50 protein-coding genes (1 of these 50 only partly in view) are annotated in these 57,204 nt (G+C 71.9%); 25 read left to right on the forward strand and 25 right to left on the reverse strand.

The window, feature by feature from the left end:
- Positions 1–37 precede the first annotated feature (37 nt).
- Positions 38–1,558, forward strand: a complete 1,521-nt coding sequence (locus tag K4G64_RS10520) for an NCS1 family nucleobase:cation symporter-1 (RefSeq protein ID WP_221755763.1) — start codon at positions 38–40, stop codon at positions 1,556–1,558.
- 25 nt (positions 1,559–1,583) lie between these two features.
- Here the strand turns inward: K4G64_RS10520 and K4G64_RS10525 are convergent, their stop codons facing one another.
- Positions 1,584–2,252: a hypothetical protein gene (locus tag K4G64_RS10525; protein ID WP_221755764.1), complete on the reverse strand. Its 669-nt coding sequence runs from the start codon at positions 2,250–2,252 to the stop codon at positions 1,584–1,586.
- 333 nt (positions 2,253–2,585) lie between these two features.
- Between K4G64_RS10525 and K4G64_RS10530 the strand changes: the two genes are divergently transcribed.
- From K4G64_RS10530 to K4G64_RS10545, 4 genes are all read left to right on the forward strand, one after another.
- On the forward strand, positions 2,586–4,412 hold the full coding sequence (locus K4G64_RS10530; RefSeq protein WP_221755765.1) for a gamma-glutamyltransferase family protein: 1,827 nt from the start codon (positions 2,586–2,588) through the stop codon (positions 4,410–4,412).
- A gap of 85 nt (positions 4,413–4,497) precedes the next feature.
- Entirely contained in the window at positions 4,498–5,343 is an 846-nt protein-coding gene (locus tag K4G64_RS10535; RefSeq protein ID WP_221755766.1) for an inositol monophosphatase family protein, read from the forward strand.
- Between the two features lie 170 nt (positions 5,344–5,513).
- Entirely contained in the window at positions 5,514–6,932 is a 1,419-nt protein-coding gene (locus K4G64_RS10540; RefSeq protein WP_221755767.1) for an NAD(P)/FAD-dependent oxidoreductase, read from the forward strand.
- Positions 6,929–7,438 carry an O-acetyl-ADP-ribose deacetylase gene (locus K4G64_RS10545; RefSeq protein ID WP_221755768.1) on the forward strand — a complete coding sequence of 170 codons (510 nt, stop codon included), beginning with the start codon at positions 6,929–6,931 and terminating at the stop codon, positions 7,436–7,438. Before K4G64_RS10540 ends, K4G64_RS10545 begins: the two co-directional genes overlap by 4 nt.
- Positions 7,439–7,456: 18 nt before the next feature.
- On the opposite strand, the gene K4G64_RS10550 is transcribed toward K4G64_RS10545, so the two are convergent.
- The 3 genes from K4G64_RS10550 to K4G64_RS10560 form a co-directional block, all read right to left on the reverse strand.
- On the reverse strand, positions 7,457–8,290 hold the full coding sequence (locus K4G64_RS10550) for a class II glutamine amidotransferase (RefSeq protein ID WP_221755769.1): 834 nt from the start codon (positions 8,288–8,290) through the stop codon (positions 7,457–7,459).
- A 312-nt stretch (positions 8,291–8,602) separates the two neighbouring features.
- On the reverse strand, positions 8,603–10,012 hold the full coding sequence (locus tag K4G64_RS10555; RefSeq protein WP_221755770.1) for a DUF2252 domain-containing protein: 1,410 nt from the start codon (positions 10,010–10,012) through the stop codon (positions 8,603–8,605).
- 3 nt (positions 10,013–10,015) lie between these two features.
- Positions 10,016–10,594 carry a potassium channel family protein gene (locus K4G64_RS10560; RefSeq protein WP_221755771.1) on the reverse strand — a complete coding sequence of 193 codons (579 nt, stop codon included), beginning with the start codon at positions 10,592–10,594 and terminating at the stop codon, positions 10,016–10,018.
- A 183-nt stretch (positions 10,595–10,777) separates the two neighbouring features.
- On the opposite strand from K4G64_RS10560, the gene K4G64_RS10565 reads away from it, so the two are divergent.
- A complete protein-coding gene (locus K4G64_RS10565; protein ID WP_221755772.1) occupies positions 10,778–11,248 on the forward strand; it encodes an SHOCT domain-containing protein in 471 nt (156 codons plus the stop codon).
- A gap of 33 nt (positions 11,249–11,281) precedes the next feature.
- Positions 11,282–11,701: a hypothetical protein gene (locus K4G64_RS10570; RefSeq protein WP_221755773.1), complete on the forward strand. Its 420-nt coding sequence runs from the start codon at positions 11,282–11,284 to the stop codon at positions 11,699–11,701.
- 67 nt (positions 11,702–11,768) lie between these two features.
- On the opposite strand, the gene K4G64_RS10575 is transcribed toward K4G64_RS10570, so the two are convergent.
- Positions 11,769–13,814, reverse strand: a complete 2,046-nt coding sequence (locus K4G64_RS10575) for a SpoIIE family protein phosphatase (RefSeq protein ID WP_221755774.1) — start codon at positions 13,812–13,814, stop codon at positions 11,769–11,771.
- A gap of 153 nt (positions 13,815–13,967) precedes the next feature.
- Between K4G64_RS10575 and K4G64_RS10580 the strand changes: the two genes are divergently transcribed.
- Complete coding sequence (locus K4G64_RS10580; RefSeq protein WP_221755775.1) at positions 13,968–14,798, forward strand: alpha/beta fold hydrolase; 831 nt, start codon at positions 13,968–13,970, stop codon at positions 14,796–14,798.
- 228 nt (positions 14,799–15,026) lie between these two features.
- Complete coding sequence (locus K4G64_RS10585; RefSeq protein WP_221755776.1) at positions 15,027–18,920, forward strand: glycoside hydrolase family 2 TIM barrel-domain containing protein; 3,894 nt, start codon at positions 15,027–15,029, stop codon at positions 18,918–18,920.
- Positions 18,921–18,940: 20 nt separating this feature from the next.
- Here the strand turns inward: K4G64_RS10585 and K4G64_RS10590 are convergent, their stop codons facing one another.
- The gene (locus tag K4G64_RS10590) at positions 18,941–19,303 is read right to left on the reverse strand and encodes a metalloregulator ArsR/SmtB family transcription factor (protein ID WP_142157517.1); all 363 of its coding nucleotides are present in this window, start codon (positions 19,301–19,303) and stop codon (positions 18,941–18,943) included.
- Between the two features lie 142 nt (positions 19,304–19,445).
- On the opposite strand from K4G64_RS10590, the gene K4G64_RS10595 reads away from it, so the two are divergent.
- Together K4G64_RS10595 and K4G64_RS10600 are read left to right on the forward strand one after the other, a co-directional pair.
- Complete coding sequence (locus K4G64_RS10595; RefSeq protein ID WP_221755801.1) at positions 19,446–20,915, forward strand: AlkA N-terminal domain-containing protein; 1,470 nt, start codon at positions 19,446–19,448, stop codon at positions 20,913–20,915.
- Between the two features lie 9 nt (positions 20,916–20,924).
- Positions 20,925–21,407, forward strand: a complete 483-nt coding sequence (locus K4G64_RS10600; RefSeq protein ID WP_221755777.1) for a methylated-DNA--[protein]-cysteine S-methyltransferase — start codon at positions 20,925–20,927, stop codon at positions 21,405–21,407.
- A gap of 24 nt (positions 21,408–21,431) precedes the next feature.
- Here the strand turns inward: K4G64_RS10600 and K4G64_RS10605 are convergent, their stop codons facing one another.
- The 3 genes from K4G64_RS10605 to K4G64_RS10615 all read right to left on the reverse strand — a co-directional run bounded on the left by K4G64_RS10605 (position 21,432) and on the right by K4G64_RS10615 (position 23,856).
- A complete protein-coding gene (locus tag K4G64_RS10605) occupies positions 21,432–22,163 on the reverse strand; it encodes a Sir2 family NAD-dependent protein deacetylase (protein WP_221755778.1) in 732 nt (243 codons plus the stop codon).
- Positions 22,164–22,242: 79 nt separating this feature from the next.
- Positions 22,243–22,737, reverse strand: a complete 495-nt coding sequence (locus K4G64_RS10610; protein ID WP_221755779.1) for an NUDIX hydrolase — start codon at positions 22,735–22,737, stop codon at positions 22,243–22,245.
- A gap of 42 nt (positions 22,738–22,779) precedes the next feature.
- Positions 22,780–23,856 (reverse strand): ADP-ribosylglycohydrolase family protein, encoded by a 1,077-nt coding sequence (locus K4G64_RS10615; protein ID WP_221755780.1) that lies wholly within the window; start codon positions 23,854–23,856, stop codon positions 22,780–22,782.
- Between the two features lie 187 nt (positions 23,857–24,043).
- Here K4G64_RS10615 and K4G64_RS10620 point away from each other — a divergent pair, with 187 nt between their 5' ends.
- Positions 24,044–25,162 (forward strand): glycerate kinase, encoded by a 1,119-nt coding sequence (locus K4G64_RS10620; RefSeq protein ID WP_221755802.1) that lies wholly within the window; start codon positions 24,044–24,046, stop codon positions 25,160–25,162.
- Between the two features lie 82 nt (positions 25,163–25,244).
- On the opposite strand, the gene pssA is transcribed toward K4G64_RS10620, so the two are convergent.
- From pssA to K4G64_RS10665, 9 genes are all read right to left on the reverse strand, one after another.
- Positions 25,245–26,027, reverse strand: a complete 783-nt coding sequence (pssA, locus tag K4G64_RS10625) for a CDP-diacylglycerol--serine O-phosphatidyltransferase (protein ID WP_104780902.1) — start codon at positions 26,025–26,027, stop codon at positions 25,245–25,247.
- A gap of 58 nt (positions 26,028–26,085) precedes the next feature.
- A complete protein-coding gene (locus K4G64_RS10630) occupies positions 26,086–26,742 on the reverse strand; it encodes a phosphatidylserine decarboxylase (RefSeq protein ID WP_030843916.1) in 657 nt (218 codons plus the stop codon).
- Positions 26,743–26,912: 170 nt separating this feature from the next.
- Positions 26,913–28,118, reverse strand: a complete 1,206-nt coding sequence (locus tag K4G64_RS10635) for an acyl-CoA dehydrogenase family protein (RefSeq protein WP_221755781.1) — start codon at positions 28,116–28,118, stop codon at positions 26,913–26,915.
- A 2-nt stretch (positions 28,119–28,120) separates the two neighbouring features.
- Positions 28,121–28,633 carry a MaoC family dehydratase gene (locus K4G64_RS10640; protein ID WP_062930087.1) on the reverse strand — a complete coding sequence of 171 codons (513 nt, stop codon included), beginning with the start codon at positions 28,631–28,633 and terminating at the stop codon, positions 28,121–28,123.
- Between the two features lie 5 nt (positions 28,634–28,638).
- Positions 28,639–29,601: a CoA ester lyase gene (locus K4G64_RS10645; RefSeq protein ID WP_030843907.1), complete on the reverse strand. Its 963-nt coding sequence runs from the start codon at positions 29,599–29,601 to the stop codon at positions 28,639–28,641.
- Complete coding sequence (locus tag K4G64_RS10650; protein ID WP_221755782.1) at positions 29,598–31,646, reverse strand: protein meaA; 2,049 nt, start codon at positions 31,644–31,646, stop codon at positions 29,598–29,600. Before K4G64_RS10650 ends, K4G64_RS10645 begins: the two co-directional genes overlap by 4 nt.
- A 15-nt stretch (positions 31,647–31,661) precedes the next feature.
- Entirely contained in the window at positions 31,662–33,005 is a 1,344-nt protein-coding gene (ccrA, locus tag K4G64_RS10655; protein WP_033309195.1) for a crotonyl-CoA carboxylase/reductase, read from the reverse strand.
- A 382-nt stretch (positions 33,006–33,387) separates the two neighbouring features.
- Entirely contained in the window at positions 33,388–34,215 is an 828-nt protein-coding gene (locus K4G64_RS10660; protein ID WP_185006715.1) for a TetR family transcriptional regulator, read from the reverse strand.
- Positions 34,216–34,357: 142 nt separating this feature from the next.
- The gene (locus tag K4G64_RS10665; RefSeq protein ID WP_221755783.1) at positions 34,358–36,163 is read right to left on the reverse strand and encodes a 3-hydroxyacyl-CoA dehydrogenase family protein; all 1,806 of its coding nucleotides are present in this window, start codon (positions 36,161–36,163) and stop codon (positions 34,358–34,360) included.
- A 396-nt stretch (positions 36,164–36,559) separates the two neighbouring features.
- On the opposite strand from K4G64_RS10665, the gene K4G64_RS10670 reads away from it, so the two are divergent.
- On the forward strand, positions 36,560–37,135 hold the full coding sequence (locus K4G64_RS10670; RefSeq protein ID WP_221755784.1) for an adenylosuccinate lyase: 576 nt from the start codon (positions 36,560–36,562) through the stop codon (positions 37,133–37,135).
- A 40-nt stretch (positions 37,136–37,175) separates the two neighbouring features.
- Here K4G64_RS10670 and K4G64_RS10675 read toward each other — a convergent pair whose 3' ends face one another.
- The 4 genes from K4G64_RS10675 to K4G64_RS10690 form a co-directional block, all read right to left on the reverse strand.
- Entirely contained in the window at positions 37,176–37,703 is a 528-nt protein-coding gene (locus K4G64_RS10675) for a GNAT family N-acetyltransferase (protein WP_260460296.1), read from the reverse strand.
- Positions 37,700–38,137, reverse strand: coding sequence for a RidA family protein (locus tag K4G64_RS10680; RefSeq protein ID WP_221755785.1), 438 nt, complete (start codon positions 38,135–38,137; stop codon positions 37,700–37,702). The genes K4G64_RS10675 and K4G64_RS10680 overlap by 4 nt, the downstream gene beginning before the upstream one ends.
- A gap of 60 nt (positions 38,138–38,197) precedes the next feature.
- Positions 38,198–39,784: an alpha/beta hydrolase gene (locus K4G64_RS10685; RefSeq protein WP_221755786.1), complete on the reverse strand. Its 1,587-nt coding sequence runs from the start codon at positions 39,782–39,784 to the stop codon at positions 38,198–38,200.
- A gap of 143 nt (positions 39,785–39,927) precedes the next feature.
- The gene (locus K4G64_RS10690; RefSeq protein WP_221755787.1) at positions 39,928–40,968 is read right to left on the reverse strand and encodes an Rv2578c family radical SAM protein; all 1,041 of its coding nucleotides are present in this window, start codon (positions 40,966–40,968) and stop codon (positions 39,928–39,930) included.
- A 169-nt stretch (positions 40,969–41,137) separates the two neighbouring features.
- Here K4G64_RS10690 and K4G64_RS10695 point away from each other — a divergent pair, with 169 nt between their 5' ends.
- From K4G64_RS10695 to K4G64_RS10735, 9 genes are all read left to right on the forward strand, one after another.
- Positions 41,138–41,581, forward strand: coding sequence for an SRPBCC family protein (locus K4G64_RS10695; protein ID WP_030896705.1), 444 nt, complete (start codon positions 41,138–41,140; stop codon positions 41,579–41,581).
- Positions 41,582–41,738: 157 nt separating this feature from the next.
- Positions 41,739–44,117 carry an MFS transporter gene (locus tag K4G64_RS10700; RefSeq protein ID WP_221755788.1) on the forward strand — a complete coding sequence of 793 codons (2,379 nt, stop codon included), beginning with the start codon at positions 41,739–41,741 and terminating at the stop codon, positions 44,115–44,117.
- 164 nt (positions 44,118–44,281) lie between these two features.
- Positions 44,282–46,720, forward strand: a complete 2,439-nt coding sequence (locus K4G64_RS10705) for a SpoIIE family protein phosphatase (protein ID WP_221755789.1) — start codon at positions 44,282–44,284, stop codon at positions 46,718–46,720.
- 122 nt (positions 46,721–46,842) lie between these two features.
- The gene (locus K4G64_RS10710; protein WP_221755790.1) at positions 46,843–47,568 is read left to right on the forward strand and encodes a class I SAM-dependent methyltransferase; all 726 of its coding nucleotides are present in this window, start codon (positions 46,843–46,845) and stop codon (positions 47,566–47,568) included.
- A gap of 117 nt (positions 47,569–47,685) precedes the next feature.
- Positions 47,686–48,519 (forward strand): M55 family metallopeptidase, encoded by an 834-nt coding sequence (locus K4G64_RS10715; RefSeq protein WP_221755791.1) that lies wholly within the window; start codon positions 47,686–47,688, stop codon positions 48,517–48,519.
- Positions 48,512–49,825, forward strand: a complete 1,314-nt coding sequence (locus K4G64_RS10720; RefSeq protein WP_221755792.1) for a M20/M25/M40 family metallo-hydrolase — start codon at positions 48,512–48,514, stop codon at positions 49,823–49,825. Before K4G64_RS10715 ends, K4G64_RS10720 begins: the two co-directional genes overlap by 8 nt.
- A gap of 4 nt (positions 49,826–49,829) precedes the next feature.
- Positions 49,830–51,794 (forward strand): prolyl oligopeptidase family serine peptidase, encoded by a 1,965-nt coding sequence (locus tag K4G64_RS10725; RefSeq protein WP_221755793.1) that lies wholly within the window; start codon positions 49,830–49,832, stop codon positions 51,792–51,794.
- On the forward strand, positions 51,791–52,723 hold the full coding sequence (locus tag K4G64_RS10730) for an LD-carboxypeptidase (protein WP_221755794.1): 933 nt from the start codon (positions 51,791–51,793) through the stop codon (positions 52,721–52,723). The genes K4G64_RS10725 and K4G64_RS10730 overlap by 4 nt, the downstream gene beginning before the upstream one ends.
- A 164-nt stretch (positions 52,724–52,887) precedes the next feature.
- On the forward strand, positions 52,888–53,445 hold the full coding sequence (locus K4G64_RS10735) for a GNAT family N-acetyltransferase (protein ID WP_221755795.1): 558 nt from the start codon (positions 52,888–52,890) through the stop codon (positions 53,443–53,445).
- A gap of 16 nt (positions 53,446–53,461) precedes the next feature.
- On the opposite strand, the gene K4G64_RS10740 is transcribed toward K4G64_RS10735, so the two are convergent.
- On the reverse strand, positions 53,462–53,809 hold the full coding sequence (locus tag K4G64_RS10740) for a VOC family protein (protein WP_221755796.1): 348 nt from the start codon (positions 53,807–53,809) through the stop codon (positions 53,462–53,464).
- A gap of 48 nt (positions 53,810–53,857) precedes the next feature.
- On the opposite strand from K4G64_RS10740, the gene K4G64_RS10745 reads away from it, so the two are divergent.
- Together K4G64_RS10745 and K4G64_RS10750 are read left to right on the forward strand one after the other, a co-directional pair.
- Positions 53,858–54,337 (forward strand): phage holin family protein, encoded by a 480-nt coding sequence (locus K4G64_RS10745; RefSeq protein WP_221755797.1) that lies wholly within the window; start codon positions 53,858–53,860, stop codon positions 54,335–54,337.
- A 6-nt stretch (positions 54,338–54,343) separates the two neighbouring features.
- Positions 54,344–55,375: an SDR family oxidoreductase gene (locus K4G64_RS10750; RefSeq protein WP_221755798.1), complete on the forward strand. Its 1,032-nt coding sequence runs from the start codon at positions 54,344–54,346 to the stop codon at positions 55,373–55,375.
- A 12-nt stretch (positions 55,376–55,387) separates the two neighbouring features.
- Here K4G64_RS10750 and K4G64_RS10755 read toward each other — a convergent pair whose 3' ends face one another.
- Positions 55,388–55,729 carry a hypothetical protein gene (locus K4G64_RS10755; RefSeq protein ID WP_221755804.1) on the reverse strand — a complete coding sequence of 114 codons (342 nt, stop codon included), beginning with the start codon at positions 55,727–55,729 and terminating at the stop codon, positions 55,388–55,390.
- Positions 55,730–55,813: 84 nt separating this feature from the next.
- Positions 55,814–56,776 carry an LLM class F420-dependent oxidoreductase gene (locus K4G64_RS10760; protein WP_221755799.1) on the reverse strand — a complete coding sequence of 321 codons (963 nt, stop codon included), beginning with the start codon at positions 56,774–56,776 and terminating at the stop codon, positions 55,814–55,816.
- A gap of 195 nt (positions 56,777–56,971) precedes the next feature.
- On the opposite strand from K4G64_RS10760, the gene K4G64_RS10765 reads away from it, so the two are divergent.
- The coding region annotated (locus K4G64_RS10765; RefSeq protein WP_221755800.1) for an FAD-dependent oxidoreductase crosses the window boundary (this coding region is incomplete at its 3' end): on the forward strand, positions 56,972–57,204 show 233 of its 1,805 nt. 1,572 nt of the annotated region lie beyond the right edge of the window.

Here is a 57,204-nt window from a genome sequence, read left to right on the forward strand (position 1 = left end):
GCCTTTCCCGTCCCACCTCCCCTGATTGGCCCGGCCCATGACCGATACCGCTCCCACGGCCCCACCGTCGCCCACCCAAGTCACCCTCGCCGACGGCCGGGTGGAGATCGCCCCGGGCGCCCCCGCACCGACCGGCCCCTACGCCAACGAGGACCTGCTGCCGGTCCCGGTCGAGAAGCGCACCTGGACCACCTACAACTTCTCCGCGCTGTGGGTCGGCATGGCTCACAACACGGCCTCCTGGACCCTGGCCTCCGGGCTCATCGCCGTCGGCATGGACTGGAAGCAGGCGGTGCTCACCATCGCCCTGGCCAACGTCATCGTGCTGATACCGATGCTGCTCACCGGCCACGCCGGACCCAAGTACGGCATACCCTTCCCGGTCTTCGCCCGGGCCTCATTCGGCATCCGCGGCGCCAACCTGCCCGCTGTCGTACGGGCGTTGGTGGCGTGCGGCTGGTTCGGCATCCAGACCTGGATCGGCGGCGAGGCCATCTACTTCCTGGCCGGCAAGCTCATCGGCACCGGCTGGACGGACGCGGCGAAGGTCGGCGGCTACGCCTGGACCATGTGGCTGTCGTTCGCGATCTTCTGGGCGCTGCAGGTCGTCATCATCTACCGGGGCATGGAGACCATCCGCCGCTTCGAGAACTGGGCGGCGCCCTTCGTGCTCGTCGGCGCGTTCGTGATGCTGTGGTGGATGAGCGACAAGGCGGGCGGCTTCGGCCCGCTCCTCGACCAGCCCTCCAAGCTCGGCTGGGGCGCGGACTTCTGGAAGCTGTTCGCCCCCGCCCTCATGGGCATGATCGGCTTCTGGTCCACACTGTCGCTGAACATTCCCGACTTCACCCGCTACGGCAAGAGCCAGAAGGCGCAGACCCGGGGCCAGGCGCTCGGCCTGCCGACCACCATGACGCTCTTCGCCTTCCTGTCGGTGATGGTCACCTCCGGCTCCCAGGCCGTCTACGGCGAGGCCATCTGGGACCCGGTGCAGCTCGCGGCCAAGACCGACAACACGGCGGGCCTGCTCTTCGCGCTGGTCACCGTCCTGGTGGCGACGCTCTCCGTCAACGTCGCGGCCAACCTGGTCTCCCCGGCGTTCGACTTCTCCAACATCGCGCCCCGCAGGATCAGTTTCCGGGCCGGCGCCCTCGCCACCTGCGTCCTCGGTGTGCTGATCTTCCCGTGGAAGCTGTACTCCGACCCGCAGGGCTACATCTTCACCTGGCTCGGGCTGGTCGGCGGCCTGCTCGGCACCGTCGCGGGCATCCTCATCGCCGACTACTGGATCCTGCGCCGCTCCCGCCTCGACCTCGCCGACCTGTACCGCCCGGGCGGGCGCTACTGGTACGAGGGTGGCTGGAACTGGCGGGCCGTCGCCGCCTTCGCGGTCGGTGGCGTCCTCGCCGTCGGCGGCGCGAGCTTCAAGCCGCTGATCGACGGCCGTCCCATCCCGGCGCTGGCCGATCTGGCCGACTACGGCTGGGCGGTGGGGCTGGGCACGTCGATGGTCCTGTACCTGGTGCTGATGGCCCTGAGGGGCCGGAACACCGTGTGAGGCAAGGCGGTGCGCTGGAGGGCGCTCAGCCCTTGTCGCTCTCCAGCGCGGCCACCGCTTCCTTCGCGGCCTTGATGGCGCCCTTGTTGATGGTGTCCGTGCTGGGCGCCTCCTTCGACTCGAAGTCGCTGCCGTTGTAGGTGATCGTCACCAGTGCGTTGGAGGCACGGGCGATCACGACGCCCTCGCGGGTCTGCTGCTTGTCCTCGGTGGTGAGGTTCACGACGGAGTACGCGCTGTCGCCCAGGCCGGGGACGGCCCCGCCGCCGCTCTTCTTGTCGAGGTGCGCCTGGTACGACTTCTGTGCGGCGTCGTCCGACTCCATCACCTCGAAGGAGACGTCGAGCCAGCGGTAGTCGTAGCCCTTGAGCGCGTTCCAGGAGCAGGTGCGGCGCAGCTTCGAGTCCGTGGACGGGATCTCCTTGCCGGCCGTCTTGGCGCCCGGCACCAGCGACTCGATCGTCTTCTTGGCGACGCTCTCGCACGGGGCGGGCGCGGCCGGGTACGCCTTCGACACCGTCGACGTCGACGGTGCGGACGCGGACTGCGTCTCGGTCTTCTCCTCGGCCGGCTTGTGCTCGGCGGCCTGCGGCGCGGCGAACGGGCCGGACGACAGCGCCCAGCCCGCCGCGGCGAGCACCACCACCGGGGACAGACGGGCGGTCAGGGCGAGGGGCAGAGGTAGGGAAGGCACGGCGCCCTTCTCGTGGGGGACGGAAGGTGCGGAGCGGGTCCGCACGGCGGACGGAACGACAGTGTCACACGAGTGTCTGTGGTGCGGAAGTGCGAACTCGCTCCGTGGCCGCACGGTGACGGGGGCCCACCGTTCACCGCCCGGATTCGGCCAGTTGGGAGTCGTGTGGGTGGTTTGCGGCAGCTGCGCCCGTAGCCGCGGGGCTGGGGTGGTTCCTGCCGAGAAGTGACCGCTCACCTGCGATCTTGCGAGGTTTTGCCGGACCTCGGGCAGGGGGAGGGGACGGGTGGTGTGCCCCTGGGCGCATACGACGACGAGAGATGAGAAGGCCGAATGTTCACGTCCCGTCCGACCCTCCAGGGCACCTTCGGCATGGTGTCCTCCACCCACTGGCTCGCCTCGCAGTCGGCGATGGCCGTCCTGGAGAGCGGCGGCAACGCCTACGACGCGGCCGTGGCGGGCGCCTTCGTGCTGCACGTCGTCGAGCCGCACCTCAACGGCCCGGCCGGCGAGGTGCCCATCCTGCTCGCCCCGGCCGGCGGCGAGGTGCGGGTGCTGTGCGGGCAAGGCGTCGCACCGGCCGGCGCGACCGTCGCGCACTACCGGGGCCTCGGCCTTGACCTCGTCCCCGGCACCGGGCCGCTCGCCGCCGCCGTACCGGGCGCGTTCGACGCCTGGATGCTGCTGCTGCGCGACCACGGCACCCGGTCCCTCGACGACGTCCTGAAGTACGCCATCGGCTACGCCGAGCACGGACACGCGCCCGTGGAGCGCGTCGGCGAGACCGTCGAGACCGTGCGGGAGCTGTTCGAGACGGAGTGGACCTCGTCGGCGGAGGTCTACCTGCCCGGCGGCAAGGCGCCGCGCCCCGGCGAGCTCTTCGCCAACCCCGCACTCGCCGCCACCTGGAAGCGCCTGCTCGCCGAGACCGCCGGCGCGGGCGGCAGGGAGGCGCGGATCGAGGCCGCCCGGGAGGTCTGGCGCACCGGGTTCATCGCCGACGCCCTCGTCCGCCAGGCCGGCCGCCCCACCAGGGACACCAGCAAAGAACGCCACACCGGCACCCTCACGGCCGCCGACCTCGCCACCTGGTCCGCGACCTACGAGACACCGGCGACGTACGACTGGAACGGCTGGACCGTGTGCAAGCCCGGCCCCTGGAGCCAGGGCCCGGTCCTCCTCCAGCAACTCGCCCTGCTCCCGCCCGAACTGCCCCCCTACGGCTCGGCCGACTACGTCCACCTCCTCGTCGAGAACTGCAAGCTGGCCATGGCCGACCGGGAGGCCTGGTACGGCGACGCCGCCGACGTGCCCCTCGACGACCTGCTGTCCGACACGTACAACACCGCCCGCCGGGCCCTCGTCGGCGAGCGGGCCGAGAACGACCTGCGGCCCGGCAGCCCCGGCGGACGCACCCCGCGGCTGTGCGCGCACGCGCGCGTGGCGGCCGCCGCCCAGGAGGGCTACGACACCGTGGGCGCCGGCGAACCGACCGTCGCCAAGAGCCCCGCGTCCCCCGTGCCGGGCGAGCCGGAGATCCTGGCCGACGGGACCACCCGCGGCGACACCTGCCACCTCGACGTCGTCGACCGCTGGGGCAACATGGTCTCGGCCACGCCCAGCGGCGGCTGGCTGCAGTCCAACCCGGTCGTGCCCGAGCTCGGCTTCCCGCTCGGCACCCGGCTCCAGATGGCCTGGCTGGAGGAAGGCCTGCCCAATTCCCTGACCCCCGGCCGCCGCCCCCGCACCACCCTGACGCCCTCGATCGCCCTGCGCGACGGCGTGCCCGTCATGGCCTTCGGCACGCCCGGCGGGGACCAGCAGGACCAGTGGCAGCTGCACTTCCTCCTCGCGGTCGCGCTGCGCGCCGAGGTGCGCGGCGGCCCCGACCTCCAGGGCGCGATCGACGCCCCGAACTGGCACAACGACAGCTTCCCCGGGTCCTTCTATCCGCGTGGCATGCGCCCGGGCAGCGTGACCGTGGAGTCCCGCACCGACCCGGCCGTCGTCGCGGAACTGCGCAGCCGCGGCCACGACGTGACCGTGGGCGGCCCCTGGTCGGAGGGCCGGCTGTGCGCGGTCGCCCGGGACCCGGAGACGGGGGTGCTGTCGGCGGCGGCGAATCCGCGCGGGATGCAGGGGTACGCGGTAGGCCGGTGATCCGGCGGACCGCTGTTCATCGCGAGGCCACCCGGAGTGCATCCGGCGGGCGGGCGTTGTCAGTGGCACGTGTTGTCATGGAGGAGTGATCGACATCAACGAAACCATCGAAGAGTTTCTCGCAGAGCGCGCCTCCGACGTCGAGGAGGCCATTCGCAAGGCCGCCGCCACCGAGATCATGCCGCGCTGGCGCCAGCTGGCGGCGCACGAGATCGACCAGAAGAGCGGCCCGCACGACCTGGTGACCGACGCCGACCGCAAGGCCGAGCTGTACCTGACCGAAGCCCTGGCCGCCCTGCTGCCCGGTTCGGTCGTGGTCGGCGAGGAGGCGGTCCACGCCAATCCCGCGTCGTACGGGGCGATACGCGGCGACGCCCCGGTCTGGATCGTCGACCCGGTCGACGGGACGCGCCAGTTCGTGCGCGGCGAGGCCGGGTTCTGCACCCTGGTCGCGCTGGCTCACCGCGGCACCCTGCTCGCGTCCTGGACGTACGCGCCCGCCCGCGACCGGCTCGCCACCGCCCAGCGGGGCAAGGGCGCCCACCTCGACGGGGAGCGGCTGTTCGCCGGAGTGCCGGAGCCCGGCCGTGACCTGCGCGTGGCCACCTCCCACCCCGACTACACGACGGACGAGGAGAAGCACGCCCTGCTCGGCCTGCGCGCCGACGGGGTGGCGCCGCGCCCGTGCGGCTCGGCCGGTCTGGAATACCTTGCCATCGCCCGCGGAGAGTCGGACGCCGTCGCGTTCTCATGGGAGGCCGCCTGGGACCACGCGGCCGGTCTGCTCCTGGTCGAGGAGGCCGGCGGAGCCCACCTGACTCTCGCGGGGGAGCCGTTCCGTATCGCGGGCGGCAACGCCCTGCCCTTCACCGCCGCCCGCGACGCCGCCACGGCCCGCCGGGTGCTGGGCCTGCTGACGGGCGAGTCATAGACCCAAGGCCGTTGCGTGGAGCACACAGTTGATTACCCACCGTGTGCACCAGCGGATTCCGGCCGCCGCAAAGCGGTCTTCCGCACCGGAAATCACCGGCGACCGGTGACTGTCAGTCTCCGGGCCTATCCTGATCCTCAGTGGCCGTCGGCTGACGAAGGGGTCCGAAGGTGCCGTCGATGCTCGATGCCGTCGTAGTGGGTGCGGGGCCGAACGGACTGACCGCGGCCGTGGAGCTGGCCCGCCGCGGCTTCTCCGTCGCCGTCTTCGAGGCCAAGAGCACCGTGGGCGGCGGTGCCCGCACCGAGGAGCTCACCCTCCCCGGCTTCCGGCACGACCCGTGCTCCGCGGCCCACCCGCTCGGTATCAACTCACCGGCGTTCCGCGCCCTGCCGCTCGAGCGGTACGGCCTGGAGTGGCTGCATGCCGAGCTGCCCATGGCGCACCCCTTCCCGGACGGCACGGCGGCCGTCCTGGCCCGGACGGTCGGCGAGACGGCCGCCTCCTTCGGCCCGCGCGACGCCGGCGCGTACCGCAGGCTCATCGAGCCCTTCCTGCCCAAGTGGGACACCCTCGCCCGGGACTTCATGTCCCTGCCGATGACCGCGCTGCCCCGCGACCCGGTGACCCTCGCCCGCTTCGGCCTGACCGGGCTGCCCCCGTCGACCCTGCTGATGCGCCGCTTCCGCGACGAACCGGCCAAGGCCCTGTTCTCCGGGCTCGTGGCCCATGTCATGGCACCGCTCGGCGGCTTCGCCACCGGCGCGATCGGCCTGGTCTTCGCCCTCGCGGCGCACGCCCGCGGCTGGCCCGTAGTCCGCGGCGGCTCCCAGTCCCTCTCCGACGCCCTCGCCGGCTACTTCAAGGATCTCGGCGGCAGCGTCCACACCGACTACGAGGTCAAGCGCCTCGACGATCTGCCGCCGGCCCGGGCGTATGTCTTCGACACCTCGCCCACCGCCCTGGCCCGCATCGCCGGCTTCGGCGACTACTACGACGGCTACCGCTACGGGCCGGGCGTCTTCAAGGTGGACTACGCGCTCGACGGCCCCGTGCCCTGGACCGCGAAGGAGGCCCGCGCCGCCGGCACGGTGCAGGTCGGCGCGAGCAGCGCGGAGATCGGCGCCGCCCTGCGCGCGGCCTCCCGGGAAGGCAGGGCCCCCGACAAGCCCTTCCTGATCACGGTCCAGCCGAGCGTCGTCGACCCCACCCGGGCTCCGGACGGCAAGCACGTCTTCTGGGCTTACGGGCACGTCCCGCACGGCTGGTCCGGCGACCTCACCGACACCATCGAGCGTCAACTGGAGCGCTTCGCCCCGGGGTTCCGCGACCGCGTCCTGGCCCGCGCCACGGCGGGCCCGCCCGAACTCGCCGCCCGCAACGCCAACTACGTCGGCGGGGACATCGCCTCCGGCGCCGCTTCCGGCCTCCAGCTGCTGCTGCGCCCCAGGGCCACCCTGTTCCCTTACCACACCCCGCACCCGGCCGTCTTCATCTGCTCGTCGGCGACCCCGCCGGGCCCCGGAGTGCACGGCATGTCGGGGCACAACGCGGCGAAAGCGGTCTGGAAGCGGCTGAGGCAGACATGACCGCCATCGAACTGGTCCAGGGTGACATCACCCGCGAGAGCGTCGACGCGATCGTCAACGCGGCCAACTCCTCACTGCTGGGCGGGGGAGGGGTCGACGGGGCGATCCACCGCCGCGGCGGACCCGCGATCCTGGAGGACTGCCGACGCCTCCGCGCGGCGCACCTCGGCAAGGGCCTGCCCACCGGCCAGGCGGTCGCCACCACCGCCGGCGACCTGGACGCCCGCTGGGTCGTCCACACCGTCGGCCCGGTGTTCAGCGCGACCGAGGACCGCTCCGGCCTCCTAGCGTCCTGCTACCGCGAGTCGCTCCGCGTCGCCGGGGAACTCGGCGCCCGTACGGTCGCGTTCCCCGCGATCTCCACCGGTGTCTACGGCTGGCCGCTGGACGACGGTGCCCGCATCGCCGTCGAGACCGTACGGGCGGCGGACACGCCGGTCGAGGAGGTCAGGTTCGTCCTCTTCGACGAACGGGCCTACGAGGCGTTCGCCGCGCAGCTGCGCTGAGCCACGGCACGGCACGGCTCAGACGGGCTCCGGCTCGAAGTGCCGCAGCAGGTCCCGGCCGGGCTGCACGACTCCGTAGGTGCTCTCCGGGACGGCGTTCCACACCCCGGGGAGATCGCCCAGCGGCTCCGACACGACCAGTCGCGTCTCGTCGGAGACGTGGTTCAGGAATCCCAGGTCGGGGTGGAGGGCCCGCACGTCCTCCACCCGGCTGCTGTAGTAGAGCGACCGCGACTTCCCCGCGCTGGAGTAGCGGAAGAACCACACCCGCTCCCCGTCGGTCACCGCGACCGTCATCTGCAGCGGCTGCGGCACCCCGTGCTCGTGGCCCAGGCGCTCGATGAGCCCCGTCATACGGGCCACCGCACCCGGTGGATCGCCGTCCAGTCCGAAGGTGAGCGCCACGAGGAACATCACCTCCGAGTCCGTCGTGCCCTCCATCGACGGGAACAGCTCCGGGTCCACGGCCAGCATGAGATCCCGGCGCAGCTCCCGGAACCCGTCGATCGCCCCGTTGTGCATCCACATCCACCGCCCGTGGCGGAACGGATGGCAGTTCGTCTGCTGCACGGCCGAGCCGGTCGAGGCGCGCACATGCGCGAAGAACAGCGGCGAGCGGACGTGGTCGGCGATCTCCCGCAGGTTGCGGTTGCTCCAGGCCGGGCCGGTGTCTCGGATGACGGCGGGGGCGCGCAGGTGCCACGCGTACCAGCCGACGCCGAAGCCGTCGCCGTTGGTGGTCTCGACGCCCATCCGCGCGTGCAGGCTCTGGTCGATCAGCGAGTGCTCCGGGCGGTAGAGGACGTCGTCGAGGATCACGGGAGTGCCCGAGTAGGCGAGCCAGCGGCACATGGCCGATACCCCTGTTCCGAGCCGCCCCGGCCGGGCCGCGCGGCTCCGTAGGTGATGTGCGTGGACCCCAGGGAACCTCCCTCGCGCCCCGGCACGCATCGCCCGCCGCGGGTGGTTACGGCCGGGCGTGCGCGCCTGGGTGAGCGCCGAACCTGGAGCGGAGCGAGCATCGCTCGTGGTGGAACGGACGGCAGACGAGGGGGCGCGTCGCGTGCGGGCGCTGCGTGCCGCCGGCGGGTGCTGCGCAGACGCCCCGCGTGGACCGGCGGCGGACGCCGACCCGCCTCACCGGGCCCGAAATGACCCGGGCGATCACTCCGTCGCCGCGTGGATCCGGCCCGAGCGTGCCGCCGCGCCCAGCGCCTCGAAGTCCCGTTCGTTCTGGTCGGCGTACTCCTGGGCGAACACGGTCAGCGCCCGGTCGAAGCGGTCGCCGCCGCCCAGGTAGGCGGCGATGGCGATGGGATCGCCGGAGCGGGCGTGGGCCCGCGCCAGGCTCGCCCCGCACAGCCGCGCGAACAGCCGGAGCAGGCCGGGGTCCATGGTCTCCGGCTGGGCGATGCCCTTCCAGTCCCGCAGCTGCCGTACGTAGAAGTCCCGCTCGTGCCCGTCGAGGCCCACCGCGTGCGTCCAGCCCAGCAGGATGTCGCTGGTCGTCTGGATCAGCCGCTGCCCGGCCACCACGCGCCGGCCCTGGTTGTCGTAGCGGTCGCCGCCGGAATGGGCTGCGAGGACCGACTCCTGCGCCTCCTTGGCCTGGAGCAGCAGCGGATCGTCGTCGTCCCGGCCGAGCATCAGCACGATCCAGCAGCGGGTGCCGACACTGCCGACCCCCACCACCTTGCGGGCGATGTCCACCAGGCGGTAGCGGCGCAGCAAGTGCCGCCGCTCGGACGACAGGCTGCGTGCGTAGCCCTCCAGGACGGCCCGCAGCTCCTTCTCCCGGAAGTGCGCCGAGTCGTCCTCCAGCAGGTCCCGCAGCGGGGTGATCAGCGGCGGGTCCGGTGTGATCCGCCGCCCCACGGCCGTGTCCCGGGTGAGCTTCTCGTAGGCCTGCATGTGGGTGCGGGTCCGTGCCTTCGCCGTGACCTTCGCGGCGCGGCGCCTGGCCTCCTTGGACATCGACGCGGCCATCAGCTCCCGTATGTGGTCGGTGTCGTCCTGGGCGTACCAGATGTCCAGGTTGCGCATCCCGGCGAAGTCCCGCATCCGCCGCCGGTAGGCCTTGACGCACGTCTCCACCGCGCTGTTCTGCTCCGCCGCGGAGAAGCCGTTGGCGCGCCCCGCGATGGCGAAGCTGGCCGCGAGCCGTTTGACGTCCCACTCGAACGGCCCGGCCAGCGTCTCGTCGAAGTCGTTGATGTCGAAGACCAGATGGCGCTCCGGCGAGGCCAGCAGGCGGAAGTTCAGCAGGTGGGCGTCCCCGCACAGCTGCACCCGCAGCCCGGTGCCCGTGTGGGCCCCGAGGTCCGCCGCCATGATCGCCGCCGCGCCGCGGTAGAAGCGGAACGGGGACTCGAGCATGCGGCCGTACCGGATCGGCACCAACTCCTGGACGCGGGTGGCGGACTGGCGCTCCACCACCTCGACGGGGTCGAACCGGTCGGGCCCGGCCTCGAACCCGGCGTGGGAGGAACGCGGCACCCGCCGCCGGGCGTCGCGGCCCGCGGTGGCCCGCTCGGCCGGTGACATGAAGGTGGTGAAGGGACTCGGTACGGTCATGGCTCAGCGCTCCGGCCGCGAGGGGATGTCGTCCGAGGGCTCCCGGCCCTGCCGGCGCAGCCCCGCCTGCACCGCGCCGGCGAGGATCTTTGCCGCCACGCCCACCAGCAGCAGCCCGCCCGCCATCTGAATCATCGTCAGCACCCGCCCGGTCTGGGAGCGGGCCGTGATGTCGCCGTAGCCGACGGTGGTGAACGTGGTCAGCGTGAAGTACAGGGAGTCCGTCTTGGTCAACGGCTCACTGAACGAGCCGGGGGTCGTGTGCTCCAGCAGGAAGTAGGAGCCCGCGAAGAGCAGCAGGAACAGTGCCAGCGTCGTGGCCAGGGTCTCGATGGCCTTCAGGCGGGGGTAGGGCGAGGTCACGATGGCCCGCACCTCCCACCAGAAGACCACGACCACCAGCAGCAGACCGCAGGCCAGCAGCACCGAATCGCCGTTCGTGCCGCGCCCGTCCAGGGGCAGCACGTAGTAGACCGTGACGAGCCCGGCCGCGATGAGCGCGGCGCGCAGGAGGGCCGTGGCCGCCGCCCGCCGGCGACGCCCCGGCCGCCGCCGGTCGGGAACCTCCGCTGGATCGTCCATCGCGCCTCTCGGTCTCGGTCCCGCCCCGTGCCGGGGCGCCCCACAAGGCCTGCCCTACCACCTCAGCGTCCGGACGCCCCGTACGGATCACCCGCCACGGGTGAGGCAGCCCGGCTCCGGCCCCGGGCACGCTGGTGCCGACGGGGACGACTGCCGGGCGTGCACCCGGGACGGAGGACCGACATGAGCGCGCAGAACTACCTGGCGTACGACTTTCCGCTGCTGAGCGCCTTCTGGTCGGTGCTGTGGTTCTTCCTCTGGATCATGTGGTTCGTCCTGCTCTTCCGGGTGGTCCTCGACATCTTCCGCGACGATTCCCTGAGCGGCGGGGCCAAGGCCGGCTGGCTGGTCTTCTGCGTCCTGCTGCCCTTCCTGGGCGTGTTCGTCTACGTCCTCGCCCGCGGCCGGAACATGGGCCGTCGGGAGACGGACCGGGCCCGTGCCCAGCAGCAGGCCTTCGACAGCTACATCAGGGAGACCGCCCGGGGCGGCGAGGACCGGTCCAGCAGCGTCGACGAGCTCGTCAGGCTGTCCGAGATCCGTTCCCGCGGCGACATCACGGACGAGGAGTTCCGCAGGGCGAAGGAGCTGGTGCTCAGTGGCTCCGGAGCCTCGGGCACCTCGGCCGCCGGTACCCCCACCTCCGGTCGCTGACCGCGCCGGACGCAGCAGAATCGAGGCAGCAGGATGACCGCTACACACCCGACGCACGGAACGTCGAGGGCGAGGCACGGAACCGCCGCCGCAGGCCTGATGATCTTCGCAGCCGTGATGCTCATGCTCACCGGGATCCTCGCCATCATGCGCGGCATCTCGGCCATCGCCGAGGACCAGGTCTTCGTCACGACCCCCAACTACGTCTTCTCCTTCGACCTCACCGGCTGGGGCTGGATCCACCTCGCCCTGGGCGTGGTTGCCGTGCTCGTCAGCGTGGGGCTGTTCCAGGCCTCCACCTGGGCACGCGTCCTCGGCGTGGGGATCGCCGGACTCGTCCTCATCGCCAACTTCCTCTCCCTGCCCTCCTATCCGGTCTGGTCCGTGGTGATGATCGCGATGACCGGGTTCATCATCTGGGCCCTGTGCACCGTGAAGAAGAGCGACATGTGAGAGCCGGCCCGGCCGTGCCCGCCCGGAAGGGACGGGCACGGCCGCGTTCGCGTCCCGGCCCCCGCGCTCAGGCGCGGGTGCGGACCAGCAGCAGGGCGACGTCGTCGTCCGGCTCCGGGCTCAACGCGCTGAGCAGCCTGTCGCTGGCGCGCTGCAGGCTGGGCCCCGCGTTCTGGAGCAGCCGGGTCAGTGTGTCCAGGCCGGTGTCGATCGGCTCCCCGCGGTTCTCGACCAGCCCGTCCGTGTACAGGGCGAGCAGGGAGCCCGGGGCGAGTTCCACCTCCACCGTGCCGAACTCCACGCCACCGACCCCGAGCGGGACCCCGCCCGGCACGTCGACGAGCTCGGCACCCCCGTCCGCCCGGGCGAGCACCGGCGGCAGATGCCCGGCGCTGGACAGCTCGCAGGTGCCGCGCCGCAGGTCGCACACCGCGTACACGCACGTGGCGATCGCGTCGCCGAGGGAGCCGGCGATGTCGTCGAGGTGCCGCAGCAGCTCGGCGGGCGGCAGGTCCAGCCGGGCCAGCGCCCGCGTCGCCGTGCTCAGCTGCCCCATGATCGCCGCGGCCTGGACGCCCTTGCCCATGACGTCCCCGACGACCAGCCCGGTGCGCCCCGGGCCCAGCGGCAGCACGTCGTACCAGTCGCCGCCGACCTCGCTGAGGGCGGGGCGGTAGCGGGCGGCGATGTCCAGCCCCTCCCGCTGGGCGGGCGTGCTCGGCAGCAGGCTGCGCTGCAGGGTGAGGGCGGTGCCGCGCTCACGGCCGTAGAGGCGGGCGTTGTCTATGCAGATCGCGGCGCGGGCGGCGAGTTCCGACGCGAGCACCTGGTCCCGGTCGTCGAAGGGGCGCTCGTTGACCGTGCGGTACAGCGAGAGCGTGCCGAGCACCTTGCCCCGGGCCACCAGCGGCAGCGCCAGGTAGGAGTGGGCGCCGGCCTCGTGCAGGGCGAGGGCGGCCCGTGAGTCCCGGGCCAGACGCCGCAGCATCTTGGCGTCCACGCGCTCGACCAGGACCGGGCGGGCGCTGCGCACACACTGCGTGATGATCCGCGACGAGCTGTACGTGGCCAGCTCGCCCACCGGGTCGGCGGCGTGGATGGCGTCGGTGGGGTAGCCGGCCGCCACGGCCAGCGCCCGGAACTCGGCCGGGGAGCCGCCCGACACGGGCGTGATGGTGCCGCGGGCCACGACCGACTCCAGGACGTCCACGGCGGCCAGGTCCGCGAGGTGCGGCACGACCACGTCGGCCAGCTCCCGGGCGGTCTGCTGGAGGTCCAGCGTGGTGCCGATCTTCATGCCCGCGTCGGCGATCACCGACAGGTGCTGGCGGGCCTGCGCGACCTCGGCCGCGGCCTGCTGGCGCTCGGTGACGTCCAGCACCGCCATCGCGATCCCGAGTACCCGGCCGTCGATGTCCTCGATGCGGTGGTAGGACTCCGAGTAGGCGCGCTCCTGCTCGTCCGCCGCCGTCCGGCCGACGGTCTGCTGGTCGAGCAGAGGCGCGCCGGTCTCCAGGACGTGCCGCATCCGGGACTCGATGGCCTGCACGTCCAGGCCGGGCAGCACCTCCCCGACCCGGCGCCCCAGCACCGCCTCCTCGGGCACGCCGTTGATCCGCTCCAGCGCGGGGTTGACCCCGACCCAGCGCAGGTCGTTGTCGAAGACGGCGATGCCGATCGGGGTCTGGTTGACGAGGCTGTGCGAGAGGGCGAGGTCGCGCTCGACCTGCCGTACGGTCGTCGCGTCCGTGGCGAGTCCCAGCAGGTGGGGCTGCCCCTCGGGGTCGAGCAGGCGCATCGTGCGGAACTCCACGGCGCGTTCCGTGCCGTCGCGATGCCGCAGCGGGAAGACACCGGCCCAGCGGGCACCCGTACTGACCTGGGCGAACAGCTCCCTGCCCCGGGGCCGGTTCTCGGGGGAGACCAGGAGGGTGTCGGCGCGCTGGCGCAGGGCCTCCGCCGCGGTCCAGCCCAGCAACTGTTCGATCTCGGGGCTCCACAGAGCGATGTGCCCGCCGGCGTCCAGCACCACCGCCGCGACCTTCAGCAGATCCAGCAGCCCCCCGGGCGCGGCCGTGACGGCGTCGCGGTCCGAGGTCGCATACCCGTTCATGCGAGCCGCTCCTTCCGGCGCGGCAAAAGGTACCGCCATGATCTGTTGCGCGGGCTGTCCGATGAGGTCACATTACGGTCGGAGGAGCGGCACTGTCGCGCCGAAATGACAAAAAGCCGCGGGTCGGTGCCCGTGGTGGGAGGGAGCGGCGGCATGGAGGACTGGACCTTACGGGAGAGCCTGGTCACCGGCTGCGGGGACGTGCGCTGGGACCGTCTGGGCGACCCGGGCGGCGAGCCGGTCGTGCTGCTGCACGGGACGCCCTTCTCGTCGTACGTGTGGCACGAGATCGCACCCGCCCTCGCCGCGGTCGGGTACCGGGTGCACGTCTGGGACATGCCCGGTTACGGCACCTCCGCCATGCACGCGGGCCAGGACGTCTCACTGGGCGCCCAGGGCGGGATCCTCGCCGAGCTGCTCGCGCACTGGGGGCTTCGGGAGCCGTCCGTGATCGCGCACGACTTCGGCGGGTGCGTGGCACTGCGGGCCCACCTCCTGCACGGGGCCCGCTACCGGCGGCTCGCCCTGGTCGACCCCGTGGCCCTGCGGCCCTGGGGCTCCCCCTTCTTCCGCCTGGTCGGGGAACACAGCGAGGTCTTCGAACAGCTCCCGGCGGCGCTCCACGAGGCCCTGGTGCGCGAGTACGTCTCCTCCGCGAGTCATGCGGGTCTGCGCCCCGCCACGCTCGACGCGCTGGTCGGGCCGTGGACGACCGAGGAGGGCCAGGCCGCCTTCTACCGGCAGATCGCGCAGGCCGACCAGCGCTTCACCGACGAGATCCAGCCGCTCTACCCCTCGATCGACCTGCCCGTCACGGTCTGCTGGGGCACCGAGGACACCTGGATCCCGTTCGCCAGGGGGCAGGAGCTCGCCGCCCTGATCCCGGGTGCGCGGCTGGTGCCCGTCCCGGAGGCCGGGCATCTCGTCCCGCTGGACGCGCCCGCCCGGCTGACGAGCGAGCTGCTCGCCTTCCTCACGGCCTGAGAACCGTCCGACACCGGGGAAACATCAGGACCGAACAAAGTCCGACGCGGTCATTGCTTCGATTGTGTGCGGGTCCTAGGGTGTGCCTGCTCAGCAGTTGCTCACTCACCGTCAGTTGTCACGCGACTCAACAGAAACTCCCATCCGGGGTTCGCAGTTGAGGATCGCATCTGACGTGCCCTCAGTCCGTGCAGCACCGCACCTGTCGAACCGAGGAAGGCCACGTTCATGCCACACTCCCCGCACCCGTCCCCCGCCGACCGGCCCGTCGTCAGCCGCCGCCGTCTGCTGGAAGGGGGAGCCGCCGTGCTCGGCGCGCTCGCGCTGTCCGCGTCGCCCGCCGCTGCCCACGCGGCCGGCCGGCGCCCGGCGGCGGACGGCCCGCCCGAGTGGAACGACGGCCTGAGCGTCTACCGGGTCGGCACCGAGCCGCCGCACACCACCCTCATGCCCTACGCGGACCTCGGGCAGGCCCTGAAGGGCGACCGCGAGCGCTCGCCGTACCGGCTGAGCCTCGACGGCAAGTGGAAGTTCGCCTACGCGGACCGGCCGGACGACCGGGACCCGGACTTCTACGGCACCGACGTCGACGACTCCCGCTGGGACACCATCCCCGTCCCCTCGGCCTGGCAGCTGCACGGCTACGACTTCCCGATCTACGTCAACATCACCTACCCCTGGTGGGGTCCCAACGGCGGTGGCGAGGACGCCCGGCCGCCGGCCGCCCCGACCCGCTACAACCCCGTCGGCCAGTACCGCCGTACGTTCACCGTGCCCCGCACCTGGTCCGGCCGCCGCACCTTCCTGCACTTCGAGGGCGTCAAGTCCGCCCACTACGTGTGGATCAACGGCGAACTGGCGGGCTATCACGAGGACTCCTACACCTCCGCCGAGTACGACATCACCCGCCACCTCAAGCCGGGCACCAACCAGATCGCCGTCGAGGTGTACCGCTACTCCGACGCGGAGTGGCTGGAGGACCAGGACATGATCCGGCTGAGCGGCATCTTCCGCTCGGTCCACCTCTACTCCACGCCCAGCGTGCACCTGCGCGACTTCCGCCTGGACACCCCGCTCGGCGACGGCTACACCACCTCCGAACTCAAGGTCACCGCGCAGGTCCGCGACTACGGCGGCAAAGGCGCGGGCCGCTACACCGTCGAGACCCAGCTGTACGACGCGCGCGGCCACGCCGTCTGGTCGCGGCCCCTGAACGGGCCCGTCGACGTCCCCGACGGCGACGAGGCCACCGTCGAGGCGTCCAGAGCCGTCCCCTCGCCGAAGCTGTGGTCGGCCGAGCACCCGAACCTGTACACCGCCGTGCTCCGCCTGCGCGACCCGGCCGGCAAGGTCGTCGAGACCCTCTCGCACCGGATCGGCTTCCGGGAGTTCGCGCTCAGGGACGGCCTGATGCGCATCAACGGCGAACCGGTCTCCATCCGCGGCACCAACCGGCACGAGATGCACCCCGTCACCGGCTCGGCGCTCACCCGCGCGCAGATGGTCGAGGACATCGGGATCATCAAGCGGCTCAACATCAACAGTGTCCGCACCTCGCACTACCCCAACAGCCCGCTCTGGCTCGAACTCGCCGACGAGTACGGCCTGTACCTCGTCGACGAGACCAACCTCGAGACCCACGGCATCCGCGACGAGTTCCCCGGCAGCGGCCACCCCGAGTGGACCGAGGCGTGCGTGGTCCGCGCCCAGAACATGGTCCACCGCGACAAGAACCACGCCTCGGTGGTCATCTGGTCGCTCGGCAACGAGGCGGGCGGCGGCAGCACCTTCAACGCCATGCACGACTGGATCCGCTCCTACGACTCCACCCGCGTCATCCAGTACGAGGGCGACGACCGCCCGGGCATCAGCGACATCCGCTCCGAGATGTACGACAGCCCGCAACGGGTCGAGCAGCGTGCCAAGGACACGAGCGACACCCGGCCGTACGTGATGATCGAGTACTCCCACGGCATGGGCAACTCCAACGGCAACTTCAAGAAGTACTGGGACATCGTCCGCCGCTACGACGTCCTCCAGGGCGGCTGGATCTGGGACTTCGTCGACCAGGCCCTGAGCTGGCCCACCCCCACGCGCAAGCTGCTGACCGAGTCCGGCCCGGGCGCGCTGCGCGGCGAGATCATGGCACCCGCCGCGACCTTCGACCGCGCCAGGGGCGTCTCGGGCGGCACCGTCTTCCCCCGCGACACCCGCCTCGACCTCACCGGCTCGCTGACCCTGGAGGCCTGGGTCACCCCGGACGTCACCGGCGGCCATCAGCCCATCATCGCCAAGGGAGACACCCAGTACGCCCTCAAGCAGACCGACAGGAACCTGGAGTTCTTCATCCACGGCGGCGGCCAGTGGGTCACCGCGAGCTGGGCCCTGCCCGACGGCTGGACCGGCAAGGAACACCACATCGCCGGCGTCTTCGACGCGGACGCGGGCACGCTCACCCTCCACGTCGACGGCCAGGTGCGCGGCACCAGGACGACCACCCGGCGCCCCGCGAACAACACCGCGTCCCTGTCACTCGCCACCGACATCGACAACCCCACCCGGGAGTTCAGCGGCACCATCCGACGGGCCCGCGTCTACGCCCGCGCCCTCGGCGCCGCCGAACTGGCCTCTCAGACCCGCGCGCCGGGCGACGAGGGCGTGCGCTTCTGGTTCGACGCGGCCACCGCCGGCCTCACCGAGAAGCGCCCGCGCGACAAGACGTTCTACTCGTACGGCGGCGACTGGGGCGACAACCCCAACGACGGTGCCTTCGCCGGCGACGGCATCGTCCTGCCCGACCGCAGCCTCACCGGCAAGTCCGCCGAGATCAAGCAGATCTACCAGGCCGTCAACGCCACCGCGGCCTCCGGCGGCCCCGGCGCCGTCACCCTCACCAACGAGTACCTGTTCACCAACCTCCGCGAGTTCGACGGCCGTTGGTCCCTCGTCGCCGACGGCGAGGTCGTCCAGCGCGGCCGGCTGACCCGCGACCAGCTGAACGTGGCACCGCTGAGCAGCAAGGACGTCAAGATCCCGGTGCGGCTCCCCGCGAAGCCCGCGCCCGGCACGGAGTACTTCCTCCAGCTCTCCTTCACCACCAGGGAAGCCACCCCGTGGGCCGAGGCCGGTTTCGAGGTGGCCAAGCAGCAACTCGCCCTCGACGCCGGCAGCCCGGCCGTGCAGCCCGCACCGCTGCGCGGTGTGCCCGCCCTGAGCCACACCGATGGGGACCAGACCGTCACCGTGAAGGGCAGGGGCTTCTCCGTCACCGTCGACAAGGCCGCCGGGATCATCACGTCCTACGAGGCCGGCGGCGCCCGTCTCCTCACCTCCGGCCCCGTCCCGAACTTCTGGCGGGCGCCCACCGACAACGACCGCGGCAACGGCCAGCACACCCGCAACCAGACGTGGCGCGACGCCGGAGCGCGGCGGAAGGTCACCGACGTACGGGTACGGCCCCTGGACGACCGGGCCGTGGAGGTCACCGTCACCGGCACGCTGCCCACCGCCACGGAGTCGACGTACGGCACGACCTTCACGGTCTTCGGCAACGGCGAGATCAAGGTCGACAACACCCTGCACCCGGGCGCGGCCGGCCTGCCGTACATCCCGGAGGTCGGCACCCTGCTGTTCCTGCCGCGCAGCCTGGACCGGCTGCACTACTACGGCCGCGGCCCCGAGGAGAACATGTGGGACCGCAACAACGCCACCGACGTGGGTCTGTACTCCGGCACCGTCTCCGGGCAGTGGACCTCCTACCTGCGCCCCCAGGAGAACGGCAACAAGACCGACGTGCGGTGGGCCGCGCTGACCGACGGCAGGGGGCGCGGACTGCTCGTGGCCGGTGAGCCGCTGCTGGAGGTCAACGCCTCGCACTTCACCCCCGAGGACCTGTCCGTCGGAGCCCGCCACGACTACCAGCTCACCCCCCGGGACGCGGTCGTCCTGCGGCTCAACCACCGGCAGATGGGCGTGGGCGGCGACAACAGCTGGGGCGCGCACACGCACGACGAGTTCAAGCTGCTCGCGAACCGCGACTACGCCTACACCTACCGGCTGCGCCCGCTGGCGCGCGTGAGCGAGGCGATGGAGGCCTCGCGCCGGCCGACCGCCGGCGCGTAGACCGTCTCGGCGGCGCCGCCTCAGTCGGCGGCGTCGCTGATGCCCAGCCGCAGATGCTCCACGTGGTACACGGCCTGGTCGAGCAGCTCGGCGACATGGTGGTCGTGCAGCGCGTAGACCACCGAACGGCCCCGCCGCTCGCCCACGACCAGGCCCAGATTGCGCAGCAGCCGCAGCTGGTGCGAGCAGGCCGACTGCTCCATGCCCACCTCGGCGGCCAACTCCGTGGCCGGCAGCGGGCCTTCGCGCAGCCGCGCCAGGATCAGCAGCCGTGAGGGCGTGGACAGGGCCTGGAGCGTGGTGGCGACCTTCGCGACGTTGTCCGCGTCCAGGCGTACGCGCTCGGCGGCTTCCTGCACGGGGGTGACGGCTCCATGACCCATGCCGTCATCGTACCGGCCCCGTGCGAACACATGAAGAAATATTCATCTATCCCGTCCGGGCGCGGGGCGCCGGCACGTCCATGTCGGATTCTCGCCAGCCCTACCTCGCCCCGTGCCGGATGCTGGACCCATGCAGATGGGGATGCACACCGACACCGAGCGCTGCGTACGCGCCGTCCGGTCCAAGGACGCACGCTTCGACGGCTGGTTCTTCACGGCCGTCCTGACCACCGGCATCTACTGCCGTCCCAGCTGCCCGGTGGTGCCGCCCAAGCCGGAGAACATGGTCTTCCACCCCAGCGCGGCAGCCTGCCAGCAGGCCGGGTTCCGCGCCTGCAAGCGCTGCCGGCCCGACACCAGCCCCGGCTCCCCGGAGTGGAACCAGCGCGCCGACCTCGTGGCCCGCGCCATGCGGCTGATCGCCGACGGCGTCGTGGACCGCGAGGGCGTGCCGGGCCTGGCCGGCCGGCTGGGCTACAGCACCCGGCAGGTCGAGCGGCAGCTCCTCGCCGAGCTGGGCGCGGGCCCCCTCGCGCTCGCCCGCGCCCAGCGCGCCCAGACAGCCCGGCTGCTCATCGAGACGACCGCCCTGCCCATGGCGCAGATCGCCTTCGCCGCCGGCTTCGCCTCGATCCGCACCTTCAACGACACGGTCCGCGAGGTCTTCGCCCTGCCCCCGAGCGAGCTGCGCGCCCGCGCCCCCGAACGGCAGGGCGCCGGCACCCCCGGAGCGCTCACCCTGCGGCTGCCGTTCCGCGCCCCGCTCAACCCGGACAACCTCTTCGGCCACCTCGCCGCGACGGCCGTACCCGGCGTGGAGGAGTGGCGCGACGGCTCCTACCGCCGCACCCTGCGCCTGCCGTACGGCCACGGCATCGTGGCCCTCACCCCGGCCCCGGACCACATCGCCTGCCGCCTCACCCTCAGCGACCTGCGCGATCTGACCGTCGCCATCAGCCGCTGCCGTCGCCTGCTCGACCTGGACGCCGACCCCGTCGCCATCGACGACCAGCTCCGCACCGACCCGGTCCTCGCGCCCCTGGTCGACAAGGCGCCCGGTCGGCGCGTGCCGCGCACCGTCGACGAGGCCGAGTTCGCCGTCCGGGCCGTGCTCGGGCAGCAGGTCTCCACGGCCGCCGCGCGCACTCACGCGGCTCGCCTGGTCACCGCGCACGGCGAACCGGTCGAGGATCCCGAGGGCGGCCTCACCCACCTCTTCCCGGCCCCCGAGGCCCTCGCGGCGCTGGACCCCGAGTCGCTGGCGATGCCCCGCACCCGCCGCACCAGCTTCACCACCCTGGTCCACCGGCTCGCCGACGGCGACCTGCGCCTCGGCGTCGAGAGCGACTGGCCGCAGACCCGCGCCCAGCTCCTCGCCCTGCCCGGCTTCGGCCCCTGGACGGTGGACGTCATCGCCATGCGGGCTCTGGGCGACCCCGACGCCTTCCTCCCCACCGACCTCGGCATCCGCCGCGCCGCCCGCGAACTGGGCCTGCCCTCCACCCCCGCCGCGCTCACCGCACGCGCCGCCGCCTGGCGCCCCTGGCGGGCCTACGCGGTCCAGTACCTCTGGGCGACCGACAGCCACCCGATCAACTTCCTTCCGGTATAGGGACGTCCGATGAAGCAGCACACCGTGACCGACAGCCCGTACGGCCCGCTCACCCTCGTCGCCGAGGACGGCGTCCTATGCGGTCTGTACATGACCGACCAGCGCCACCGCCCGCAGCAGGAGACCTTCGGCACCCTCGACGACACCCTGTTCGCTCAGGCCGAGGAGCAGCTGAAGGCCTACTTCGCGGGCGAGCTCAAGGAGTTCACCGTCGAACTGCGCCTGACCGGCACCCCGTTCCAGTGCGCCGTCTGGGAGGAACTGCGCCGCATCCCCTACGGCGAGACCCGCACCTACGGCAGGCTCGCCGACACCCTCGGCACCCCCACCGCCTCCCGCGCGGTCGGCCTCGCCAACGGCCGCAACCCCATCGGCATCATCGTCCCCTGCCACCGCGTCATCGGCGCGAACGGCAGCCTGACCGGCTACGGCGGCGGCCTGGAGCGCAAGCAGCGCCTGCTGGACTTCGAGCGGGGCGCGGCCCTGTTCTAGGGACCCCGAGGCGTTCCAGGCGTTCTAGGCGGTCGCCCCGAGGCCGCGCAGCAGCTCCGGCAGCGCCGTGCCGATGGGTTCGCGGACGATGTCGTCGGCACGGTCGTCGTACGGGGTCGGCTCGGCGTTGACGATGACCAGACGGGCGCCGTGGTCGGCGGCCACACCGGCGAGACCGGCGGCGGGCTGGACCTGAAGGCTCGTGCCGACGGCGACGAAGACCTGGCAGGCCTGGCTGACGGCGGCCGCCTCGCCCAGGACGACGGGGTCCAGCCGCTCACCGAACATCACCGTCGCCGGCTTCAGGATCCCGCCGCACTCCCGGCACGGCGGGTCCTCCTCACCGGCCTCCACCCGGGCCAGCGCGTCCGCCATCGGGCCGCGGGCGTGGCAGCCGGTGCAGACGAAGCTCCGCGCCGAGCCGTGCAGTTCGAGCACCTTGCGGGCCGGCATCCCGGCGAGCTGGTGCAGCCCGTCCACGTTCTGCGTGATCACCCGCACCGGCACCCCGGACCGCTCCAGCTCCGCCACCGCCCGGTGCGCGGCGTTGGGCTCGGCCCGCAGCGCCCCCGTCTCACGCCGCATCAGCCACGACCGGCGCCGGATCTCGGCATCGCCCATGTAGTACTCGTACGTGACGAGCTTCTCGGCCTCGGGATCCCGCCGCCACAGCCCGTTGGGCCCGCGATAGTCGGGGATCCCGGAATCCGTACTGATACCGGCACCGGTGAGCAGGGCGACGAGCGGCTTGGTCATGCCACCGACAGTAGGACGGGCCGCGGGGCGGCGGCGAGCGGTTATCGGGCGGGACGCCGAGGGTGAGCGGCCCGCCCGGTCAGAACACCCGCCGCCCGTTCTCCAGCTCCGCCGTGCCCGAACCGTCCGTCAATACGTCCAGCGCCGCCAGGACCCGGCCGCCCGTCGGGCCCGGCAGGTACTCGGGCAGTTCCTCGCGGGGGACCAGGCGCCAGGACAGCAGTTCCTCCTCCTGGAGGCGGATCGCCTTGAGGTCGTCCTCGCTCAGCACCCCGCCGTCGTACAGGTACGCCACCACCGGCGGGCGGCCCGTGCCATGGACCCAGTCCACCGCCAGCAGCCTGCCGGGCTCCCGGTCCAGGCCGATCTCCTCGGCCGTCTCGCGGCGCGCGCCCTGCCGCGGGGTCTCGCCGTCGTCGGACTCGACGGTGCCGCCGGGCAGCGCCCAGCCCTCCCGGTAGCTGGGCTCGACGAGCAGCACACGGCCCCCGCCGTCCCGGAACAGCGCGGCGGCGCCGGCCAGGACGCGGGGCAGGGAGGCGATGTAGGCGGCGTAGTCAGGAGAGGTGGTCATCGGTGCAGGGTAACCACCGTGGCCCGCCGCATCCCCCGTGCGTCAGGCCGGCGGCGCCTCCGCCAGCCGCAGCGTCCGCTGCGCCAACTCGCTGATCCGCACCCCGTCGAAGCCGAACACCGCGCTGCGGACCGTGTCCTCCAGCGGGGCCTTCCACTGGTCGGGGATGGCCGCCGCCCCACCGAACACGCCGGCCACCGAACCGGCCGTCGCGCCGTTGGAGTCGGTGTCCAGGCCGCCGCGGACGGTCAGGGTGATGGTGCGGGTGAAGTCGCCGTCGCCGTAGAGCAGACCGGCGGTGAGGACGGCCGCGTTCGGGACGGTGTGGATCCAGCCCATGCCGGCGGTCTCCTCGGCGACCGTGGTGAGCGTGTCCTCCCAGGACATCCGGGTGTCGTGCAGCGAGACCACCCGCCGCACCGTGCGGGCGAGGCGGCAGCTCGCCGGGATCACGGCCAGGGCCTCGTCCACGGCGCGCCGCACCGTGGGCGCCGTGAACGCCGCCGCGATCAGCGCCGCCGCCCACATCGCCCCGTAGACCCCGTTGCCGGTGTGCGACAGCACCGCGTCCCGGCGGGCCAGGGAGGCGGCCCGGCGCGGGTCACCCGGGCAGGTCCAGCCGTGGACGTCGGCGCGGATGAGGGCGCCGATCCACTCCTGGTACGGGTTGTCGTACGTCGCCGTCAGCGGCGGCTTCAGCCCGCTCGCGAGATTGCGGTACGCCGCCCGCTCGGCGGTGAACGTCTGCAGATACGGCAGCCGCAGCAGCCACAGTTCACCGACCTGCTCCGTGCTGAAGCCGAAGCCGTGGGTCTCCAGCAGGTCGAGGCCGAGGATCGCGTAGTCCACGTCGTCGTCCCGGCAGCTGCCGTGGATGCGGCCGCGGACGCACTGGCGCCACTCGGGACGCATCTCGAACCCGTCGTGCTCGCTGATCGGCTCGGGCAGGTAGTCGGTGAGCGGCAGGGCCGCGGCCTGTCTCAGGTAGCGGTCGATGCGGTCGCGCGTCCACACCTCGCCCTGCTCGACCGGCTTGCCGAGCATGTTTCCGGCGACGCGGCCGGTCCAGCCGCCGAGGATGCGGTCGGCCAGGTTCGTATCGGTGAGCACAGGGGCCATGGTTACGGTCTACCCGCATCGGCGGCCGCGGTCGCCTCGTCCGCGGGTTGGGCAGATGCTGACGGCCGGGCCGTCAGCCGGTTAAGGTCACAGCGGCGCGACTGGCCTTGACATGCGTGAGGGCCCGGAGAGCAAGGGGATGCAAGTGGCTGACGCTGCAGTGAGCGACACCCGGACGACACAGCGGGTGCTCGTCGCCGCGGACAAGTTCAAGGGGTCGCTGACGGCCGTCGAGGTCGCCGAGCGGGTCACGGCCGGACTGCGCCGGGTCCTGCCGGACCTGGAGGTCGAGGCGCTGCCCGTGGCCGACGGCGGCGACGGGACCGTGGCCGCGGCCGTCGCGGCCGGATTCGAGCGCCGGGAGGTACGGGTCGCCGGTCCCCTCGGCGACGAGGTGACGGCGGCGTACGCGCTGCGCGAGGGCACCGCGGTCGTGGAGATGGCCGAGGCGAGCGGGCTGCAACGGCTGCCCGCCGGGGTCTTCGCCCCGCTCACGGCGTCCACGTACGGCTCCGGCGAGCTGCTGCGGGCCGCTCTCGACGCGGGCGCCCGCACGATCGTCTTCGGGGTCGGCGGCAGCGCCACCACCGACGGCGGCGCCGGGATGCTGTCCGCGCTGGGCGCCCGGTTCCTGGACGCCGACGGAGAGCCGGTGCCCCCGGGCGGCGGCGGACTGGCCGAGCTGGCCACGGCCGACCTGTCGGGACTGGACCCGCGCCTCACCGAGGTCGAACTGGTCCTCGCCAGCGACGTCGACAACCCGCTGACCGGCCCGAAGGGCGCACCCGCGGTCTACGGCCCGCAGAAGGGCGCCTCGCCCGACGACGTGGCGGCCCTGGACACCGCCCTCGCGCACTACGCGAAGGTGCTTCAGGGCGCGGCCGGCCCCGAGACCGCCGAGTACGCGGCGTCGCCGGGCGCCGGCGCGGCGGGCGGCATCGGCTACGGCGCCCTGCTGCTGGGCGCCCGGTTCCGCCCCGGCATCGAGGTGATGCTCGACGTCCTGGGCTTCGCACCCGCTCTGGACCGCGCCGACCTGGTCATCACCGGCGAGGGCTCCCTCGACGAGCAGACCCTCCACGGCAAGGCCCCGGCCGGCGTCGCAGCGGCGGCCCGCGCCGCCGACAAGGACGTCGTGGCGGTCTGCGGCCGCCTCGCCCTGCCGCCCGCGACGCTGGGCCGGGCCGGTTTCCGCCGGGCCTACCCCCTGACGGACGCGGAACCGGACGTGGCGAAGTGCATCGCGGAGGCCGGGCCGATCCTGGAACGGGTGGCGGAGCGGATCGCGCGGGACTTCCTGACCTGAGCGGACACGAAGAAGGGCACCGAGATACGAAGAAGGCCCCGAGCCGAGAGCTCGGGGCCTTCTTCGTCGTACGGTCGCTTCGTTACGGCAGCTGCGCCGCCCGTGCCTCGCGGCGGTTGTCGCGGAAGTTGTTCACCCGGCGGGCCGTCGCGAACAGCGGAATCACCGCGCCCATGACCAGCTGGAGCGCACACCCCGTCTGGAGCAGCAGCTGACCGCTCGGCGCGTCGAACGCCCAGGCCGCCATCATGCCCATGCCCACCACGATCCACGACAGCATCGCCACCGCGAGCCGGCCACGCGGCTTCGGGTACTCCACGCGGCTCACCATCAGCCACGCCGTGCCCAGGATCGCCAGCAGCGTCGCCACGAAGGGCAGCTCCAGCAGCACGATGGACACGACCGTCAGTGCGCCGAACGGCGACGGCATGCCCTGGAAGGTGCCGTCCTTGACCGTGACGCACGAGAATCGGGCAAGCCGCAGCACCACCGCCAGCAGCACCACGATCGCCCCGACCGCCGCGACCCGCTGGTACGCGCCCTCCGCCACCATGCCGTAGACGAGGACGAAGTACGCCGGCGCCAGGCCGAAGCTGATCAGGTCGGAGAGGTTGTCCAGCTCGGCGCCCATGGGGGAGGAGCGCAGCTTGCGCGCCACCAGGCCGTCGAACAGGTCGAAGACCGCCGCGCACAGCATCAGGATGACCGCCGTGGCCGCGCTGTTGCGCGCCATGCCGGACTCCTGGCTGCCCATGAGGTCCGGGATCAGGATGCCGGTGGTGGTGAAGTACACCGCCATGAAGCCGCACGTGGCGTTGCCGAGGGTCAGCGTGTCCGCTATCGACAGCCGAAGAGAGAGGGGCATCTCCTCTTCTTCGTCGACCTCGTCGGCCTCCGGGACCCAGCCGGCCTTGGTATCAGGATCAATCACGGTCAATGCGAGTCACCCCAGCCACGGTCTTCTGACCGACCTCGACCGCGACCTCCACGCCCTCGGGCAGGTAGAGGTCGACACGCGAGCCGAAGCGGATCAGGCCGATCCGCTCGCCCTGCTCGACCTTGGTGCCCTGGGGCAGGTAGGGGACGATGCGACGGGCGACCGCGCCGGCGATCTGGATCATCTCGATATCACCGAGCTCGGTGTCGAAGTGCCAGACGACACGCTCGTTGTTCTCGCTCTCCTTGTTGAAGGCGGGAACGAAGCCACCGGGTACGTGCTCGACCGACGTCACCGTGCCCGCGAGGGGCGCACGGTTGACGTGGACGTTCAGCGGGCTCATGAAGATCGCGACGCGCGTGCGGCCGTCCTTCCACGGCATGATGCTCTGCACCACACCGTCGGCGGGCGAGATGACCCGGCCCTGGGTGATCTCGCGCTCGGGGTCGCGGAAGAACCACAGCATTCCCGCCGCCAGCGCGGTGGCGGGAACGGCGACGGCCTTGGCGGCGCCGGAACGCCGGGCCCGGGCCAGGCTGAGGGCTGCGGTGGCGACGGTCGGAAGGAGCCACGGCGATGCTCCGCGCGCGAGGCGTACGCCGGCCCGGCTGTCGCGTGGTGCAGAGGTTTGGCTGTGGGGCATGGATGACCTTCGTAGCGGATGATGCCGCACTCTGACGGGGGACGGCGGCTTTCCGGCGATCGTAGCGGCTCGGAGCCGTAACTGGGTAAGCCAGGCAGCCGAGTCGGCGGCAGAAGAGTATGAACGGGGTGTGATCTTCTTCTCCAAGAAAACACCCCGTATCCGGACATCTAGCCCTGGAAGCGATACTCTTCGAGCAGCCGCCTGCCGATGATCATTTTCTGGATCTCGGCGGTGCCTTCACCGATGAGCAGCATCGGAGCCTCACGGTAGAGGCGCTCGATCTCGTACTCCTTGGAGAAGCCGTAGCCGCCGTGGATCCGGAAGGCGTCTTCGACGACCTCCTTGCAGTACTCGGAGGCGAGGTACTTCGCCATCCCGGCCTCGAGGTCGTTTCGCTCCCCGGAGTCCTTTTTGCGTGCTGCGTTCACCATCATCGCATGGGCGGCCTCGACCTTGGTAGCCATCTCGGCCAGCTTGAACTGGATGGCCTGGTGCTGGGCGATCGGCTTGCCGAAGGTGTGGCGCTGCTGCGCGTACTGGACGCCCAGTTCGAACGCACGCTGAGCGACACCACAACCACGTGCCGCCACGTTGACGCGGCCGACCTCGACGCCGTCCATCATCTGGTAGAAGCCGCGTCCGGTGACCCCGCCGAGCACACGATCGGCGGGAATCCGCAGGCCATCCATGATGAGCTCGGTGGTGTCGACCCCCTTGTAGCCCATCTTGTCGATCTTGCCGGGGATCGTGAGGCCGGGACGCACCTCGCCGAATCCGGGCTCCTTCTCGACGAGGAAGGTCGTCATCGACTTGTGGGGCGCCGTACCCTCGGGGTGACCTTCGTCACTTCTGACCAGAACGGCCACCAGAGACGACGTTCCGCCGTTCGTCAGCCACATCTTCTGGCCGTTCAGGACGTACTCCTCGCCGTCCTTCACCGCCTTCGACGAGATCGCCGACACGTCCGAGCCGAGCGCCGGCTCCGACATCGAGAACGCGCCCCGGATGTCGCCGGCCGCCATCCTCGGCAGGAAGTGGTCCTTCTGCTCCTGCGTGCCGTGCTGCTTGAGCATGTACGCCACGATGAAGTGGGTGTTGATGATGCCGGACACCGACATCCACCCGCGGGCGATCTCCTCCACGCACAGCGCGTAGGTCAGGAGCGACTCACCCAGACCCCCGTACTCCTCGGGGATCATCAGGCCGAACAGGCCCAACTCCTTCAGCCCGTCGACGATCTGCTGCGGGTACTCGTCGCGGTGCTCCAGCTCGGTCGCGACCGGAATGATCTCCTTGTCCACGAAGTCCCGGACGGTGGACAGGATCTCCTGCTGGATGTCCGTCAGACCGGCGGTCTGGGCGAGTCGCGCCATGGCTACTTCTCCTGCTCCCTGAGCTCGGGGCGGCCGGGCTGCTCGCCGCCGCGCTCCTTGATGTACGTCTCGGTCGGCACCATCACCTTGCGGCGGAACACGCAGACCAGCGTGCCGTCCTGCTTGTAGCCCTTGGTCTCGACGTAGACGATGCCGCGGTCGTTCTTCGACTTCGACGGCCACTTGTCGAGCACCGTCGTCTGGCCGTAGACCGTGTCGCCGTGGAAGGTCGGCGCCACGTGCTTCAGCGACTCGATCTCCAGGTTGGCGATCGCCTTGCCGGAGATGTCCGGCACGGACATGCCGAGCAGCAGCGAGTAGATGTAGTTCCCGACGACGACGTTTTTGCCGAAGTCCGTCGTCTTCTCCGCATAGTTCGTGTCCATGTGGAGCGGGTGGTGGTTCATGGTGAGGAGACAGAACAGGTGGTCGTCGTACTCCGTGACCGTCTTGCCCGGCCAGTGCTTGTACGTCGCGCCGACCTCGAACTCCTCGTAGGTGCGTCCGAACTGCATCGCGCTCAGCCCTCCGGGATCTCGAACTTGCTGGTGCGCTGCATGCCCGCCGCGCGGCCCTTGCCGGAGATGACGAGCGCCATCTTGCGGCTGGCCTCGTCGATCATCTCGTCGCCGAGCATCGCCGAGCCCTTCTTGCCGCCCGCCTCGGACGTGTAGTAGTCGTACGCGTCCAGGATCAGCTCGGCGTGGTCGTAGTCCTCCTGCGACGGCGAGAAGATCTCGTTGGACGCCTCGACCTGGCCCGGGTGCAGCACCCACTTGCCGTCGAAGCCGAGCGCGGCGGCGCGCTGGGCGACCTCGCGGTAGCCGTCGATGTTGCGGATCTGCAGGTAGGGACCGTCGATCGCCTGGAGGTTGTTGGCGCGGGCGGCCATCAGGATCTTCATCAGGATGTAGTGGTAGGCGTCCGCCGGGTAGCCGGGCGGCTGCTCGCCCACGACCAGCGACTTCATGTTGATGGACGCCATGAAGTCGGCCGGGCCGAAGATGATGGTCTCGACACGCGGGGAGGCCTGCGCGATCTCGTTGACGTTGTTCAGACCCTGCGCGTTCTCGATCTGCGCCTCGATGCCGATCTTGCCGACCTCGAAGCCCATCGTCTTCTCGATCTGCGTCAGCAGCAGGTCCAGGGCGACGACCTGCTGGGCCGTCTGCACCTTCGGCAGCATGATGCAGTCGAGGTTCTGGCCGGCGCCCTCGACGACCGTGACGACGTCGCGGTACGTCCACTCGGTCGTCCAGTCGTTGACGCGCACGACCCGCGTCTTGCCCGTCCAGTCACCCTCGTTGAGGAACTTGACGATGGTGTGCCGCGCCTCGGGCTTGGCGAGCGGGGCGCACGCGTCCTCCAGGTCGAGGAAGACCTGGTCGGCCGGGAGGCCCTGGGCCTTCTCCAGGAAGCGCGGGTTCGAGCCCGGTACCGCCAGGCAGGAACGCCGGGGGCGAAGGCGGTTGACCGTGGTCATGCGGGGACCTCCAGGGGGTCGAGCTTGTTCGCTTTCCGGATCTCGTCGACGATGCGGCCGATGATTCCGGTGATGTCGAAGTCCTTCGGGGTGAAGACCGCGGCCACTCCGGCTTCCCTGAGCTGCTCGGCGTCACCATTCGGGATGATGCCACCGGCGATCACGGGGATGTCTGTGGCACCGGCCACACGCAGCCGTTCGAGGACGTCCGGCACCAGCTGGGCGTGCGAGCCGGACAGGATGGACAGGCCCACCGCGTGCACGTCCTCGGCGAGGGCCGCGTCCACGATCTGCTCGGGCGTCAGCCGGATGCCTTGGTAGACCACCTCGAAGCCGGCGTCCCGGGCGCGCACCGCGATCTGCTCGGCGCCGTTGGAGTGCCCGTCCAGGCCCGGCTTGCCGACCAGGAAGCGCAGCTTGCCCACGTTCAGGTCCTTGGCCGTGAGGTCGACCTTGCGGCGGACCACGGCGAGCGCGCTGCCCTCCTCGACCGGAACGGCCACTGGTGCCGAGGAGACACCCGTGGGAGCCCGGAACTCGCCGAACACCTCGCGCAGGGCCCCGGCCCACTCGCCGGTCGTCGCCCCGGCGCGCGCGCACTCCAGGGTGGCCTCCATGAGGTTCTCGTTGCCGCGCGCGGCCTCCTTCAGCCGCTCCAGGGCCTTGCAGGGCCGCGGGTGGTTGAAGGGCGGCTGGTAGCGGCTGTCGCGCCACCGCTCCAGGCCGGCGATGACCCGGGCCTCGACCGCCGGGTCCACCGTCTGGATCGCGGTGTCCAGGTCGGCGGTCAGCGGGTTCGGCTCGGTGCCCTCGAAGATGTTGACGCCGATGATCTTCTCCTGGCCGGACTCGATCCGGCCCCGGCGCTCGGCGTGCGAGGCGACCAGCTGCGACTTGAGGTAGCCGGACTCGACGGCCGCCATCGCGCCGCCCATCTCCTGGATGCGGTCGATCTCGGCGAACGACTCCTCGACCAGCCGGTCGACCTTCGCCTCGATGACCTTCGAGCCCTCGAAGATGTCCTCGTACTCCAGCAGGTCGCTCTCGTACGCCAGCACCTGCTGGATGCGCAGCGACCACTGCTGGTCCCAGGGGCGGGGCAGTCCGAGGGCCTCGTTCCAGGCGGGCAGCTGCACGGCACGCGCGCGGGCGTCCTTGGAGAGGGTGACGGCGAGCATCTCCAGCACGATCCGCTGGACGTTGTTCTCCGGCTGCGCCTCCGTCAGGCCCAGGGAGTTGACCTGGACGCCGTAGCGGAAGCGGCGCTGCTTGGGGTTCTCGATGCCGTAGCGCTCGCGGGTGATGCGGTCCCAGATGCGGCCGAACGCCCGCATCTTGCACATCTCCTCGATGAAGCGGACGCCCGCGTTCACGAAGAACGAGATGCGTGCCACGACGTCGCCCATGCGCTCCTGCGGCACCTGGCCGGAGTCGCGCACGGCGTCGAGGACGGCGATCGCGGTGGACATCGCGTACGCGATCTCCTGGACCGGTGTGGCGCCCGCCTCCTGCAGGTGGTAGCTGCAGATGTTGATCGGGTTCCACTTCGGGAGGTGGGAGACCGTGTACGCGATCATGTCCGTCGTCAGGCGGAGCGAGGGCCCTGGCGGGAACACGTGCGTGCCCCGGGACAGGTACTCCTTGACGATGTCGTTCTGGGTCGTGCCCTGGAGCTTGGTGATGTCCGCGCCCTGCTCCTCGGCGACGACCTGGTAGAGCGCCAGCAGCCACATGGCGGTGGCGTTGATCGTCATCGAGGTGTTCATCTGCTCCAGGGGGATGTCCTGGAACAGCCGGCGCATGTCACCGACGTGCGCGATCGGCACGCCGACCCGGCCGACCTCGCCGCGGGCGAGGATGTGGTCGGAGTCGTAGCCGGTCTGCGTCGGCAGGTCGAACGCCACCGACAGACCTGTCTGGCCCTTGGCGAGGTTGCGCCGGTACAGCTCGTTGGACGCCTCGGCCGTGGAGTGACCGGCGTACGTGCGCATGAGCCACGGCCGGTCCTTCTGCCGCACACCTTCGGCGGGCTGACGCTCAGTCATCTATGACCCCGGGTCTCAGATGTTGCGGAAGCGGTTGATGGCGTCGATGTGCTTGGCGCGCTTCTCGTGGTCGCGCACGCCCAGGCCCTCCTCGGGGGCCATGCACAGGACGCCGACCTTGCCCTGGTGGAGGTTGCGGTGCACGTCGTAGGCGGCCTGGCCGGTGTCCTCGAGGGAGTACACCTTCGACAGAGTGGGGTGGATCTTGCCCTTCGCGATGAGCCGGTTGGCCTCCCAGGCCTCACGGTAGTTGGCGAAGTGCGAGCCGATGATCCGCTTCAGCGACATCCACAGGTAGCGGTTGTCGTACTCGTGCATGTAGCCCGAGGTCGAGGCGCAGGTGGTGATGGTGCCGCCCTTGCGGGTGACGAAGACCGACGCGCCGAAGGTCTCGCGGCCCGGGTGCTCGAAGACGATGTCGATGTCCTCGCCGTCGGTGAACTCGCGGATGCGCTTGCCGAAGCGCTTCCACTCCTTCGGGTCCTGGGTGGTCTCGTCCTTCCAGAACTTGTAGCCCTCGGCGCTGCGGTCGATGATCGCCTCGGCGCCCATCGAGCGGCAGATGTCCGCCTTCTGCTCGCTGGAGACGACGCAGATCGGGTTGGCGCCGCCGGCCAGCGCGAACTGGGTGGCGTAGCTGCCGAGTCCGCCGCTCGCGCCCCAGATCAGGACGTTGTCGCCCTGCTTCATGCCGGCGCCGTTGCGGGAGACCAGCTGCCGGTAGGCGGTGGAGTTGACCAGGCCGGGGGCGGCGGCCTCCTCCCACGACAGGTGGTCGGGCTTCGGCATCAGCTGGTTGGACTTGACCAGGGCGATCTCGGCGAGGCCGCCGAAGTTGGTCTCGAAGCCCCAGATGCGCTGCTCGGGGTCGAGCATCGTGTCGTTGTGGCCGTCGCTGGACTCCAGCTCGACGGACAGACAGTGCGCGACGACCTCGTCACCGGGCCGCCAGGCGTTGACGCCCGGGCCGGTGCGCAGGACGACGCCCGCGAGGTCGGAGCCGATGATGTGGTACGGCAGGTCGTGGCGCTTGGCCAGCTCGTTGGTGCGGCCGTAGCGCTCCAGGAAGCCGAAGGTGGACAGCGGCTCGAAGATCGACGTCCACACCGAGTTGTAGTTGACCGAGGAGGCCATGACGGCCACGAGCGCCTCGCCCGGGCCGAGCTCGGGCAGCGGCACCTCGTCGAGGTGGATCGACTTGCGGGGGTCCTTGTCGCGCGTGGCGAGTCCGGCGAACATCTCCGTCTCGTCCTTGTGCACGGTGATCGCGCGGTACGACTCGGGGATCTGGAGGGCGGCGAAGTCCTCCGACGTGGAGTCGGGCGACTGGATCGCGGCCAGGATGTCCTTAACGGTCACGGTGTTGCCTCCGGCGGTGAGCGCCCTGAGGGAGGGGCGCCGATGGTTACGTCGGTGCTGCTGAGGGTTGAGGGTGTGCCGTCGGTTCGGCGGTGGTGCTGATCGGCAGCGCTGGGTGGCGCGGGAGGTTGCCTGTGACGCAGGCGCCCGGGCGGACAAGCGGGTGAGCTTGCCGGGACGTCGTCCGGACCTCTTCAACGTATGACACCGCGTGTCACCCCGCAAGGCACTGAGTGCCAGAACTTGATCTCAGATGAAATCTTTACGTAACAAATGAGCGATGATCGATCGAATGGGCTCTTCAAGGGCCTGCAAAACGGCCCCTGACATGCCAAAACGGCCACCCCGAGGGGTGGCCGTCATCACACGGGTGAAGGAGTGCTCAGCGCTCCTTGAGAGCCTGCTCGATCGTCCTCATGACCTCGTCGAGCGGTGCGTCGGTGCGGGCGACGGTCACCAGTACCTCGCCCTGCGTGGAGGCCGTGGCCACGGCCGGCTGCGGCTCCGTCGAGCGGCCGGCCCCGATGCCCGAGCCGAAGGTCTTGCGCACGATCGCGAACGCGTGGTCCAGCTGCGCCTCCACGTCCCCCTGGCCGCCCGCGCGCAGCCAGCGCCGCAGGACGTGGTTGTGGGCGGTGACGACCGCCGACGCGGCGACCTCCGCCAGCAGCGGGTCGTCGTTGGCGTCGTCGGCGTGCGCGCGCTCGTCGAAGTGGCCGAGGAGATAGCGGGTGAAGAGGCGCTCGTAGCGGGCCACCGAGGCGATCTCCGCCTCGCGCAGGGTGGGCACCTCGCGCGTCAGCTTGTAGCGGGCCACCGAGATCTCCGGCCGGGCCGCGTACATCCGCATGACTTCCTTGATGCCGCGGCACACCGTGTCGAGTGGATGCTCGTGCGCGGGCGCTGCGTTGAGCACCGCCTCGGCGCGGATCAGGGTGTCGTCGTGATCGGGGAAGATCGCCTCTTCCTTGGAGCGGAAGTGGCGAAAGAAGGTGCGGCGGGCGACCCCGGCCTGGGCCGCGATCTCGTCGACGGTGGTCGCCTCGTACCCCTTGGTCGCGAACAGCTCCATCGCGGCGGCCGCCAGTTCCCGGCGCATCTTGAGCCGCTGGGCGGCGGCGCGAGAGCCGGCGGCACTCTCCGGCGCGTCGGCCGTGGCGGGTGTACGTGAGGACTTGGCGGGCTGGGGCATGCCCTGAACGTACTGCATGTGCGCAGCTCGCCGCGCATGACCCGGTTCTCCTCCGCCGCCGGAGGGCGGGTCGGGGGCGGCCCGGCCGGCCGGGTGGAACCGGTCCGGGCCGAGCAGGCCGCCCCACTCCGCGCCGGACCGGAACCAGTCGCCGGGACGCTCAGCGCTTGGCATATTCGCGGAAGCCACGGCCGGTCTTGCGGCCGAGGCAGCCCGCGGCCACCAGATGCTCCAGGAGCGGCGCCGGAGCGAGCCCCGGGTCGCGGAACTCGCGGTGCAGGACCTTCTCGATGGCGAGCGAGACGTCCAGCCCGACGACGTCCAGCAGCTCGAACGGGCCCATCGGGTAACCGCCGCCCAGCTTCATCGCCGCGTCGATGTCGTCGAGCGAGGCGTAGTGCTCCTCGACCATCTTGATCGCGTTGTTCAAGTACGGGAACAGCAGCGCGTTCACGATGAAACCGGCCCGGTCACCGCAGTCGACCGGGTGCTTCCTGATCCGGCCGCACACCTCGCGGACCGTCGCGTGGACGTCGTCGGCGGTCAGCACCGTACGGACGACCTCGACCAGCTTCATGGCCGGCGCCGGGTTGAAGAAGTGCATGCCGATCACGTCCTGCGGGCGCGAGGTGGCCCGGGCACAGGCCACGACCGGCAGCGACGAGGTGGTGGTGGCCAGGATCGCGCCCGGCTTGCAGACCTTGTCCAGGGCCGCGAACAGCTGCCGCTTGACCTCCAGGTCCTCGGCCACCGCCTCCACGGCCAGGTCGACGCCGGCGAAGTCGTCGTACGTGCCCGTGGCGGTGATGCGGTCCAGGGTCTCGGCGGCCGCCTCCGCGGTCATCCGGCCCTTGTCGACCGAACGGGACAGGGACTTGCCGATCCGGGCCTTGGCGGCCTGCGCCTTCTCCGCGCTGCGGGCGGCGAGGACCACCTCGTACCCGCCCTTGGCGAACACCTCGGCGATACCGGAGGCCATGGTGCCCGAGCCCGCGACACCGACCGAGTGGATCTCCCGCCCGGGTGCCAGGTCGCCGCTCTCCTGCGGGGTCAGCGCGTCCCGCACGACGACCGGGCTGCCCGGCGCCTCGTACGTGTAGAAGCCGCGCCCCGCCTTGCGGCCGGTCAGACCCGCCTCGCTGAGCTGCTTGAGGATCGGGGCCGGGGCGTGCAGCCGGTCGCGGGAGGAGGTGTACATGGCCTCCAGGACCGTGCGCGCGGTGTCGACACCGATCAGGTCGAGCAGCGCCAGCGGGCCCATGGGCAGTCCGCAGCCCAGGCGCATCGCGGCGTCGATGTCCTCGCGGGAGGCGTACTTCGCCTCGTACATCGCGGCGGCCTGGTTGAGGTAGCCGAACAGCAGGCCGTCCGCGACGAATCCGGGCCGGTCCCCGACCGCGACGGGCTCCTTGCCCAGGTCGAGCGCGAGGTCGGTGACCGCGGTGACGGCCGCCGGCGCGGTCAGCACCGAGGAGACCACCTCGACCAGCTTCATGGCCGGCGCGGGGTTGAAGAAGTGCAGGCCCAGCACCCGCTCGGGGCGGGAGGAGTCGGCGGCCAGCCGGGTCACGGACAGGGCGTTGGTGCCGGTCGCCAGGATCGTCTCCGGGCGCACGATCCCGTCCAGCTCCCGGAAGATCTGGTGCTTGATCTCGTACGACTCCGGGGCCACCTCGATGACCAGGTCGGCCTCGGCCGCGGTGTGCAGGTCGGCGGAGGTGCGGACACGGCCGAGGATCTCGGCGCGCTCCTGCTCGGTCAGCCGGCCGCGCTCGACGCCGCGGGCGGTGGAGGCCTCCAGTGCGGCGACGCACTTCGCGGCCTGGGTCTCGCTGATGTCGATGCCGACGACCGTGCGGCCGGCCTTGGCGAGGACCTCGGCGATGCCGGTGCCCATCGTGCCGAGGCCGACGACGGCGATGGTCTGCAGAGGGGACTGGGACGGGTCGGACAGGGGAGTGGCCATCGCGGGACTCCAGGATGAGGGTGACGACGGGGAACGCGCTCCGGGTGCGCCGGAGTCGGCCCGGCAGGAGCCGGACCACGGGCGCACCGGGTGCGTGGTGAAGTGCGGGTGTTCGCCGGGCTGCGAAGCGCACACGCCCGGTGCCGCGCCCCGGGCGTGCACACGCCCGGAAGGGAACGGCGGTTCCGACCGGCCCTGTCCCGGGGCCGAGCCGAACTTGCGGTACCTGAGGCACCGAACCGACTGCTCCCGCGACAGCCGCGTCACCAGACCGCCGCGAGGAAAACGAGTGGGTAACTCGCTCGTCTGAGCTTAACCGGCGGGTAACGAGCGCGCCAGTCCCCGGGTTTGTGATGTACGTCCCGCGCAGCTCGCGGCCCGCCTAACCTCTGAGTCATGGACGAAGAGTTGCGATCACTCACGGAGCGCTTACGGCAGGAGTCGGGGGCGCCGCCCGCGTTCGAGCGGCTCGTGGCGACCGACGACCTCGACGCCCTGGCGGCGGCACTGACCGAACCCGGGCAGCACCTGTGGGCGAGGGAGCTGGCCGCGTTCCGGCTGGGGCTCGCGCAGGACCGGCGGGCCTTCGAGGCCCTGGTGCTGCTGCTCAACCATCGCGACCCCCCGCGCTGCGCCTCCGCCGCCCATGCTCTGGCCCGGCTGGGAGACCCGCGCACCGCCCGCGCGGCCGCCGCCCTCGCCACCAACGAACTGCGCGTCGCCTACGCCCTGCACCCGGTACGGCTGCTGGTCGAGCTGCGCGCCCCGGAGGCGGTGCCCGCCCTGATCACCACGCTCCAGCGGCGTCTGCGCCCGCACGACCCGTACCGCCGCGTGGCCCTGGCCTGTGTGGACGGGCTGGGGGCGCTGGGCGACGCCCGGGCCAGACCCGTCCTGAACGAGGCACTCGCGCATCCGACGCTCGCCGAGGCGGCGGTGCGGGCGCTGGGGCGGATCCCGAAGCAGCGGTGACGACGGCGGGGGAGGGACCCGGGCCCGCCGTATCGCGACGTCAACGGGCAAGGGGCCTGCTGTACCGCACCTCGGGGACGTCGACCCCGTCCACCTCGAAGGGCTCCTCGGCGCCGTCCGCCCGGAAGCCGGCCCGTTCGTAGAAGCGGCGGGCCCGGTCGTTCTCCTTGAGCACCCACAGCAGGAGACGCCCGTGGCCCGCGGCGGCACAGCGCGCGACCGACTCGGCGAGCAGCGCCCGCCCCACACCCCGCCCCATCTGATCCGGGTGCACGTAGACGGCGTACAACTCGGCGTCCTCGGTGCCGACTTCCCCGTCCCGGTACGGGCCGTGACAGGCCCAGCCGACGATCTCGCCGCCGGTGTCCTCGGCGACCAGGTTCACCACACTGCCGTCGCCCTGCGCGAGGTACGCACGACGCCGCTCGGCGTCCTCCTCGACGCTGAGCCGGTCCAGGTAGGACTGCGGCACCAGGCCCCGGTAGGCGCTGCGCCAGCCGCCGACACGGACCTCCGCGACGCCCTCGCAGTCGGCGAGCGTCATCTCCCGTATCCGCAGGCCCCTCATGGCGCGACCACCGCGAACGCCTCGACCTCGACCAGGAACTCGGGCCGCACCAGCGCCGCGACCTGCACCGCCGAAGCGGCGGGCAACCGGTCGTCGGGTATGTGCTCGGCGCGGGCCGCGCGGACGGCCGGCACATGGGCCATGTCCGTGACGTAGTAGGTGAGTTTGACGACGTCGTCGAAGGTCGCGCCGGCGGCCGCCAGGCAGCGCCTGAGGTTCTCGAAGACCTGGCGCGCCTGGGCCGCCGGGTCGCCCTCGCCGACCGGCCGCCCGCGCTCGTCGAGCGCGACCTGACCGGCGATCGCCACGAAACGGCCGGTGCCCAGGACGATGGGGGCACCCCCTGCTCGAGCGAAGCCGAGAGCTTGGGGGAGGCTGTATTGGTTAGCGGCGGCGAGTCCGTCGGGGACGGGGATTCTTGTCAGCTCACTCATGGGTTCATGGTGGACCACGGCACTGACTGTCCCCGCCCTCCCCGGCGTCCCGTCAGCCGCTCAGTGGCGGAAGCCGAGCAGGCCGTGCAGCGCCGAGCCGTTCGACGGGGCCGACGCCGCCTTTCCCGTCGCCGTCGTGGGCTCGGGATCCGGCAGCGCCTCGCACACCGCGTCCGCCTCGCCGTACCCGCGCGGCACGGTGCCGTCCGTCAGATACGCCGCCAGGTGCTTGTCCAGGCAGGCGTTGCCGCTCAGCGTGATGCCGTGGTTGCCGCCGCCCTCCTCGACCACCAGGCTGGAACGGGCCAGCAGATGATGCACGGTGACAGCGCCCTCGTACGGCGTGGCCGCGTCGTCGGTCGCCTGGAACAGCAGGACCGGTGGCAGCGTGCCGTTGGCCACGTTCACCGGGCGCAGCGAGTCCGTCGGCCAGAACGCGCACGGCGCGTTGTACCAGGCGTTGTTCCAGGTCATGAACGGCGCCTTCTCGTACACCGCCCAGTTGTCCGCACGCCACCGCCGCCAGTCGCGCGGCCAGTCCGCGTCCCGGCACTGCACCGCGGTGTAGACGCTGTAGCCGTTGTCGCCGGAGGCGTCGACCGCGCCGATGTCCTCGTACGCCTCGACCAGCGGCTCGGGATCCTTGTCGCGCACGTACGCCGCGAACGCCTCCGCGAGGATCGGCCAGTAGCCGTTGTAGTAGCCGCCGGGGATGAAGGTGTCCTCCAGCTCCGAGGCGCCCACCGTGCCGCCGGCCGGCTTCTTGGCGAGGGCCGCGCGCATCGCGTACCACGAGGCCTCGATCTTCTCCGGACCGGCGCCCAGCCCGTACGTGGCGTTGTGTTCGGCGACCCAGGCCAGGAAGGCGCGGTGGCGGTCGTTGAAGGCCACGTCCTGGTTGAGGTTGGCCTCGTGCCAGACGTCCGTCGGGTCGACGACGGAGTCCAGGACCAGACGCCTCACCCGCTCGGGGAAGAACCTGGCGTAGACGACGCCCAGGTAGGTGCCGTAGGAGTAGCCGAAGTAGTTGATCTTCTTCGCGCCCAGGGCCCGCCGGATCGCGTCCATGTCGCGGACGGTGCTGGTGGTGTCGATGAACGGCAGGAGCTGCGCGTATTTCTTGCCGCAGGCGGCGGCGAAGGACTCGGCACGGGCGAGGTTGGCCTTCTCGATCGCCGGTGTCGTCGGCAGGGAGTTGGGGCGGACCGGGTCGAAGTGGCCCGGCCTGCAGTTCAGCGCGGGCTTGCTCGCCCCCACGCCGCGCGGGTCGAAGCCGATGACGTCGTACTGGGCCGCGACCTTCGCGGGCAGCGAGCGCGCGACGAACCCGGCGAGCTTCAGGCCGCTGCCGCCGGGGCCGCCGGGGTTGACCAGCAGCGGGCCCTGGTAGGTCCGGGCGGTGTGCGGGACGCGGGACAGGGCGAGGGTGATCTTCTGCCCCTGCGGCCTGCGGTGGTCGAGCGGCACCTTCAGCGAGGCGCACTGCAGCGTCGGGTGGTCCTTGGTGGCACAGCTCTTCCAGGTGAGCCTCACGGTCCGGGAGCCGGTGGTCGCGGTGCCGAGGGCGCTCGCCTCCGCGGGAAGGGCCGTGAGGGTCGCCGCCGTGACGACGGCGGCTCCGCACAGCGCGGCCGCGCGTTTGCTCATGGAGTCCTCCCAGGACGGCGGGACGAAGGACCGCGAAGATCGCCGTCCTCGCCGCATCGTCCCGGAAACCGGTCCTGGAGGAACTCATTCGGTAAAGCTCATGACCCGATTGGATCTCAGATGCGCTCGAATGCTCGCCGCTCCTACAAGAGGGAGAGCTGGGTCGGTCCCGCCGCCTCAGGCTCCTCGGCCGCCTCGGCCGGCCGGATCCGCCGCGGCATCCCCGCGCGCGTGGGCCCGATGCCGTACTCCTCGGCCAGCTCGTGCACCTGACGGGTGATCCGCCGCTGGTACCACTTCGGGGCGTAGGAGCCCTGCGCGTACAACCGCTCGTAACGGGCCACCAGGTACGGGTGGTGCTGCTCCAGCCAGGCCATGAACCACTCCCGGGCACCGGGCCGCAGATGCAGCACCAGCGGCGTCACGGACGTGGCGCCGGACGCCGCGATCGCCCGTACGGTGGCGCGGAGTTGGGCGGGCGTGTCGCTCAGGAACGGGATCACCGGCGCCATCAGCACCCCGCAGCCGATGCCGTGTTCGGCCAGGGTGCGCACGACCTCCAGGCGCCGCTCCGGCGCGGGCGTGCCGGGCTCGACGGTGCGCCAGAGCTCCTGCTCGGTGAAGCCCACCGACACGGAGATGCCGACGTCGGTCACCTGCGCCGCCTGGACGATCAGGTCCAGGTCGCGCAGGATGAGCGTGCCCTTGGTCAGGATCGAGAAGGGGTTCGCGTGGTCGCGCAGCGCCGCGATGATGCCCGGCATCAGGCGGTAGCGGCCCTCGGCGCGCTGGTAGCAGTCGACGTTGGTGCCCATCGCGATGTGCTCGCCCTGCCAGCGACGCGAGCCGAGCTGCCGGTGCAGCAGCTCCGGCGCGTTGGTCTTGACGACGATCTGGCTGTCGAAGCCGAGGCCCGTGTCGAGGTCCAGGTAGCTGTGCGTCTTGCGCGCGAAGCAGTACACGCACGCGTGCGAGCAGCCCCGATAGGGATTGACCGTCCACTGGAACGACATCCGCGAGACCGCCGGCACCCGGTTGATGATCGAGCGGGCCCGGATCTCGTGGAAGGTGATTCCGCGGAACTCCGGAGTATCGAACGTGCGGGTCGTGACCGCGTCCGCGCCGAACAGCGCGGCATCGGCCCGGCTGTGTTCGGAGTCCGATGTGAGGTTCTCCCAGCGCATGACGCCTCCTCGGTAGCACTGACCACAGAATAGAACACATGTTCCCTTGATCGTGCGAGGGTGTTTTCCGAACGTGTTCGACCGGGTTGCGCCACCCCGATTTGGGGGGCCGGGCAGCGGGGTGGTTGGCTTGCCCCGACCCCTGAGCAACCAGTCCTGGAGGAAAGCGATGGCGCAGGTCGAGGCCACTACGGAGCGGATCGTCGCGGCGGACGCGGAGACGGTGTTCGACGCCCTCGCCGACTACAGCGGCACGCGCGCGAAGCTGCTGCCCGAGCAGTTCAGCGAGTACGAGGTCCGGGAGGGCGGTGACGGCGAGGGCACCCTCGTCCACTGGAAGCTCCAGGCCACCAGCAAGCGCGTGCGCGACTGCCTCCTGGAGGTCAGCGAGCCCACCGACGGCGAGCTGGTCGAGAAGGACCGCAACTCCTCCATGGTCACCACCTGGCGAGTCGCCCCGGCCGGCGAGGGCAGGTCCCGGGTCGTCGTCACCACCACCTGGACCGGCGCCGGCGGCATCGGCGGCTTCTTCGAGAAGACCTTCGCACCCAAGGGCCTCGGCCGGATCTACGACGCGATGCTGGCCAAGCTCGCCGCCGAGGTCGAGAAGTAGTCCGCCCCAAGGTTCAACGTCTCAGGGGTTGTTGCCCCTCCTCACCGGTTCGAGTGATCTCCGTACGGCTCGCTCCTGTGCCGTAACTCGTCGCGCTTGCTCGTAGTTGTCGCTTTTACGCGGGAATTGCGCGGCAGCGCGACGAGGGGAGCGGTGAGTGGGCGGGATCACTCTGGCGCAGGACGAACCGGCGGTAGCGCCTCCCGACACCCCCGCACCCCCGCCGGGTCCGGACACCGGACCGAGCCCGCGCCGGGTGCGGGTGGTCTTCCTCGCTCTCATGCCGGCCCTTCTCCTGGCCGCCCTGGAGCAGATGATCGTCGCCACCGCGCTGCCGAAGATCGTCGGTGAACTGCACGGCCTGGACCGGATGTCCTGGGCGATCACCGCCTACCTGCTCACGGCCACCGTCGGACTGCCGATCTACGGCAAGCTCGGCGATCTGCTGGGCCGCAAGGGCGTCTTCCAGTTCGCGATCGTCGTCTTCGTCGTCGGCTCCGCGCTCGCGGGCCGGGCTCGGACCATGGACCAGCTGATCGCCTTCCGCGCCCTGCAGGGCGTCGGTGCGGGCGGCCTCATGACCGGCGTCCAGGCGATCATCGCGGACATCGTGCCGCCCCGGCAGCGCGGCCGCTACATGGGCCTGATCGGCGCCGCCTTCGGCCTCGCCTCCGTGGCCGGACCGCTGCTCGGCGGCTACTTCACGGACCACCTCTCCTGGCGCTGGTGCTTCTACGTCAACGTCCCCTTCGGCCTGGTCACCCTGGTCGTCGTCGCCGTCACGCTGAAGCTCCCCAAGCCGGCCGTCCGGGCCCGGCTGGACGTCCTCGGCGCGCTGCTGCTGACCGCCGCCTCCACCTGTCTGGTCCTGCTGGCCAGCTGGGGCGGCACCGAGTACGCCTGGGACTCGCGCATGATCCTGGGCCTCGCGGCCGGAGCGGCGGCGGCGACCGTCCTCTTCCTCGTCGTCGAGCACTTCGCCGTCGAACCCCTCATCCCCCTCAGGCTGTTCAGGGACTCCGTCTTCAACGTCACCGGCCTGGTCGGCCTGGTGATCGGGGTGGGCCTGTTCGGCGCCGCCAGCTATCTGCCGACGTACCTGCAGATGGTCGACGGGGCCTCCGCCACAGAATCGGGCCTGCTCATGCTGCCGATGATGGCCGGCATCGTCGGCGCCTCGATCATCGCCGGCCGGCTCATCAGCCACACCGGCCGCTACAAGGCCTACCCGATCCTCGGCGGCGCCCTCTCCGTCACCGGCATGTGGCTGCTGTCGCGCCTGGAGGTCGGCACGCCCCGGCTGCACTACAGCATCTGGATGGCCGTCCTCGGCGCCGGCATCGGCATGGTGATGCCGGTGCTGATCCTCGCCGTACAGAACTCCGTACGCCCCTCCGACCTCGGCACGGCCACCAGCGCCAACAACTACTTCCGGCAGATCGGCGGCAGCGTCGGAGCCGCCGTCTTCGGCACCCTGTTCGCCGACCGGCTCGCCGACGCCCTCGCCGACCGGCTTCCCGCGCGGGCCGGGCTGCCTGACCCCGAGTCCCTCACCCCGCAACTCGTGCACGCGCTGCCCCCGGCCCTGCGCGACGACTACATCCGGGCGTACGCCGACGCCATGCCGCGGATCTTCCTCTACCTGGTGCCGGTGCTCGTCCTCGGACTGGTCATCGCCCTCTTCCTCAAGGAGAAACCCCTGGTGTCCCACAACGCCTCCGTCACCGACCCGGCGCCGGGGACCGTCCCGGTCCCGCCGGCCCGCGCCGCGCACCTCGCGGGCGTGCCCGTGTGCGGCTCGGTGCAGCACCCCGACGGGACCGTCGTGCCCCGCGCGGCGCTCACGCTCATCGACGTCACCGGGCAGCAGACCGGCCGCGGCGCGAGCGGCGAGGACGGGCGCTACGCGCTGGCCACCCCGGGCCCGGGCTCGTACGTGCTGATCGCCGCGGCCGGCGGCCACCAGCCGCAGGCCGTCACCGTGACCGTCGGCGAACGCCCCGTCGAGCTCGACATCGTCCTCGGCGGCGCCGGAAACCTGATCGGCACCGTGGTCACCGCCGACGGCTCACCCGTGCGGGACGCCACCGTCACCCTCACCAACGTGCACGGCGAGGTCGTCGCCACCACCCGCAGCGGCCGGGAGGGCGGCTACGCCATCACCGAGCTCGTCGCCGGTGAGTACACCCTCGCGGCCAGTGCGCCCGCCTTCCGCCCTGCCGCGCTCCCCGTCACCGTCCAGGCCGCCCGCGAGACCCGCCGGGACATCGAACTGGCCGGCGGGGCCGTGCTGCGCGGCACCGTCCGGGCGGGCGGCGGCCGGCCCGTCGAGGACGCGCGCGTGACCCTGCTCGACGTGGCGGGCAACGTCGTCGACACCCTCACCACGGGCGCCGACGGCACGTTCCGCTTCGTCGACCTGTCCTCCGGCGAGTACACCGTCATCGCCGCCGGATACCCGCCCGTCGCCACCGTGCTCCAGGTCGCCGGAGGAGGCCGTACCGAGCGGGATCTGCAGCTGAGCCACGAGGACTGAACCGGCACCGGCCGCGAGCCGAACGGGCAGCGGCGCGCGGGGTCGTACGCCGGTGCGAACCCCGCGCGGTCAATTCCCGCATTGCCTCACATCGCCACCGGCGGGAGCCGTACGGTGGAGACACCGGCACAGATCTTGAGTCCGTGGGGAGAGAGGGCCTGGCCATGGACCATGGCACCGACAGGGCTGGGCAGGGCACGGTGACCGAACCAGCCGAGCCCGGCCGCGTGCCCCTGGCCGTCGTCGTGGTCGACCGCGACGGCCTCGTGTCCCACTGGAGCCGCGGCGCGCGGCGCCTCTTCGGCGTCCCCAAGGACGAGGCGATCGGCCGCACCGCCCTCGACCTGCTCCCCGTCTCCGGCGCACTGCCCGACGAACGGGACACCATCCCGTACGCCGCCGGTGACGGACTCGGCCCCGACCTCGAATCCTCCCTCGAGGGCGGGCTCTCCTACCCGGCCGCGGGCCGGGCCCGGCTCACCGCCTCCGGGGACGGCCGCGTCGACGTCCTGTGGTGGGCCTACCCGCTGGTGGGCCCCGGCCCTGAGCGGCTGCTCGTGCTGGCCGCCGACGCCGAGGGACTGCGCGCGGGCGACGGGGCGTTCGAGCGGATCGCGCCCGGCTTCGCGCTGCACACCGACTTCCCCGGGGCGGAGGACCTCGCCCGCCGGCTCCCCGAGATCCTGCCCAGCATGAGCGTCGGCGAGAGCGCCCGCATCGTCGCCCAGATCCTCGAACTCGGTTACCCCATCCTGGAGTTCAGCCAGCACGACCGGGTGCCCGTCACCCCCGACTGGGGAGTGGCCCGGCGCGCCGAACGCAAGGCACGCCGCGAACGGGCCGCGCGGGCCCTGGCCGCCGGCGAACCCCTGCCGGCGGACCTGCGCGACGAGGGCGAGGACCTCGAATACGCCGCCGTCCGTGAGCGCCTGGAATTCCTCAACGAGGTCAGCGGCCGCATCGGCACCTCCCTCGACCTGTCCCGCACGATCGTCGAGGTCAGCAGGGCCGTCGTGCCCCGCTTCACCGACGTCGCCGGCACGTACCTGCGGGAACAGGTCGTCGCCGGCGAGGGGTTCGAGGACGGCGTGCCCGACACCACCACCATGTGGCACCGGGTCGCCCTGGAGCACACCGACGAACCGGGCCGCTGGGACGACGTCGTCCCCGTCGGCGAGGCCATGCCGTTCCCGGCGCACACCCCGTTCTTCCAGTGCATGACCAGCGGCGAACCCGTCCTCGTGCCGCGCATCAGCGAGGAGATGGGGCACGCCATCGCCGCGCAGTTCGACAAGCGCGACATCCGGCCCCTCATCACCGGCCGCTCGATGCTGGTCGTGCCGCTGAAGGCCCGCAACGTCGTCCTCGGCTTCATGATCCTGCTGCGGCACCCGGAGCGGCCCGTCTTCAACGACATGGACCGCGTCACCGGCGCCGAACTCGCCGCCCGCGCGGGCCTCGTGCTCGACAACGCGCGCATGTACACCTTCCAGGAGAACGTCGCCGAGACGCTCCAGGACAGCATGCTCCCGCACATCCCGCCCCGCATGGCCGGCTGTGACATCGCCACCCGCTATCTGCCGGGCACGCTGCTCGGGCGGGTCGGCGGCGACTGGTTCGACGCGGTGAAGCTGCACGGCGGGCGCACGGCCCTCGTCGTCGGCGACGTCATGGGCCACGGCCTGAACTCGGCAGCGATGATGGGCCAGTTGCGGACGGCCGTGCAGACCATGGCCGGGCTCGACCTGCCGCCGGCCCAGCTGCTGCGCAACCTCGACGACCTCGCCCAGCGCCTCGGTGACACCTACCTGGCGACCTGCCTCTACGCCGTCTACGACCCGATCGCGAGCGAACTCCACCTCGCCAACGCCGGGCACATCCCGCCCGTCCTGGTCCGTGCCGCGGACGGCCGCAGCGAACTGCTGGACCTGCCCACGGGCGCGCCCATCGGCGTCGGGGGAGTGCCCTTCGAGGCGATCCGCGTGCGCGTCGAGCCCGGCGACCGCCTGGTCATGTGCACCGACGGACTGGTCGAGGTGCGCGGCGAGGACATCGGGGTGGGCCTGGCGACGCTCTGCGAGTCGGCCGCGCACCCGGCCGCGTCCATGGACGACGCCTGCGACACCATCATCCGCGCCCTCGCTGTGACGTTTTCAGAGGCGGGCCGCGGCGGCCGCAAGGACGACGTGGCGCTGCTGATGGCCCGCCTGAGCGGCATCGAACCGGACGACGTGGCCGAATGGCGCCTGGCTCTCGACCCGGCCGAGGTGAGCCGGGCCCGCGCGGCGGTCCGCGAGCAACTGCACGACTGGGGCCTGGCGAAACTCGTCGCGCCCGCCGAGCTGATGGCCGGTGAACTCGTCACCAACGCCGTACGGCACTCCCACTCCCGGCCCGTAACACTGCGCCTGGTCCGCGGCGACACCCTGCTGTGCGAGGTGGACGACGACGACCATGAGCTGCCGACCCTGCTCAGCGCGGGCCCGCTCGACGAGGCCGGACGCGGTCTGCGCGTCGTCAGCACGCTGTCCCGCGAGTGGGGGACCAGCCGGACCACGTCCGGCAAGACGGTGTGGTTCGAGCTGACGCTGCCGCGCCGCTGAACATCTCCGGGCCGAACGGGGCGTGAAGGTACGTGCCGCGTTCTTGTGGCCGGGGCCGGGGCGCGATACACCGTACTCGCCCGCCGTATGGCGGGATTCGTTCGCACCCTGGGGAGTGGACCATGAGCGTGACGAGTCGGTACCGGGAGGCGTGGGAGGCGTTCTGGCAGGAGGCGTCCGCCGATCCCGGGGCGGTGTTCTGGGACGCGGAACCGGTCCTGACCGTGGGCCCGCATCTCGCCCTGTTCGAGCCCTACCTTGCCGATCCCGCGCTGCCGATGGTGGACCTCGGCTGCGGCAACGGCACCCAGACCCGCTATCTCGCCGACCGTTTCCCGCGGGCCCTGGGCGTCGACCTGTCCGCCGCGGCCCTCGACCACGCCCGGCGCTCCGACCCCGCGGGCCAGGCCGCCTACCGGCAGCTGGACGCCGCCGAGAAGGAAGAGGTCCAGGCGCTGCACGCGGAGCTCGGCGACACCAACGTCTATGTGCGGGGCGTCCTGCACCAGTGCGATCCGGACGACCGGCAGTCCCTCGTCGACGGGATCGCCACGCTGGTCGGCGACCGGGGCCGAGCCTGCCTGGTGGAGCTCTCGGGCGCCGCCAAGCAGGTCCTGATGGGGCTGGCGGGCGGCCCGGACGGTCCGCCGTCCAAGCTCGCACCGGTCCTCCGGCACGGCCTCACTCCCGGCGAGGTCTCGGACGAGGCCGTGCCCGAGTATCTGCGCTCGGCCGGTCTCACCGTCCTGGCGAGCGGCCGGCTGCCGCTCAGGACCACGGAGTACCGCCCGGACGGCACGCGCATCGAGCTGCCCTCCACCTGGCTGGTCGCGGGGCGCACGGCCTAGCCGCCTCACCGTGCTCGTCGCCGACCTGCCGATCCGTCGGTGACCACCTCGTAGCCCGTTCCGTCCGCAGCGCGTAACGTGACGAACCATGAAGATCTCCGCCCTGGACGGCTCGTCATGAGAATCCTCATCAGCGCCGACATGGAGGGCGCCACCGGCGTCACCTGGCCCGACGACGTGGTGCCGGGCGCCTCCCAGTGGGAGCGCTGCCGGTCGCTGTTCACCTCCGACGTCAACGCCGCCGTCCTCGGCTTCCACGACGGCGGCGCCGACGAGGTGATCATCAACGAGGCGCACTGGTCGATGCGCAACCTGCTGCTGGAGCAGCTCGACGACCGCGCCCAGCTGCTCACCGGCCGGCACAAGACGCTGTCCATGGTCGAGGGCGTGCAGCACGGCGACATCGACGGCATCGCGTTCGTCGGCTACCACGCGGGCGCCGGCATGGAGGGCGTCCTCGCGCACACCTACCTCGCCAACTCGATCACGGGTGTGTGGCTGAACGACGTACGGGCTAGCGAGGGGCTGCTCAACGCCCATGTCGTCGCCGAGTACGGCGTGCCGGTCGTGCTGGTCACCGGGGACGACGTCGCCTGCGAGGACGCGCTCGGGTACGCGCCCGAGGCGCTGAAGGTCGCGGTGAAGGACCATGTGTCGCGCTACGCGGCGGTGTGCCGCACCCCCGGTCGCACCGCGGCCGACATCCGGGCGGCGGCCAAGGAGGCCGCCGCACTGGCGGTGCGTCACGAACCCGTGCACGGCGGCCCGTTCACCGTGGCCGTCGAGTTCGACGCCGAGCATCTCGCGATGGCCGCCACCGTCGTCCCGGGTGTGGAACGGATCGGGGAGCGGAAGGTGGCGTACACGAGCGGGACCATGTACGAGGGCATCCGCGCCTTCAAGGCGGTCACCACGATCGTCTCGGCCGCGGTGGAGGAGCAGTATGGCTGAGCAGGTGGACGAGCAGGCGCTGGACGAGGTCGTGACGTACACGTCCGACCTCATCCGGATCGACACCACCAACCGGGGCGGGGGTGACTGCCAGGAGCGGCCCGCCGCCGAGTACGCCGCGGCCCGGCTCGCCGACGCCGGGATCGAACCGACGCTGCTGGAGCGCACCAAGGGGCGGGCCAACGTCGTCGCCCGCATCGAGGGCACCGACCCCTCGGCCGGTGCCCTGCTGCTCCACGGGCATCTGGACGTCGTGCCCGCGGCGGCCGCCGACTGGAGCGTGCACCCGTTCTCCGGGGAGATCCGCGACGGGGTCGTCTGGGGGCGCGGCGCCGTCGACATGAAGAACATGGACGCGATGATCCTGGCCGTCGTGCGCGGCTGGGCACGGCAGGGCATCCGGCCCCGCCGGGACGTCGTCATCGCGTTCACCGCCGACGAGGAGGCCAGCGCCGAGGACGGCTCCGGGTTCCTCGCCGACCGGCACCCCGGCCTGTTCGAGGGCTGCACCGAAGGCATCAGCGAGTCGGGCGCCTTCACCTTCCACGACGGCAACGGGCGGCAGATCTACCCGATCGCGGCCGGGGAACGCGGCACCGCCTGGCTGAAGCTCACCGCCCGCGGACGCGCCGGGCACGGCTCCAAGGTCAACCGGGACAACGCCGTGACGCGTCTGGCGGGCGCGATCGCGCGGATCGGCGCACACGAGTGGCCGCTCAGGCTGACCCCGACCGTGCGCGCCGCCCTCACCGAACTCGCCGCGCTCTACGGCATCGAGAGCGACCTGACCGACGTGGACGCACTGCTGGAGAAGCTCGGTCCGGCCGCGAAGCTCGTCGAGCCGACCCTGCGCAACAGCACCAACCCGACCATGCTGGACGCCGGTTACAAGGTCAACGTCATTCCCGGCGAGGCCGTGGCGCACGTGGACGGCCGGTACATGCCCGGCGGCGAGGAGGAGTTCCGCAGCACCCTCGACAGGCTCACCGGGCCGGACGTGGACTGGGAGTTCCACCACCGCGAGGTCGCACTGGAGTCGCCGGTGGACTCGGCGACCTTCGCGGGCATGCGGGCCGCCATCGAGGAGTTCGCACCCGAGGGGCACGTGGTGCCGTTCTGCATGTCCGGCGGCACCGACGCCAAGCAGTTCTCCCGCCTCGGCATCACCGGCTACGGCTTCACCCCGCTGAAGCTGCCGGACGGCTACGACTACGCGGCCATGTTCCACGGGGTCGACGAACGGGTACCGGTCGAGGCGCTGCACTTCGGTGTCCGCGTACTCGACCGGTTCCTGCGGACGGCCTAGGAGAGTGGGGGAGACGGTGCGGACGCTGGCCTACGGGGAGTGGCCCTCGCCCATCGACGCGGCCCTGACCGCCGCGCACGACGGGCACCCGGAGTACGTGGGGTTCGTCGGCGACGAGGTGTGGTGGACCGAGCCTCGCCCCGCCGAGGGCGGCCGGCGCACCCTGGTGCGGCGGCACGCCGACGGCCGGGAGGAGTCGCTGCTGCCCGCGCCGTGGAACGTGCGCAGCCGGGTCATCGAGTACGGCGGGCACCCGTGGGCCGCGGTCGCGGGGGACACCGGACCGCTGGTGGTGTTCGTGAACTTCGCCGACCAGCGGCTGTACCGCTGCGAGCCGGGCGGCGAACCCCGACCGCTCACCCCCGTGTCCTCCGTCGGTGCCGGCCTGCGCTGGGCCGAGCCGCTGCCGTTGCCCGAGCGGGGCGAGGTGTGGTGCGTGCTGGAGGAGTTCATCGGCGACGGACCCACCGACGTGCGCCGCGTCCTGGCCGCCGTCCCGCTGGACGGATCCGCCGCCGAGGACCGGGAAGCCGTACGTGAACTCACCGACGGGCGGCACCGGTTCGTGACCGGACCGAAGCTCTCGCCCGACGGGAGGCGGGCCGCCTGGCTGGCCTGGGACCACCCCAGCATGCCGTGGGACGGCACCGAACTGCTCCTCGCCGACCTCGCCCCCGACGGCACCCTGCGGGGCGCCAGGACCGTGGCCGGCGGGCCCGGTGAGGCCATCGCCCAGGCCGACTGGACCCACGACGGCCGTCTGCTGCACGCGAGCGACCGCACCGGCTGGTGGAACCTCTACCTCGACGGGGAACCGGTGTGCCCGCGCGAGGAGGAGTTCGGCGGGGCCTTGTGGAAGCTCGGTTCGCGATGGTTCACGCCGCTGGAGAGCGGTCTGATCGCCGTCGTGCACGGCCGGGGCGCCACCGCCCTCGGCATCCTGGATCCCGAGACCGGCGAGGTCGTCGACGCGGCCGGACCCTGGACCGAGTTCGCCCCCACCCTCGCCGCCCACGGTGAACGGGTCGTCGCCGTCGGCGCCAGTCCGCGCAGCGCCCACGAGGTCGTCGAGCTGGACGCCCGCACCGGCCGGGCCCGGGTGGTCGGCGCCGAGCACGACGACGCCGTCGACCCCGCGTACTACCCCGAGCCGCAGATCCGCACCTTCACCGGCCCCGACGGGCGCGACATCCACGCCCACATCTACCAGCCGCACCACCCCGGCTGCGTCGCGCCCGGCGACGAACTGCCGCCCTACGTCGTCTGGGCGCACGGCGGGCCCACCGGCCGCGCGCCGCTCGTGCTCGACCTGGAGATCGCCTACTTCACCTCGCGCGGCATCGGCGTCGCCGAAGTGAACTACGGCGGCTCCACGGGGTACGGCCGCCCCTACCGCGAGCGGCTGCGCGAGCAGTGGGGCGTGGTCGACGTCGAGGACTGTGCCGCCGTCGCCCTGGCCCTCGCCGACGAGGGCACCGCCGACCGCGGCCGGCTCGCCGTCCGGGGCGGCAGCGCGGGCGGCTGGACCGCCGCCGCCTCGCTCACCACCACCGACGTCTACGCGTGCGGCACCATCAAGTACCCGATCCTGGACCTGGCCGGCTGGAGCACGGGGGAGACCCACGACTTCGAGTCGCGGTACCTGGAAGGCCTGATCGGGCCGCTCGACGAGGTGCCCGCCCGGTACGCGGAACGCTCGCCCGCCGCCCACGCCGACCGCCTCACCGTGCCGTTCCTGCTGCTCCAGGGCCTGGACGACGTGATCTGCCCGCCCGTGCAGTGCGAGCGGTTCCTGGCCCGGCTGGAGGGCCGCAAGGTGCCGCACGCCTACCTCGCCTTCGAGGGGGAGGGGCACGGGTTCCGCAGGGCGGAGACCATGGTGCGCGCCCTGGAGGCCGAACTCTCCCTCTACGCCCAGGTGTTCCGCCTGGACCCGCCCGCCGTCCCCACTCTGGAGCTCAGCAAGTGAACCAGCTGGTCCGACCGCCCCGGCTCGCCCCCGGCGCCCGCGTCGCCGTCGTCGCGCCCAGCGGGCCGGTGCCCGAGGAGCGGCTCCAGGCCGGGCTCGACATCCTGCGCGGTTGGGACCTCGACCCTGTGGTGACGCCCCATGTGCTGGGCAGAAACCGGGAGTTGGACTACCTGGCCGGCACGGACGAGCAGCGCGCCGCCGACCTCCAGAACGCCTGGTGCGATCCCTCCGTCGCGGCCGTGCTGTGCGCCCGGGGCGGCTACGGGGCGCAGCGCATGGTCGACCTGATCGACTGGACGGCGATGCGGGCGGCGGGCCCGAAGGTGTTCGCCGGGTTCAGTGACGTCACCGTCCTGCACCAGGCCTTCGCCACCCGCCTGGGTCTGGTCACCCTGTACGGTCCCGCGGCCGCCGGCATCGACTTCCTCAAGACCGCCCGCGCCCAGGAGCACTTGCGGGCCACCCTCTTCGAGCCGGAGTCCGTGCGGACCGTCACGGCCGTGCCCCCGGGCGGCACCGCACTGGCCCCCGGCCGCGCCCGGGGCGTCACCGTGGGCGGCTGCCTGAGCCTGCTCGCGAGCGACCTCGGCACCCCGCACGCCCACCCCGGGGCACAGGGCGGGCTGTTGCTGCTGGAGGACATCGGGGAGAGCCCGTACCGCCTGGACCGGTATCTCACCCAACTCCTGCGCACCGGCTGGCTCGACGGGGTCGCCGGGATCGTCCTCGGGTCGTGGGCGGGGTGCGGCCCGTACGAGGAGCTGCGTACGGTCCTCGCCGACCGGCTCGGCGGCCTGGGTGTCCCGGTCGTGGAGGAGTTCGGGTTCGGCCACGGCGAGGGGGCGCTGACCATGCCCCTCGGGGTCGCGGCCGAACTCGACGCCGGGGCGGGCACGTTGACGCTGGACGTACCGGCCCTGAGCTGAGCGGCGCGCTGCTGAAAACCTGTCAAGAAACCTTCGTTTCGGTGATTGACGGCTCCTGACACGTGTCACTCCATGACTACCGGCCAGTACCTACTGGTCGGAATGTGGTGCCGGCTTCTGACACTCGACTGGGGACCCCGGGGCAGCACGGTTACTGTGGCGGGGTGCCGCACCACGCATCCCGCCACCTCGCCGAAGGCCCCCGGGTGGGGATCCGCCACTTCACCTACGAGGACGGTGCCGAGTTCACCGCCCGCGCCCGGGAGAGCGAGGACCTGCACCAGCCGTGGCTCTTCCCGCCCACCACGGCGCAGGCCTACACCGCCTACGCGGGCCGGCTGATCGAGGACCCCTCCAAGGCCGGGTTCCTGGTCTGCGAGAAGAGCGACGGCGCCATCGGCGGGTTCATCAACATCAACAACATCGTCCAGGGCGGCTTCCAGTCCGGCGCCCTGGGCTACGGGGCCTTCGCGCACGCCGCCGGGCGGGGGCTGATGCGCGAAGGCCTTGACCTCGTCGTGCGGTACGCGTTCGGCCCGATGCGGCTGCACCGGCTGGAGATCAACGTCCAGCCGGGCAACGCCGCGTCGATCGCCCTGGCCCGCGCCTGCGGGTTCCGCCTGGAGGGCTTCTCGCCGAAGATGCTCTTCGTCGACGGGGCCTGGCGCGACCACGAACGCTGGGCGATCACCACCGAGATGGTCACCCCGACGGGGCACTGATCCCCGGTTGCGACGCCTACGCCTGACGGTCCACGTACTCGTAGATCGAGCCGTCCGGATGCAGGGCGATCAGGTTGCGGCCAGCCGGTGAGGCGATCGGGCCCGCCACGATGTGGGCCCCCAGTTCGGTCAGCACCTTGTGGGTCTCCTCGACGTCCGTCACGGCGATCGTCGCGGTGACCTTGCGCAGCACCTCCAGTTCGGCCGGGGGTCCGCTCATCAGCAGGAAGCAGCCGACGGCCGCCACCTGGACACCTTCCCGCTCGAAGCGCTGGGCTCTGCCGCCCGCCAGCCGCTCGTAGAAGGGGATCGCGGTCTCGAGGTCGTCGACGCAGACGCGCAGTGTGGCACCCAGAATCTCCATGTGGCTGAGCCTAGTTACGCGCAAGGGGGCGAGGGTACCCGGCCGGGCATGAAGCCGTTGCATCACCTGGAGCATCTGGACAAGCACCTGGTCGACGAGCTGGCACAGGTGGCGCGCGAGACCGTGCGGGACGAACTGCGCGAGCAGGCGCGGGGGCAGCGCCGCAAGGCCGCGCTGTACGCCGCGTCCGGCGCGCTCGCCCTGTACGCGGGCGCCGCCCTCGCCCTCGCCGTGGGACTGGCTCTCGCCCTCGGCCTTCCCGACTGGGCGGCCGCGCTGATCACCGCCGTGATCCTGGGAGCCCTGGCCTACGTGCTGCGCGGCATGGCCCGGCCGTCCCGGCCGGGAGCGGACCACGCGGCCGGCATGGCACCGGGCGGGGCCGGCGCCCGTCAGAGCGCGGCCGGGGCCGTCGGCGGCATGCCGTATCCGCCCGTGCCGCCGGCCCCGCCCGCCGGAGCGGACGCCCCGGGCCCCGTGCCGCCGCGGCCGTCCGAGGCTCCGGACGTCCCGCACCGCGGAGCGTGATGCCGGGTGCGGACGGCGGGAACCCCGCGCAAGCGCGGCCGTGTGGTCGTGGTGACCGGCGCCAGCGGGGGCGTCGGACGGGCCACCGTCCGGGCCTTCGCCGCCCGCGGCGACAGGGTCGCCCTGCTCGCCCGCGGGCGTGAGGGACTCGCCGCGGCGGCGGACGAGGTGGAGCGCGCCGGGGGCGAGGCGTTCGTCGTCCCCGTGGACGTCTCCGACGCCAAGGCCGTCGACGCCGCCGCCCAGCAGGTCGTCGACGCGTACGGCCACATCGACGTCTGGGTCAACAACGCCTTCACCGGCGTGTTCGCGCCGTTCACGGAGGTCGAGCCGGACGAGTTCCGGCGCGTCACCGAAGTGACGTACCTGGGTTATGTGTTCGGCACCCGGGCCGCCCTGCGGCACATGCTGCCGCGCGACCGCGGCACGATCGTGCAGGTCGGATCCGCGCTCGCCTACCGGGGCATTCCGCTGCAGTCGGCGTACTGCGGGGCCAAGCACGCGATCCAGGGGTTCAACGAGTCGCTGCGCTGCGAACTGCTGCACGCCCGCAGCGGGGTGCGGACGACGATGGTGCAGCTGCCGGGCCTCAACACCCCGCAGTTCGACTGGGTGCTGAACCGGATGCCCGGGCGGGCACGGCCCGTGGCGCCCGTGTACCAACCGGAGGTCGCCGCCCGGGCGATCGTGCACGCGGCGTCGCACGCGCGGCGCCGCGAGTACTGGGTGGGCGGCTCCACGGCCGCCACGCTCCTCGCCAACGCCGTGATCCCCGGACTGCTGGACCGCTACCTGGCCCGCACCAACGTCGACGCCCAGCAGGAGGAGGGCCGGCCCGAGGGGCCCGCGAACCTCTGGTCCCCGGCGGACGGCGCGCACGGGCGGGACTTCGGCGCGCACGGGCGCTTCGACGACGAGTCCACCGCCGGGGGCCCGCAGCAGTGGCTGTCGCGCAACCGCGCCCGGCTGGGAGCGGCCCTCACAGCGGGAGCGGGCGTACTGGCGTTCCGCAGGCTGGCCGGGCAGGCCCGCCGCTAGTCCGCTGGTCCGCTACGCGTCGGCGGCGACCTCTTCGGCCGTGTCCTCGGTGGTGTCGAGGAACCGGAGCAGCACGGCCGCCTCCGCCCGGAGCCGTTCGGCCCGGGCGGCGTGTGCGGGCGCGGTCAACTGCGCGGCCGCCGCCAGCCGTTCGGACGCCTCGGTACGCACGATGTCCGCCACGGCACGCTCATCGAGCTCGCACCGGGCCGCCTCGGTGGCGCCGACGCCGACCGGCGAGGCCTCCAGGGCGCCGGCGCGGGGGACGGTGTCGACGGGTACCGCCTCGGCGTTGTCCAGGGCCGCCAGAGTGCCCCGCAGGGCACTCACCGCGGCCTTGTCCCGGGCCCGCATCGCTTCCGGCAGGGCCTCACGCATACGTAGACGAACAGACATGCGGGCGACTCTAGGCGACCCGGCACGCCCCGCCCGGGAATGTCAGACGGCCTGCTGGAGCTGGGGCAGCACCTTCGTACGGTAGAAGTCGAAGAAGCCGCGCAGGTCCGGGCCGATCTGGTTCACGTAGACCCGGTCGAAACCCGCGTCGGCGAACTGCTTCAGCTCCGCCACGTGCTCGTCCAGGTCGTCGCCGCACACCCGGTTGCCGCGCACCATGTCCTCGGTGACGAGCTGCTGCGCCTGCTCGAAGTGCTTCGGGGAGGGCAGCACCTGGCCGAGCTCGCCCGGCAGCTGTTCGTTGGCCCAGAGCCGGTGGACGGTCCGTACGGCCTCGTCCTTGTCGGTGTCGTAGCAGACCTTGGTGCCGCCGCTGACGAGCTTTCCGCCGCCTCCGCCCTTGCGGTACTGCTCCACCATCGCCTCGTCCGGCATCATGGTGATGTAGCCGTCACCGACGCGGGAGGCCAGCTGCGTCGCGGCGGGGCCGAAGCCGGAGATGTCGATCGGGATCGGCTCGTCCGGGACGGTGTACAGCCGGGCGTTCTCGACCGTGTAGTGCGGCCCGTGGTGGTTCACCTCCTCGCCGGTGAACAGCCGGCGCATCACCTGGATCGCCTCTTCCAGCATGTCCAGCCGGACGTGCGCCGGGGGCCAGTGGTCGCCCAGGATGTGCTCGTTGAGCGCCTCGCCGGAGCCGACGCCGAGCCGGAAGCGGTTGTTCGTCATCACCGCGCTGGTCGCCGCGGCGTGCGCCACCACCGCCGGGTGCATGCGCACGGTGGGGCAGGTGACCGCCGTCTCGATCGGCAGGGACACCGCCTCGGACAGTGCGCCGATCACCGACCACACGAACGGGCTCTGGCCCTGCTCGTCGTTCCACGGGTGGTAGTGGTCCGAGATCCACAGCGCCTGGAAGCCGGCCTGCTCGGCCATCCGCGCCTGCTCGATCAGCTCGGCGGGTCCGTACTGCTCGCACGAGAGGAAGTAGCCGTACTCGGGCATGGGGGAGTGCCTCCGCGACGTCGGCGGTCCGTGTCCCGCACCGGGTACCCGGGGGCGCGGCCGGAAACCGGCGGCGGGCGGGCGGCTGGAAACCGGCGGCGGGCGGGTGAGCGGGCCCGGCCGACGTTTGGCCGCGCTGGCCAAGGGGACGCGGAAGGCTCCCGAGCCACGCGACAGCGCCGGAGGCGAGCGACCGTGAGTCGACCCCGCATCCTGATCGTCGGTGCCGGCTTCGCCGGGTACCGCACCGCCCGCACCCTGTCCCGCATCACCCGGGGCCGGGCCCACATCACCCTGCTGAACCCGACCGACTACTTCCTGTACCTGCCCCTGCTGCCCCAGGTCGCCGCCGGCATCCTGGAGCCGCGCCGGGTCACGGTCTCCCTCTCGGACTCGCTGCCGGACGTCCGGCTGGTGCTGGGCGAGGC

Origin of the sequence: Streptomyces sp. WAC04114 (genome assembly GCF_019733245.1) — a bacterium.
GTDB lineage: Bacteria > Actinomycetota > Actinomycetes > Streptomycetales > Streptomycetaceae > Streptomyces > Streptomyces massasporeus_A.

Coding starts and splice junctions, on each gene's coding strand:
- K4G64_RS10520 (WP_221755763.1), top strand. CDS start 38: ATGACCGATACCGCTCCCACGGCCCCACCGTCGCCCACCCAAGTCACC.
- K4G64_RS10530 (WP_221755765.1), top strand. CDS start 2,586: ATGTTCACGTCCCGTCCGACCCTCCAGGGCACCTTCGGCATGGTGTCC.
- K4G64_RS10545 (WP_221755768.1), top strand. CDS start 6,929: ATGACCGCCATCGAACTGGTCCAGGGTGACATCACCCGCGAGAGCGTC.
- K4G64_RS10550 (WP_221755769.1), bottom strand. CDS start 8,290: ATGTGCCGCTGGCTCGCCTACTCGGGCACTCCCGTGATCCTCGACGAC.
- K4G64_RS10555 (WP_221755770.1), bottom strand. CDS start 10,012: ATGACCGTACCGAGTCCCTTCACCACCTTCATGTCACCGGCCGAGCGG.
- K4G64_RS10560 (WP_221755771.1), bottom strand. CDS start 10,594: ATGGACGATCCAGCGGAGGTTCCCGACCGGCGGCGGCCGGGGCGTCGC.
- K4G64_RS10565 (WP_221755772.1), top strand. CDS start 10,778: ATGAGCGCGCAGAACTACCTGGCGTACGACTTTCCGCTGCTGAGCGCC.
- K4G64_RS10570 (WP_221755773.1), top strand. CDS start 11,282: ATGACCGCTACACACCCGACGCACGGAACGTCGAGGGCGAGGCACGGA.
- K4G64_RS10575 (WP_221755774.1), bottom strand. CDS start 13,814: ATGAACGGGTATGCGACCTCGGACCGCGACGCCGTCACGGCCGCGCCC.
- K4G64_RS10580 (WP_221755775.1), top strand. CDS start 13,968: ATGGAGGACTGGACCTTACGGGAGAGCCTGGTCACCGGCTGCGGGGAC.
- K4G64_RS10585 (WP_221755776.1), top strand. CDS start 15,027: ATGCCACACTCCCCGCACCCGTCCCCCGCCGACCGGCCCGTCGTCAGC.
- K4G64_RS10590 (WP_142157517.1), bottom strand. CDS start 19,303: ATGGGTCATGGAGCCGTCACCCCCGTGCAGGAAGCCGCCGAGCGCGTA.
- K4G64_RS10595 (WP_221755801.1), top strand. CDS start 19,446: ATGCACACCGACACCGAGCGCTGCGTACGCGCCGTCCGGTCCAAGGAC.
- K4G64_RS10600 (WP_221755777.1), top strand. CDS start 20,925: ATGAAGCAGCACACCGTGACCGACAGCCCGTACGGCCCGCTCACCCTC.
- K4G64_RS10605 (WP_221755778.1), bottom strand. CDS start 22,163: ATGACCAAGCCGCTCGTCGCCCTGCTCACCGGTGCCGGTATCAGTACG.
- K4G64_RS10610 (WP_221755779.1), bottom strand. CDS start 22,737: ATGACCACCTCTCCTGACTACGCCGCCTACATCGCCTCCCTGCCCCGC.
- K4G64_RS10615 (WP_221755780.1), bottom strand. CDS start 23,856: ATGGCCCCTGTGCTCACCGATACGAACCTGGCCGACCGCATCCTCGGC.
- pssA (WP_104780902.1), bottom strand. CDS start 26,027: ATGCCCCTCTCTCTTCGGCTGTCGATAGCGGACACGCTGACCCTCGGC.
- K4G64_RS10630 (WP_030843916.1), bottom strand. CDS start 26,742: ATGCCCCACAGCCAAACCTCTGCACCACGCGACAGCCGGGCCGGCGTA.
- K4G64_RS10635 (WP_221755781.1), bottom strand. CDS start 28,118: ATGGCGCGACTCGCCCAGACCGCCGGTCTGACGGACATCCAGCAGGAG.
- K4G64_RS10640 (WP_062930087.1), bottom strand. CDS start 28,633: ATGCAGTTCGGACGCACCTACGAGGAGTTCGAGGTCGGCGCGACGTAC.
- K4G64_RS10645 (WP_030843907.1), bottom strand. CDS start 29,601: ATGACCACGGTCAACCGCCTTCGCCCCCGGCGTTCCTGCCTGGCGGTA.
- K4G64_RS10650 (WP_221755782.1), bottom strand. CDS start 31,646: ATGACTGAGCGTCAGCCCGCCGAAGGTGTGCGGCAGAAGGACCGGCCG.
- K4G64_RS10660 (WP_185006715.1), bottom strand. CDS start 34,215: ATGCAGTACGTTCAGGGCATGCCCCAGCCCGCCAAGTCCTCACGTACA.
- K4G64_RS10665 (WP_221755783.1), bottom strand. CDS start 36,163: ATGGCCACTCCCCTGTCCGACCCGTCCCAGTCCCCTCTGCAGACCATC.
- K4G64_RS10670 (WP_221755784.1), top strand. CDS start 36,560: ATGGACGAAGAGTTGCGATCACTCACGGAGCGCTTACGGCAGGAGTCG.
- K4G64_RS10675 (WP_260460296.1), bottom strand. CDS start 37,703: ATGAGGGGCCTGCGGATACGGGAGATGACGCTCGCCGACTGCGAGGGC.
- K4G64_RS10680 (WP_221755785.1), bottom strand. CDS start 38,137: ATGAGTGAGCTGACAAGAATCCCCGTCCCCGACGGACTCGCCGCCGCT.
- K4G64_RS10685 (WP_221755786.1), bottom strand. CDS start 39,784: ATGAGCAAACGCGCGGCCGCGCTGTGCGGAGCCGCCGTCGTCACGGCG.
- K4G64_RS10690 (WP_221755787.1), bottom strand. CDS start 40,968: ATGCGCTGGGAGAACCTCACATCGGACTCCGAACACAGCCGGGCCGAT.
- K4G64_RS10695 (WP_030896705.1), top strand. CDS start 41,138: ATGGCGCAGGTCGAGGCCACTACGGAGCGGATCGTCGCGGCGGACGCG.
- K4G64_RS10705 (WP_221755789.1), top strand. CDS start 44,282: ATGGACCATGGCACCGACAGGGCTGGGCAGGGCACGGTGACCGAACCA.
- K4G64_RS10710 (WP_221755790.1), top strand. CDS start 46,843: ATGAGCGTGACGAGTCGGTACCGGGAGGCGTGGGAGGCGTTCTGGCAG.
- K4G64_RS10715 (WP_221755791.1), top strand. CDS start 47,686: ATGAGAATCCTCATCAGCGCCGACATGGAGGGCGCCACCGGCGTCACC.
- K4G64_RS10720 (WP_221755792.1), top strand. CDS start 48,512: ATGGCTGAGCAGGTGGACGAGCAGGCGCTGGACGAGGTCGTGACGTAC.
- K4G64_RS10740 (WP_221755796.1), bottom strand. CDS start 53,809: ATGGAGATTCTGGGTGCCACACTGCGCGTCTGCGTCGACGACCTCGAG.
- K4G64_RS10745 (WP_221755797.1), top strand. CDS start 53,858: ATGAAGCCGTTGCATCACCTGGAGCATCTGGACAAGCACCTGGTCGAC.
- K4G64_RS10755 (WP_221755804.1), bottom strand. CDS start 55,729: ATGCGGGCCCGGGACAAGGCCGCGGTGAGTGCCCTGCGGGGCACTCTG.
- K4G64_RS10760 (WP_221755799.1), bottom strand. CDS start 56,776: ATGCCCGAGTACGGCTACTTCCTCTCGTGCGAGCAGTACGGACCCGCC.